The following is a 57671-nucleotide window of genomic DNA, read 5'->3' as shown; positions in this document are numbered from 1 at the left end:
CTCGATGTCTTCGTCGACCAGCTTGCCGCCGGCCTTGACGCGGACGCGGTACTCGGCGTTCGGCTGCCAGTCCTCGGTGAACGAGACGGTGGCGCCCCGGGCGGTGCCCTTGACCGACCGCGGTGTGCCGATCCGCTTCACGTCCGCGCCGTTGTTCTCCAGGAAGACGGTGACGACGGCCGGGGCGCCGGAGGCGTCCTTGTCGGTGACGACGATGACACCGTTGCCATCGACGCACTTGGCTTCGGCGGAGAACTCGCTGATGTCGCAGGCGAGCGCGGTGCCCGCCGCGCCGAGGGCGAGGGCGGCGGACGCGGCGGCGACGCACAGGGCGCGCAGGGGTCGTGCGGTGCGGCGGGATATCGACAAGATGGCCACTGTGCCCTTCACGGGAGGTGCGGTTGCGGGGGGTGAAGGGGGGTGGTGGGGCGGCCACGGGACGTCGAGGAGTGCCCCGGCACCCCCAAGAGGCCCAGATCTATAGGCGCTCGGACAGCAGTGTCAACGCGCCTGCCCCGCAAGGGCGTTGACTTTGCCCGTTCATTAACCGCCGTGACGTTTGAGCGCGTGGTGAATGGGTCCGATCCGGGCGGTGGGGGTGATAGGGCCCGCCCGGGCGCATCCCGCCCGGGTCGGAGCGAATCCCTCCGGGGCCGTCCGGGTCAGCCCTGGACCACCGCCGGGTCCATCCACATGACCTCCCAGGTGTGCCCGTCGAGGTCGTCGAAGGCGCGGCCGTACATCTGGCCGTAGTCCTGGATCCGGTCCGACGCCGTGCCGCCGGCCGCGACCGCCTTCTCGACCAGCTCGTCCACCTTCTCGCGGCTCTCGGCGCTCAGACAGATCAGCACCTCGCTGGTCCGGGTGGAGTCCACGATCTCCTTCTTGGTGAACTCGGCGTAGTGCTTCTTGCTGAGCAGCATGGCGATGATCGTGTCGCTGATGACGACGCAGGTGCAGTCGTCGTTGGAGAACTGCGGGTTGATGGAGTAGCCGAGCGCGCTGAAGAACTCCTTCGACGCGGCCACGTCGTCGGTCGCCAGGTTCACGAAGATCATCTGCTGGTACATGGTGGGGTCGCTCCCGTCGTGGGCGGTGCCGTGCGTGCTTACGCAGGGGTAGACGCGACGGGCTCGCGGAACTCATCGCCGTTCGGCCAACTTTTTCCGGCGGTCCTCCCGAGCGCCGGGGCGGTCGCGTCAGCGGGTCAGGGGCAGTGCGGCGAGGGTGGCCACCGCCCAGGTCAGCGGCACGAACAGGGTCAGCACGGCGGCGGTGCGCAGGGCGGCGGCGGAGCGCAGCACGGCGGCGGGCGCGCCCAGGCGCCGCAGCGCGGAGGTGGTGCCGAGGCGCAGCTGCCGCGCCTCGACGGCGGCGATGAGCAGGGCGGCCACCGCGCATCCGGCCACGAGCAGCGCGCCCAGCGCGGTGAGCGGGCCGAGGGGCCCGGCGGCCCGGCCGTGCAACGTGATCAGGGCGTACGCCGCCGAGGCGACCGCGCACAGCACGCCGAGCGGTCCGCCGATCCGGACCGCCTCCGCCATCAGGACCCGCCCGGCCAGAAGGCGCACCGCGCCCGGCCGCACCGCCTGGAGCAGCCGGCCGCACAGATGGGTGAGGCCGGGGCCGGCGAGGGCGAGCCCGGCCGCGGTGAGCAGCCAGCCGGCGAGGACGGGCGCCGATCCGGCGGTGAGGCCGCCGGGCAGTGCGGCGCGGGCGGCGGTGCCGGCCGCGCCCCCGGCGTAGGTCTCGACGGTGAGGCCGGCGGCGAGCACGGCGATGCCCCAGGGCAGGCCGGTGGGGGCGCGGTCGGGCGGGAGCGGACGGCCGGGGTCGTCGTCGGCGCCCGCTCCGGTGACCGTGCCGCTTCCGGCGGCGCCCGCTCCGGTGGCCGTCCCGCTTCCGGCGGCGCCCTCTCCGGTGACCGTGTCGCCGTCGTCGCCGCGGCCGTCGTCGCCGGAAGCGGCCGTCTCCGGCGCGGGGCCGGCGGGGCCGGCGGTGCGGGCGGGGCCGGGCCGTGGTTCGCGCGGGCGCAGGGCGGCGGCGACGGCCGCGGAGGCGAGCGCCGGGACGGCGGCGAGCAGGAGCAGTGTGCCGGGCACCGGCAGCCGCTTGCGGGCGGCGAGGAAGCCGTGGGCCGTGCCGTCGACGGGGAACGGCCAGCCGGGCAGGTCGCCGCGCAGGGAGAGGAAGAGCAGCAGCGCGAGCAGCGCGCCGAAGGCCGAGGACAGGGCGGTGGTGCCGGCCGAGACGGCCAGCAGCCGGGCCGGGCCCAGGCCGAGCGCGGACAGGGCGCTGCGCGGCCGGGTGCCGGGGTCGGTGCGGGCGACGGCGACCGCCAGGTGCGCGGTGGCGGCCAGCGGCACCGCGCACCAGGCCAGGCGCAGCAGCGCGGCGGAGGGGTGGTCGGGGTGGCCGAGGGCGTGGCCGAGGCTGCTCAGGAGCAGGAAGCCGGTGCCCGCCGAGGCCGCCACGACGGTCAGGCGGCGCAGCTGGACGGCGGGGTGGGCGACGCGGATCAGACGGAGAGCGAGCACGCCGCCCGGCCTTCCGTGGTGTCGCCGGCCGGCGGCAGGTGGACGGTCTTCACGCAGCGGCCGTCGAGCAGGTTCACCGTGCGGTCGGCCAGGGCCGCGGTCTCCGCGTCGTGGGTGGCGAGCACGACGGTGATGCCGTGCGAGCGGGCGGCGGTGGTGAGGGTGCGCAGCGCGTGGGCGCGGTCGGCGCGGTGCAGCGGGGCGGTCGGCTCGTCGGCGAACAGCACCGTCGGCGCGGGGGCGAGCGCGCGGGCGACGCAGACGCGCTGGCGCTCGGCCTGGCGCAGCTGGTGCGGGCGCTTGCGGGCGAGTTCGCCGGCGTCCAGGCGGTCCAGCCACTCCAGGGCGGCCACCTTGGCCCGGCGCCGGGTGGAGCCGCGCAGCATCAGCGGCAGGGCGGTGTTCTCCCAGACGTTCAGCTCCGGTACGAGCACGGGGGCCGGGTCGATCCAGCCGAACCGGTCGCGGCGCAGCCGTTCCCGGGCGAGCGGGCCGAGGGTGTGCACGGGGGAGCTGTTGAACCAGACCTCGCCCTCGCGCACCCGGACCATGCCGGACAGGCAGCGCAGCAGCGTGGTCTTGCCGCTGCCGCTCGGGCCGCCGACGGCGAGGATCTCGCCCTGCCGGACGCCGAGCGAGACGCCGGCGAGTGCGGGCGAGCCGTCCTTGTGGGTGTAGTGCAGGGCGCGGGCCCAGAGCACGTCGTTGTCCGGCGGGGCCACCATGGCGTACACCTCGGTTCGGATCAGAAATGCCGCGCGTTGCCGTACGGGTCGGGGATCCTTCGTACGAATCCCCCGTACGAGGGAACGAAGGCGAAGCCGATCGGTCACTGAACGCTAGGCAGCCGACGCCGGGAGCCCGGACAGCACACGGCCCCGGGCCGCCGTTTCCCACTCGAACGGACGGCTCCGGGGCCGGTGATGATCATCTGATCGGAGGCACGCGCCTCAGCCGCGCGCCCTCAGCGCGCGCCTGTGGCGCTCACCGTGACGGGAGGGTCACAGCTTGGTCCAGGCCTCCGTCAGCGTGGCGCGCAGGATCTGCTCGATCTCGTCGAAGGTCTCCTGGTTGGAGATCAGCGGCGGGGCGAGCTGGACGACCGGGTCGCCGCGGTCGTCGGCACGGCAGTACAGACCGTTGTCGTACAGCGCCTTGGACAGGAAGCCGTACAGGACGCGCTCGGTCTCCTCGTCGTTGAAGGACTCCTTGGTGTGCTTGTCCTTCACCAGCTCGATGCCGTAGAAGAAGCCGTTGCCGCGGACGTCGCCGACGATCGGCAGGTCGTGCAGCTTCTCCAGCGTGGACAGGAAGGCGCCCTCGTTGTCCAGCACGTGCTGGTTGATGCCCTCGCGCTCGAACAGGTCGAGGTTGGCGAGGCCCACCGCGGCGGAGACCGGGTGGCCGCCGAAGGTGTAGCCGTGCAGGAAGGTGTTGTCGCCCTTGTAGAACGGCTCGGCCAGGCGGTCGGAGATGATGCAGGCGCCGATCGGGGAGTAGCCCGAGGTCATGCCCTTGGCGCAGGTGATCATGTCCGGGACGTAGCCGAACTTGTCACACGCGAACATCGTGCCCAGGCGGCCGAAGGCGCAGATGACCTCGTCGGAGACGAGCAGCACGTCGTACTGGTCGCAGATCTCGCGCACCCGCTGGAAGTAGCCGGGCGGGGGCGGGAAGCAGCCGCCGGCGTTCTGCACCGGCTCCAGGAAGACGGCCGCGACGGTGTCGGGGCCCTCGAAGAGGATCTGCTGCTCGATCTGGTCGGCGGCCCAGCGGCCGAAGGCCTCCGGGTCGTCCCCGAACAGCGGGGCGCGGTAGATGTTGGTGTTGGGCACCTTGTGCGCGCCCGGCACCAGCGGCTCGAAGGGGGCCTTCAGCCCCGGCAGGCCGGTGATGGACAGGGCGCCCTGCGGGGTGCCGTGGTAGGCGACCGCGCGGGATATGACCTTGTGCTTGGTGGGCTTGCCGACCAGCTTGAAGTACTGCTTGGCGAGCTTCCAGGCGGTCTCCACGGCTTCACCGCCGCCGGTGGTGAAGAACACCTTGTTCAGGTCGCCCGGCGCGTAGTCGGCCAGGCGCTCCGCCAGCTCGACGGCCTTCGGGTGGGCGTACGACCACACCGGGAAGAACGCCAGTTCCTGGGCCTGCTTGAAGGCGGTCTCGGCCAGTTCGGTGCGGCCGTGGCCGGCCTGGACCACGAACAGACCCGCGAGACCGTCGAGGTAGCGCTTGCCCTTGTCGTCGTAGATGTAGGTGCCCTCGCCGCGCACGATGGTCGGCACGGGCGAGTTCTCGTACGAGGACATGCGGGTGAAGTGCATCCACAGGTGGTCGTACGCGGTGCGGCTGAGGTCCTTGCTCACGGTTATCGGGTTCCCCACATGTAGGTCTGCTTCTTGAGTTTCAGGTAAACGAAACTCTCGGTGGAGCGCACGCCGGGCAGGGCCCGGATGCGTTTGTTGATGACGTCCAGCAGGTGGTCGTCGTCCTCGCAGACGATCTCGGCGAGGATGTCGAACGAGCCCGCGGTCATCACCACGTACTCGACTTCCGACATGTCAGTCAGCGCGTCCGCTATGGCCTCGACATCGCCCTCGACGTTGACGCCGACCATCGCCTGCCGGCGGAAGCCCACGGTGAGCGGGTCCGTGACGGCGACGATCTGCATGACGCCCTGGTCCAGCAGCTTCTGGACGCGCTGGCGGACGGCCGCCTCGGAGAGGCCGACCGCCTTGCCGATCGCGGCGTAGGGCCTGCGGCCGTCCTCCTGGAGCTGCTGGATGATGGCGAGGGAGACGGCGTCCAGCTGGGGGGTGCCGTTCCCGTTGCGGGACTCGCGGGACGAGTCCCTCTGCTCTGCGCTTCGACTGGCCACGACCTCACTGTGCACGACGTCTCGACAGTTTTGCAAGGCGTGAGCGATGTAATTCGTTGTTGTGATGCCAGATCTTTGCGGATTTCGCAGAAGTCACGGCGGTGGGGGTGTTGAAAACGTGGCCGCGGCGACTAGGGTGGGTGTCTCAGCGATTGGACACCTGAACCAGCCAAGGAGGGCCGGCAGTGAGCACCGAGCTGCGTCGTCTGCGCAACTACATCGACGGTGAGTTCCGGGACGCCGCCGACGGACGGACCACCGAGGTGGTCAACCCCGCGACCGGCGAGGCGTACGCGACCGCGCCGCTGTCCGGCCAGGCGGACGTCGACGCCGCCATGGCCGCCGCCGCGGCGGCCTTCCCGGCCTGGCGCGACACCACCCCGGCCGAGCGCCAGAAGGCCCTGCTGAAGATCGCGGACGCCTTCGAGGAGCGCGCCGAGGAGCTGATCGCGGCCGAGGTGGAGAACACGGGCAAGCCCATCGGGCTCACCCGCTCCGAGGAGATCCCGCCGATGGTCGACCAGATCCGCTTCTTCGCGGGCGCGGCGCGCCTGCTGGAGGGCCGCTCGGCCGGCGAGTACATGGAGGGCCTGACCTCCATCGTGCGCCGCGAGCCGATCGGCGTGTGCGCGCAGGTCGCGCCGTGGAACTACCCGATGATGATGGCCGTGTGGAAGTTCGCCCCGGCCCTCGCCGCGGGCAACACGGTCGTCCTCAAGCCGTCGGACACCACCCCCGCCTCCACGGTCCTGATCGCCGACATCATCGGCTCGGTCCTGCCCAAGGGCGTCTTCAACGTCGTCTGCGGCGACCGCGACACCGGCCGCCTCATGGTCGAGCACCCCACCCCGGCGATGGCCTCCATCACCGGTTCGGTACGGGCCGGCATGTCGGTCGCCGAGTCCGCCTCCAAGGACCTCAAGCGGGTCCACCTGGAGCTGGGCGGCAAGGCCCCGGTCGTGGTCTTCGAGGACACCGACATCGACAAGGCCGTCGAGGACATCTCGGTCGCCGGCTTCTTCAACGCCGGCCAGGACTGCACGGCCGCCACCCGCGTCCTCGTGCACGAGTCGATCCACGACGAGTTCGTCGCCGCGCTCGCCAAGGCCGCCGAGGAGGCCAAGACCGGGCAGCCGGACGACGAGGACGTGCTCTTCGGCCCGCTGAACAACCCCAACCAGCTCAAGCAGGTCGCCGGCTTCATCGAGCGGCTGCCCGCCCACGCCAAGGTCGAGGCCGGCGGCCACCAGGTCGGCGACAAGGGCTACTTCTACGCCGCGACCGTCGTCTCCGGCCTCAAGCAGGACGACGAGATCATCCAGCAGGAGGTCTTCGGCCCGGTCATCACGGTCCAGTCCTTCAGCGACGAGGACCAGGCCGTCGAGTGGGCCAACGGCGTCGAGTACGCGCTGGCCTCCTCGGTGTGGACCAAGAACCACTCCCGCGCCATGCGGATGTCCAAGAAGCTCGACTTCGGCTGCGTGTGGATCAACACCCACATCCCGCTGGTCGCCGAGATGCCGCACGGCGGCTTCAAGAAGTCCGGCTACGGCAAGGACCTGTCGGCGTACGGCTTCGAGGACTACACGCGGATCAAGCACGTGATGACGTCGCTGGACGCGTAGCGCTCCGCGGGCGGGACGGCTCGGACGGCGGACGCGGGGGCTTCCCCCGCCCCCGCGGTCCGAGCGGCGCCCGCCGTACGACCCGCGACCCCGGACGGAGGACGGACCGTCCGGGGTCGCGCCATGCCGTCGGCCGTCCCGTCGGTCGCACGGCGCGGGGCTGCGGGTCTGTTGGGGCTTCCGGGGCTACCGGGGTGGCGGGGGCTCAGGGGTTCCCGGGGCTCAGGGGTTCCGGGGTTCGCGGGCGGGTGAGGGCGGCCCGGCCGGTCGGGCGGGCCGGCGGGGTGCGCGGGGGCTCGTCGGGTGCGTGGGATCCGGCTGGGTGCGGCCGTCGGCCGGGTGGGGTCTGGCTCGGTGCCGTCGTGCTGGCCGCTGGCCGAGGTGGGGGTCTGGCTCGGTGCCGTCGCGTTGGCCGCCGACCGGGTGGGGTCCGGCTCGACGCCGCCGTACTGGCCGTCGGCCGGGGTGCGGTCCGGCCGGGCCTCGGCATGCCGGCAGGGCGGCCGCCGGCCGGGTCTCCCGGAGCCGCCGGCCAGGGCTGATCGACAACGTGTCGCCTCCGCACCGGTGGGCTCGACGGAGCGTCGATTGTCCCGGTCCCGGCGGTCGCGGCATGCTGCGCCAATGCCCCGGACACCGATGACGCCCCTGAAGCCGCTCGCGAGCGCGCCCGCACCCTCCCGCCGTTCCCTGCTGCGCGCGCTCGGCGCCGCGTCCGCGCTCGGCGCGCTCGCCGGCTGCGGGGTGCCCGCGGCCTACGTCCGGCCCGGCGACCGCTCCGCCCCGGACACCTCCGCCACCGACAAGCACCTGACCTGGTCGAACTGGCCGCTCTACATCGACACCGACGACAAGAACCCCAACCGGCGGCCCACCCTGGAGGGCTTCGAGAAGCGCACCGGGATCTCGGTGCACTACTCGGAGGAGATCAACGACAACGACGAGTTCTTCGGCAAGATCAGCCCCGCGCTGATGAACCACCAGAAGCCGGGCCGCGACCTCATCGTCATCAGCGACTGGATGTGCGCGCGGTTCGTGCGCCTGGGCTGGGTGCAGCAGATGGACCGTGCCCACCAGCCCCACGTGGCCGCCAACCTGGACCCGCTGCTGCGCTCGCCCGCCTTCGACCCCGGGCGGCGGTTCACGGTGCCGTACCAGTCCGGCATCACCGGCATCGCCTACGACCGCCGCAGGCTCGGCCGCGAGATCCGCGCCGTCTCCGACCTGTGGGCGAGCGACCTGAAGGGCAGGGTGACGCTGCTGTCCGGGCTCGACGAGGCGTTCGCGCTGCTGATGCAGGGCAACGGCGTCGACATCCGCACGTGGCGGGCGGCGGACTTCCACCGGGTGTGCGACCAGGTCGAGAAGGAGGTGGCGCGCGGCCAGATCCGCCGCTTCACCGGCAACGACTACACCAAGGACCTGGTCAGCGGCGACGTCCTGGCCTGCCAGGCCTACTCCGGCGACGTGATCCAGCTCCAGGCGGACAACCCCGACATCCGCTTCGTCGTCCCCGAGGAGGGCGCCGAGCTGTGGTCGGACTCCCTGATGATCCCCAATCTGGCCGCCCACAAGGCCAACGCGGAACGCCTCATCGACTACTACTACGAACCCGAGGTCGCCGCCGAGCTGGCCGCCTGGGTGAACTACGTGTGCCCGGTCCCGGCGGCCCGGGAGGTGCTCGCCCGGTCCAAGGACGAGGACACGGCCGCCCTGGCCGACAACCCCCTGATCTTCCCCGACTCCACCATGCGCCGCCGCCTGGCCGTCGCCCGCGACATCACGTCCACGGAACGCCTGGAGTTCGCCCGGCGCTGGAACAAGATCGTGGGGTTGTAGGCCACGGCGACGCGGGCCGCGGGGCGGACACCCCGCGGCCGCCGCTCAGCCGCCGCTCAGCCCCCGTTCGACGGGCCGAAGAACTCGATCTCGGCCAGGGAGACCTGCTTGCTCGACGAGGTCTGGTAGGCCGACTCGATGATGAAGCGGACCGCGGTGACCTTGCCGACCCGGAACGCGCGGCGCTGGCCGCCCGCGCCCTGGTCGAGGGTGAGTTCGCGCTTGGTCGTCTTGCCGTCGGCCAGGGTGATCAGCGCCTCGACGCGGTGCGGCAGCGCCGACTGGGAGAGCTGGTCGGGACGGATCGACACGCCCGGCGTGATGATCAGGTCCAGCAGCCGGGTCGGCTCGGAGAACCGCGCCTCGATCCACTGGCCCTGGCCCGACTCGGAGACTCCGGGACCCCACCAGGTGTTGTTGAGCTTGTCGAAGGCCAGCTCGGGCTTGTGCCCCGGGTAGGAGCGGGACGCCGTGACCTTGTCCGGCGCCACCGGGGCCCGCTTGGCGAAGTGGTCGCGGGTCGCCTGGACGCCTTGCGGGATGTGCACCGCCAGCACGATCAGCAGCGTCAGGACGACGGCCGCGACCAGCCAGGCCAGGATCCGGTCGAAGGCGCGGCGCAGTCGGGGGCGGTCGCCGGCCCACGGGGCCTCGCGGTTGCCGGCCGACGTCAGCCGCCGCCACCAGGGCAGCCGGCCCGGCGTCTGCCCGCTGCCCGCCATCGGCATCGCGCAGCGGGTGCAGTAGTGCCGGTCGGGCCGGTTGCGCGTGCCGCACCACGGGCACGGCGCCCCGCCGTCGGCGCCCAGTTCCTCGCCCGGGGCGCGCACCGTCTGCGGGCGCTGGGCGACCGGGCGGCCCGGCAGCACCGGGGCCACGGCGGGGGACGGCGCGGCCTGCGGGGACGGGTCGGCGACCGGGATGAGCAGCTGCCGCGCCCGGTCGGTCATCCCCTCGTCCGTGCCGGGCTCCGGAGCGGCGGGCAGGGGCGTGGTGGTGGCGTTCCCGTCCGTGGCCGGGGTGGCGGTGGGCACGGAGGGCTGGGGAACGGTGTCCGCCGACGGGGATGTGGCGGGCGAGCCAGGAGTGGGCTCCGCGGGGGCGGGAGTGGCGGGGTGCGGCACCGGGGTTTCCCCGGCGTCGGCCTGGCGGGAGGCGGGCGCGGACGCGGCCGGGGAGGGGGAAGGGGCGGTCGCGGGTTCCGCCGTCGGCGGTTCGGCGGGGCGTGCCCCGGCCGGCGCCGCAGTCTGCGCCCCGGCGGGCTCGCCGGAACCGCCGCCGGCACTCGTCTGCGCCTCGGCGGCCGCCGCCGAGGCCGTCGCCGTCGCCCCGGCCGGCGTGCGCGGCGCCGAGCGGTCCGTCCAGCTCAGCACCGCCCCGCAGGCGTCGCAGAACGACTGGCCCGGTTCCGCGCGGGTGCCGCAGTCGGCGCAGTTCTGGGTGGTCGTCATCGTTCGGAGGTCCTTTCGGCGGGGACGGCGGCTTCCGTGGGGGTCACCTGAACCGTGTACGGCATGTGGGCGGGGCGGGCGGCGGCCACCAGGGTGTCCAGGCGGTGCCGGTCCGCTGTGGTGGGGTGGGGCAGCCGCAGATGGACGTGCAGGCGCGGGCGCGTCTCGCCGGGCACCGGACCGAGCGGGCGGGCGCTCCAGTCGGACGCCCCGCTCTCGCTGATCTCCGGCACCACGCCGAAGGCCAGCCGCACCGCCTCCGACAGCCCGCGCCGGGTGCCGCGGATGCGGTGCAGATACGCCGCCGCGGCCACCGCCGCGCGCAGCAGCGGCTCCGGTTCGCCGCCCTCGGTCTCCGCGCCGACCCAGCCGGCCAGCCAGCGGACGAAGTCCAGCGGGGCGACGGACGGGCGGAAATACGTGTCCAGGCAGTCCAGCACGCTCAGGATCGGCGCCATCACCTCGTCCAGACCGCCGACGAAGCGCTGCGCGAGGTCGTCGTCGGCGAACACCGCCGGCAGCATCATGCCGATCGGCGCGGACGAGCCGAGACCGTCGATGGAGCCCCGCATCAGGCACCGTCCCCGATCACACGCACCCGGTGGTCGAAGGAGAACACCAGCGAGGGACGGGACAGGTCGATGCGGTCCGTGGCCTCGCCGCGCTTGCCGGTCAGCGGGTCGGCGGGGTGCAGCACCACCTGGTCGACCAGCTCAACCCCCGGCACCCGCTGGAGCACCGCGAACACCTCGCCGGACTGGACGGGCCGCCCGAAGGGCCAGCCGGCCCCGTCGGCGCCGCCGGTGAGCGGGTCGAGGTGCCGGTAGAGCGCGTCGTGGGCGTCGCGGCGCACCCGGTCGGTGTCCACGCCCCGGAAGGCGTGCACCGTCGCCACCACCGTCACACCCTGGTAGTACGGCGGCCCCACCGCCAACCGGGTCCCGATCAGGCGCCGTTCGTCCAGGTGCCGGGTGATCCGGTCCAGCAGGGCGTCGCCGGGCACCAGTTGCTCGAAGCGGAGCCGGCCGCCCGGGTCGGCGACGGCCTGCGGCACCACCAGCACCCTGACCGCGTAGGCGCCGTGCTCGCCCTCCTCGCCCTCCAGGCAGGTGATGCGCGCCGTCTCCGGCGCGGCCCGGCGGGCCAGCTCCTCGTAGTCGCGCAGGGTCACCGCACGCTCCTGGGCGCGCAGCGTGATCGGCGCGCGGACCTTGGCCTCCGCCACGGTCTCCCCGTCGACGCCGCCGCGCGCCGCCTCGCGGTTGACGACCTCCGAGACGTACGGGATCGAGGTGCGCAGGATCTGCACCGCGCCGCGGGCCACGTTCCCCGCCCGGCCGCCGCCGGTGCGGTAGCGGTGGGCGCGGATCGGGGAGCCCTTGGGCGCCACCGCGCCGTACTGGCGCAGCGAGCCGTCCGGTTCGCGCACCGCGGGTCCGAAGGCGATCTCGCCGGTGGTGGCGTCCAGGGTGACGTGCCGGTCCTCGGGTCCGGAGGCGGCGAAGTTCGGCACCACCCGCCAGTCCCGCCAGCCCTCGTGCTCGGCGGTCTGCAACAGCACCGGCGGATCGTCGCCGACCACGGGCGCGTGCGTCAGGCGCAGCCGCTGCCCGGGCAGCCCGGTCGACTCGCCGAGCGCCTCGTCGTACACCGTTTCGGCGTGCACGACGGCGGTGGTGCCGCCGACGGTGAACGCCTCGGCGGCGCGGACCGTCGGCGAGGTGGTGTAGAACGGCTGGCCGGGGTGGGGCTCGGTGACCCGGCAGCGCAGCCAGCCCGCCTCCTGACCGGCGTTGCGCGAGAGCACGTGTCCGCCGGGGACGTGCAGGATCACCTCGCCGGGCCGGTTGAGACCGCCCGTGCCGTCCCGGTCGACCTCGCACGGCCGCCAGCCGTCCGCCGTCCACGCCTCCCACACCAGCGGCGGCTGGCGCGGGTCCACGCCGACGCCGTCCACCCGGCTGTCCAGGTCCAGCGCGACGGCGCAGTGCGGCACCGCGGCGGACAGCCCGAGCAGCATGCAGTCGCCGGGGTCGGGCGACTCGGCGAAGCACAGCAGGTCCTTGCCCTCCTCGGCCAGGTCGTGCGTACGGTCCACCGCCGCCTCGCCCTGGTGCTGCACCAGCAGATGCCGCAACTCGCTCGGCACCACGCTCAGTTCGCGCTCGGTGGCGAAGACGACGGCCTCCTCGCTCTCGGTGCGCAGGGTGGCGACCTCGGTGCCGATCGGCACCGCCACCGGCTCCTCCTGCGGCGCCGCCAGCCAGAACGTGACGTCGGTGCGGGCCGCGGACGGCGGGAACAGGGTGATCCCGACCAGGTCCAGGAAGGCCAGGTGGTTCTTGTCCGGCACCCGGTTGAGCCGGTAGACGATCTGGTCGGCCATGTGGGCCACCGTCTCGACCAGGGTGACGCCCGGGTCGGAGACGTTGTGGTCGGTCCATTCCGGCGCGCGCTGCTGGATGTAGCGCTTGGCGTCGTCGACGAACTGCTGGAAGCGGCGGTCGTCGAGGTTGGGGGAGGGCAGTGCCATCAGCGGTCGCTTTCCGGAGCCGGGGAGGGGCCGCGGCCCTCCGGCTCGTCGTGGGACGGAATGACGTAGAAGGGGAAGACGAGGCTGCGCGGGTTGTTGGTGCCGCGGATCGAGTAGCGCACGTCGATGTAGAGGACGCTGCGGTCGCCGCCCGCCGTCACCTCCACGTCGTCCACCTCGATCCGCGGCTCCCAGCGGTCCAGGCTGGCGTGCACCTCGTGCTGGATGCGGCCCGCGGTCTGCTCGTTGACCGGGGCGAAGACCAGGTCGTGGATGGCGCAGCCGAAGTCGGGCCGCATCGGCCGTTCGCCCGGCGCGGTCGACAGCACCAGCCGGATCGCCTCCTCGATCTCCCGCTCCCCGCTGACCAGCGCGATACCGCCGGTCGGCCCGATCCGCAGCGGGAACGACCACCCGGACCCGACGAACTGCTCGGCCATCAGCGACCCACCCGCCTTCCGGGAACCCGGCAACCACTCGGAGAAATACGGTTGTTCACGGAATCACCATCGGCACCGGGATGGTGGTCACACCGAACACGGGCGAGGCCACCATCGTGGTCGGCGCCTTGATCGTCGTGTTGGCGGCCGAGGTGATCTGCACGGTGCCCCCGCCGGTGAGGTTGGCGATGCCGCCCGCCGTCAGGTTCAGCGCGCCCCCGGTGACGACCCCGATCTCGCCCGCGGCCCGCATGTTGACCATGCTCGCGCTCTGGATGCTGAGCGGGCCGCCGCTCTTGAGGGTCAGGCTGCGCCCGGCGGTCAGCGACAGGTCGGTGCCCGCCTCCACCGACACCGACCGGCTGCCCTTGATCGTCACCGAGCCCTTGCTGTCCACGATGATCTCGGTCTTCGTCCGGTCCAGGTTGATGGTCAGCCGCTTGTCCCCGGACACCAGCCGCACCCCCTGCTTGCGCAGGCCGGTCTTCTGGCTGAGCAGGTCCATGCGGTTGCCGTCGCGGTCGGAGACGGTGTGCCGGCTGGCCTTCTTGCGCACGGTGTCGTGCAGCGGCACGTCACCGACCACGGTCGGCTTGTCCCGGCCGTTGTACAGCCCGCCGATGACGAACGGATGGTCCAGCGCGCCCCGGTCGAAGGCGACCAGCACCTCGTCGTTGACGTCCAGCGGGAAGATCCCGCCGCCGCCGAGACCGCCCATCTGCACGGTCCGCGTCCAGTCGCTGACATACGTGTCGTCCAGCCACGGGAACTGCAACCGCACCCGGCCCTGCTTCAGCGGATCGTTCACGTCCGTCACCAGCGCGTTGGCCACACTCGGCAGCCGGGGCGCGGTGTCCGAACCGCCCGAGGCCAGCCCGTACAGCGAACGCCACTGCCGGCCGCTGACCGTCACCCACACCTCGTAGTGCTTGCCGTCGCCGAACACGTGCCGCACCGAGGTCACCGTGTACTTGCCCTCGAAGGGCACGCCGACCTCCGCGAGCGCCACCGGAACTCCCGGCCGCAGCAGCGGATTTCCGCGCGCGACGACCTCCAGCTCGCCGAACGAGCCGGTCACGTCGTCGGCGAGCGCGTCGGCCGCGAACTTCACCTCGTTCTGCTTGTCGTAGGGCGTGCCCGTCTCCACCAGCTTCGCCGCCCCGAACTTCCCGGCCGCGGCTCCCGGCGTGGTGCCGATGGTGATGCCCGGGTTGGCGGTGGCCGGCGCGGTCGCCGTCAGCTTCTTCTTCGTCGTCACGTCCCAGCCGCGCGCCTCCACCTTGCCCACCTGGTCGGAGGCGGTGACCGCGGCCCGCAGCCGCAGGATGTCGTGCCCGGCCTGGAGCACGAACGGGCTCTTCTCGCCGTCGGTGCTCGGCGACGGCGCCCCGGACGCCGACTTCGGCTTGACGAACTGGAACTTCCCCTTCGCGTCGACCGACATGACCATCTCGTTCTCGTCGGCCAGCCGCGCCAGGAAGTCCCAGTCGGTCACGTTGGACTGGCTGATGAACTCGTACACCGTCCGCGTCGACTCGATCTTCCCGACCGGCACCCCGTCCTGCGCGGCCAGCTTGCGGGCGATGTCGGAGGCGCTCTGGTTGCGGTACGCCGCCACCCGGCGCCGGCGCAGCAGCCGGTGCCCGAGGTCGTAGCCGCGGACGACGGTGAAGCTGCCGGTGCCGTCGTAGTCGGCCTCCAGACCGGTCACCTCGCCGGTCAGCAGCGGATCGCCGGCCCCGTCGCCGTCGGCCACCGGCGCCAGCACCACCTTCGTGCCGAACGTGATGCCCAGGTCGCCCAGCAGCAGCCGGTAGGGGTCGCGGAAGGTCAGCCGGAACGCCGCCGGGACGCCCACACCCTGGTCGACGTAGCTGTCCACGAGGTCGGCGGCGTACTCGGGCGGCAGCTTGGCGCCCCCGACCCGCACGTCGATGACGTTGGAGAAAGCGGACTGCACCATCAGGTACGCACCTCCTCGGCGGCCGGCATGATCAGCTCGGTGCCGGTCGGCAGACACTGCGGGTCGTCGATGCCGTTGACCTCGGCGATGGCCCGCCAGGCGGCCGCGTTGCCGTACTCCCGCCAGGCCAGCGACTGGAGCGAGTCGCCCGCCACCACCCGGTGCACCCGCTGCGCGGTGAGCGCGCCCGAGGTCGGGTTCTGCCCCTTGGTCCGGCTCGGGATCTCGTGCAGCTGCATCCGGCAGGTGGCGCGGATCGGCACGCCCGTCGTCCCGAACAGCGTGTAACTGGCCTCCACCGAGCTGACGTACGCCGTGAAACGGGCCGTCGAGAACGACCCCCACTGGAAGACCACCCACGGCGGCGACGGCTGCTTGGCCGCCACGCTCTGCGACGTCACCTCGCAGCACGACAGCAGCGACTCGACCTTCTTCAGCACCGAGTTGCTCGTCGGGTCGTCGGAGGAGTCCAGGAAGATCTCCAGGCTCATCTCGCGCGGATCGGCGCCCATGAACTCCGGGAGGGGGCCCTTGCGTTCGATCTGGGCCGGGGTGACCTTCCAGTTGGCGCGCCGCGTCATCGACAGCTGCGCCGGGTTGAAGTCGAAGCCGAACGTCTTGATGATCCCGCCGGGCGTCCTGCTCTTGCCCTTGGGCGGCTGGTGGATCGCGAGCGTGGCCCGCACCAGGCTCTTGCCCGCGCCGCCCCTGCTGCCTTTCGCCATGTGTCCGCTTCCCCTCAGTCCGTGAACCCGTGGTGGGCGATCTCCAGCACCTCGGTCGCCACGGCCGGGCTCGCGGGATCGAGCGTGGGACCGGTCCAGCTCACCGGCAGCACGTCGATCAGCCCCCAGCGGGCCACCTCGGAGCCGTCCGCGCGCAGCGCCGTGATCTGCGCGGTGGGCCGCTTGATGCCGGTCTGCACGGACGAGATCCACTTGGCGACCTTGGCCGTGTCGGGGGTGAGCGGGCGGGTCAGCCGGATGGTGGAGAACGTGACGCGCGTCGGCAGGTGCCATACGAAGCCGTTGTTGCCGCCCTCCTGGCGGTGCTCGACCTCCACCTGGGACGACAGGCCCTCGCAGCCGTTGAAGTAGCCGAGGCTCTCGCCGTCGATGCTGAGGGTGAACCAGATGGTGGAGCCCGGGTCCTGGCGGGACATCGAGGGTGGGCCTTTCTTTCGGTTTCCGTCGTTCCTGGTGGGCGGTCGGCGCCCGGCGATCGCGTGCCGCGGGGGTGCTCAGCGGCGCGGATCGCGGAGCTTGCCGATCCGCTCGCGGTCCAGGCGCAGTTCGGTGCGGATCAGCCGGGTGACGCGGCCGATGATCCGGTGCACCAGCTCGTCGAGCTGGAAGTCGGTCAGCTCCCTCGGGTCGAAGCCGCCCGGCGGGATCGCCGTGTACTCCGGCGGCGCGGTGGCGTCGGCGGGCGGGGGTGCGGCGGCACGGGAGGTGTGGGTCGGCGGGGGAGGGGGCGGGACCGGGGTTCGGTGCGTGGTTACGGGTGTGGGGGTGTGCGAGGCGGCTGTGGCGGTGGTGTGCGGGTGCGGGACGGCGGCCGCGTGGGTCGTGTGGGTCGTGTGGGTGGCCGGCGGTGCGGGTTTGTGGAGCTGGGGGGCGCGCTGGACCACGGGGAGGGGCGGCGGGGTGGGGGGTGTGAGGCGGGCTACCGGGAGGGCGGCGGCCGGGTGTGCGGCTGCCGGGAAGGCAGGGATCGGGTGTGCGGCTGCCGGGTGTGCGGTCGCCGGGAAGGCGGCGGAGGCCGGGGGCGGAGTCGCCGGGGCGGCCGCCGGGCCGGGTGTGTCGCCGCCGGGGGGCGTGACGGGGAGAGCCGTGGCCGCCGCCCGTTGTACGGCGACGGGGACGGACACCGTGGGCAGGGCGGGGGCCGCCGGGGTGGCGAGCGGGGCGCCGTCGGCCGGGACCGTGGGCAGTGGCGCTCCCACGGGGGAGCGGCGTCGGGCGGGTGCGGGAGCGGTGACTGCGGAGGCGGACGTGCGCTGGACGGCGACCGGAGGCGTGGGGGCGGGTGTGACGGGTGAACTCGGGTCGGGAGACGCGGTGTGCCGGGGTGCGGGCTGCGCCGTGGCCGTGGGGGGTGCGCTGCGCTGAACCGCCGGGCGGTGGGCGGCGGTTGGGGCTGCCTTTACCGCCGGGCCGGGCTGACCTGGGGCGGTGGTCCGGGCCGGGGACGTTCCCGGAGCGGCGGCGGGTGTGCTCGGGTGCGGGTTCGGGTGCGTGCCCGTGCCCGTGCCCGTGCTCGGCTGAGACGTCGGCTGGGTGTGCGGTGTGGTGTGCGGTGCGGTGTGGGCCGACTGGGGCGCCGGGGTCGGGGCGGCCGCCGGGCCGGGGTGGGTCGTTGCGCCCGGCTGAGCGGCGGGGCGGTGGGACTCGCCGGGCTGGGGCTGCGGCTGGGGCTGGAGCGCGGGCCGCTGCGCGGGTGTGCGGTCGGCCGGGGTGGCCCGCTGGACGGGCAGGTCGGACCGTTTGGCCGTGTCGGAGCCTGCGGTCGGCGCGGTCGGCCGGGACGGCTCGGGGGTCGCCGCTGCGGAGGGCCGCGCGGAGACGGGCGCGCCGAGTCCGAGACGCGGCGCACGACGGTCGGCGCTGCGCTGGACGACCGGCGCGGGGGCGGACGAGGGCTCGGCGGCGGGCGTCGCAGCCGAGCGCGGGGCAGCCGCCGCGGGGGCGGACGACGGGGACGATTCGGCGGCGGAGTGACCGGCCGACCGGGAGACGTCTGAGGCCGACCGGGAGGTCTGCGGGGTCGACCGGGCCGTTTCCGTGGCGGCTCGGGAGGTCTCCGCGGCCGGTGAGGACGTTCCGGCGGCCGGGCGGGAGGGCTCGGCGGCAGCGGGGGCGGCCGGACGCGTGGCGGGCCCGGCGGCGGTCGTGGGCGCGGTCGCCGGTGACTGCGCGGCGGACGCGGAAGGAGCCGCCTGCGCCCGCTGTACGGGCAGGTCGGCAGCCGGTGGGCGCGCGGTCTGCGGCGAGGCGGCCGGCTCTGCTCCACTCACCGGAGCGGACCCCGGAGCGGACGCGGGCGCGGCCGAGGGAGCGGCCGGAGTAGGGGCAGGACCCGACTGCGCCCGCTGTACGGGCACATCGGCGGCCGGAGGCTGCGCGCCCCGCGCGGAGCCTCCCGACGCGGCTTCACCCCGCACCGGAGTGCGCGGAGCGGGCGCGGACGGCGTCGTGCCGGAAGAGGCGGCCGGGGGACGGACCGGGGCGCCGGTTCCCGGCGTCGCACCGGAACGCGGCGTACGACCGCCGCCGTCCGACGTCCGGCGCTGCACGGCGGGCCGTGACCCTCCGGCACCCGAGCCCGCGGCGGAGGCCGAACTCCCGGCGCCCGAGCCCGCGGCGGAGGCCGAACTCCCGGCGCCCGTCGCGGCCGAGGGCCGAGGCGTCGAGCCCGCCGAGCCGTCCGGCGCGCCCGCACTCCGCCGCTCGGACGTCCCGGGCACCGGACCGGCGCCCGACGGCCGTACGGCACCGCCCGCGCCCTCGCCCGTCACCGGACCGGAAGCGGGCGCGGCGACGGGAGGCAAAGGCGGAAGCCCGGCGGAGGCGGCTGCGGCTGTGGCTGCGGATGCGGTTGCGGAGGTGACCGCGTCGGTGGACGACGGAACACCGGCCGGGCTCACCGCCCGCTGCACCGGCGGCACCGCACCGGCATTCCCGCTACCGGCATGCCCATCACTGGTGCTCCCGCTCCCGGCGGCGGACGCCGATGGCGCGTCCGGCCCCTCGGACGACCGCTCGGCGCGCCGCGCCGCGGGTGCGGGGCCGCTGTCACCCTCGGCGGTCGGCGTCGGCGAACCGCTCGCCGTACCACGGGAGTCGGCGGCCTTCCCCGCAGCGGACGCGGGACCGGCGGCCGGGGACGCGGCCATGCGCCGGGACACCGGAAGCACCCTGCTGTGTGTCCGGGTGAGCGACGCCGCAGGAGTCGCGGCCGCCGGTCCGGTACGGACAGGGCTCACCCGCAGCCCGGAGGCGGCCGGGGCCGGGGGCGCCGATGGCGTGAGAGGCGCCCGGGGCGACACCACGGGCGGAACCGGCGCGGGCGCGACCGCCGGAGTGCCCGCCCCCGAGGCGGCAGCCCCCGCAGCGGCAGGCGTCCCCGAAGCCGCCGGGGACGAGTCCAGGGCGGCGGACCCGGACGCACCGGAACGGCCCACGCCACCAGGCGCGGACGCGGGCGCGGAGACCGGCCCGCCACCGGAACGAGCCGACCCGCCCGCGGCGCCCTGCGCACCGGCCCCGGCGGCAGCGGCGGCCGAGGACCGGGCGGCGGCCCGGAGAACAGGCGTGCCCGCGACACCGGCCGTACCACCGGCCGCCGCGGCGGCCGTACCGGGAGATCCGGCCCCGGACGCGGCGGCCGGGCGGACGGTCCCAGGGGTCGCCGTGGGACGGACGGCCCCACCGGCCGCCCCGGGAGCGGAGCCTGGCGCACCGCCACCGGGCCGTACGGCAGCGCCACCGCCCGCGGGCGACGGCGCACCCGGCGCCGATGAGGACGGCGCACCCGGCGCCGACGGCGCAGACGTCCCCGCCGACACCCCACGCGGCGCAAGCCACCGCAGCGGCACCGCCGGCGCGCGTTGCACCAACGGCCCCTGGGCGGCGCCCGGGGGCGTCGCCGAAGGCAGCGACGTCGCCGGTCGCTCAAGGCCCGTCACCGGGCGGCCCGGCAGCGGGTGCGCCGAACCGCCGCCGAGCAGCGCGCTGGAGCGGCCGTCCAGGACGGAGTGGGAGGCCGTGCCCATGAAGGTCGGGTTCTGCCAGGTGGGCAGCCGCCCGCCGAAGCCGCGGTCGGCGACACCGGCCGGGTTCGGGGCCAGCGCACGCTGGATCGGGGGCAGCGCGGGCCAGGACGCGGGCGCGACCGCACGGCCGCCGCCCGCCGGCCCCTCGTCACCGCCGGAGGCCACCGCCACCGCCGCCACCGTCCCCGACGGCGCCGAAGGCACCGAGGGGGCGGCCACCTCGCCGCCGGAGCCGACCGCGTTCCCGTCGGCACGTCCGTCGTCCGCCCGTCCGCGGAACCGGTCCAGGAGACCCATCGATCAGCCCTCCGCCCCGGCGCGTGTCACCAGGGACGCGATCTCGCCGGTGTAGCGGCGGCGGTCGTGGTGTTCGAGGTCCAGGATCTCGTCCATGCTCCAGTGGAAGTGGTAGGCCACGTACGCGATCTCCTCGTGCAGCCGGTCGGTCGCGTACGTCACGATTCCCCCAGGCGGCTCCCGCCGAGTTCCACCTCGAAGGGTTCCGCGCAGTGCGGGCACCGCACGGCCGCGCGGGTGTGTCCCTCCGCGTTGATCTGGCGGTAGAAGTCCTGGAGGAACGCCAGGTCGGAGGCGAACATGTTCTCCACGATCCCGTCGTGGACCATGGGCAGCGTGCCCAGCCGGGTGATGACCCGGCCGAGCAGCACGACCGACAGGTACGCCGGGTTCTCCTGCACCCGTACGTCCCGCAGCGGCACGAGTTCGTCCCGCGCGGTCGACAGGCGCATCGTCCCGTCCCGGTGCACGGCGCCCGACTCGTCGACGTACCCGCGGGGCAGCTGGAAGGGGAACTCGGTGCGCAGCGCCTCCTGTTGGAGCGGGAGCTGCTGCTGCTGCTGCGGCGGCGGGGCCGCCGCCACCGCCGGCTCCGGCGCGGACTCCGCCGCGTCCGGGCCGGCGTGCGCGACGGCGCCGCCGGGCCTGGCAGCCGATCGCCGCATTACTCGATGACCAGTTCTTCGAACGTGATCGTCACGGTCTCGGTGAGGGCGGCGGCCTCGCCCGCCTTGACCGTGCTCGCGTCGATCTTGCTGCACCAGGCGTTGCGCAGGTGGTAGCGCTTCACCGGGTTGTTCTGGAAGTCCATCATGATGATGGAGGCGTTCTTGCGGGCGGTGGTCATCTGCCCGGTGATCGACTGGTTGATCCACTGGGTGAACGACGCCGACTGGGTCATGCCGCGCACCACCGTGCAGGTGCCGTTCTTCTTCACACCCGGCAGGTTCTTGACCACGTTCTGGCCGCCCGGGGTGTTCTGCTGGTAGGTGATGACGTCCTGCTCGATGCTGAGGCCGCTGACCTCGGCCAGGTACTCGACCATCACACCGTCGATCTGGAGGCCGAAATTGTGCGAGGTGAGGGCGTCACCCGGCTGGAGACTCATGAGTTCGCTGTCCTTCTAGGGGTGTTGAGGGCGACGGGGGGAGCGGCGCTCGCGCCTACTCCTCCAACTCGCCGCTGCCGCTGGAGAACTGGGCCAGCCGGAAGATCACGAACTCGGCCGGCTTGACCGGCGCGATGCCGATCTCGCAGACGACCCGGCCGACGTCCACCGACTCCGGCGGGTTGGTCTCCTCGTCGCACTTGACGTAGTACGCCTCTTCGGGGCGCTGTCCGAACAGGGCGCCGCTGCGCCACTCGTTGACCAGGAACGCCGAGATGTTGCGCCGGATGCGCGCCCACAGCGCGTGGTCGTTCGGCTCGAACACCACCCACTGGGTGCCGATCAGGATCGACTCCTCCAGGTAGTTGAAGTACCGGCGGATGTTCAGGTAGCGCCAGGCCGGGTCGGAGGAGAGGGTGCGGGCGCCCCAGACGCGGATGCCGCGGCCGGGGAAGGCGCGGATGCAGTTGACGCCGATCGGGTTGAGCAGGTCCTGCTCGCCGCGGGTGATCTGGGTCTCCAGATCGACCGCGCCGCGCACGACCTCGTTGGCGGGCGCCTTGTGCACACCGCGCTCGGCGTCGTTGCGGGCCCAGATGCCGGCGATGTGGCCGCTCGGCGGGATCATCCGGGTCTGACCGCTGCTCGGGTCGAAGGACTTGATCCACGGGTAGTACAGGGCCGCGTACTTGGAGTCGTAGCCGGCGGTCTCCTGCCGCCAGACGCGGATCTGGCGGGCGTTGAGCCCCGGCGGCGGGTCGATGACCGCGACCCGGTCGCCCATCAGCTCGCAGTGCGCGATCAGACCGAGCTGGACCGCCTTGACGGCCTCCAGGTCGATCGCGCCGCGCTGGTAGGCGGCCATCAGGTCGGGCACCGCGACCATGGACACCTCGTCGATGGCCTCCAGGCCGCCGAACCCGGTCCGGTCCGCGCTGTCGCCCAGGTACGAGGCCGGGCCCGGGTGCGAGTCGCGCACCGGGTCGGAGGCCGCCGGCACGGCGGGGGCCGGAGCCGGCGCCGGGGCGGCCACGGCCACCGTCTGGTTGTCGGGACGGGCCAGCTGCGCGGCCGGCGCCGTCTCGGTCACCGTGATGAGCTTGGAGCGCTCCTTGACCTGCGTGACGACGTAGTTGCGGCCGCCCTTCTTGGCCGTGACGTCGAAGGTCTCGACCGCCTTGTCGCCGTCCTTGACGATCAGCCGGAACCGCTCGGCCGGGCCCTCGCCCTCCGGGTCGGCGACCTCCACGCTCAGCGAGCCGCCGCCGGGCGCGGAGGCGATGGCGGTCACCGCGAACGTGCCGATCTGCGTCGGCTCGGCGGCGGGCAGCGCGGCCGGGGCGGCGGAAGCGCCCACCGCGGCCGGGGACTTGCCGTTGCGGCCGGCCGAGGCGTCCGCGTCGAGGGCGGCGCCCTCGCTGGAGCCGCCGACCCGCACGACGTAGGCGGCGGTGCCGCCGTTCTGGAAGAAGCCGTAGACCGAGTGGGCCAGGTAGTACCCGTCGGTGAACTCACCGAAGGACGCGACGTACTGGCTCCAGTTGGTCACCAGCGTCGGCTCGTTGAGCGGTCCGGCCGGGGCGAGCCCCACGAAGGCCGCCACCGAGGTGCCCACTCCCTCGATCGGGCGCGAACCGCTGGCCACCTCCTCGACGTAGACGCCGGGCGACAGGTAGGAAGGCATGCTCCGCGCTCCTCGGGGTACGAGTAAGGATCTCGTCCAGCCTCACGCGCGAGGCGCGTCGGCCGAAACGTCTTGCGGTGCCGGGTCGGGGGCATTCCCGTTGCCCACAAGGGCAGTCCGGCGCACGGCGGCCGGGGGTGGCGGCGCGCGCCGTCGCCGCCGCCACCCCGGGCCGCCGTGCGCGTCGGCCGTGGCCCGGCCCGGGTGCCCCGGCGGGTCGCCGGACCGGTCCGGGCGGGGTGGCCGATCGGGCACCGGCTGTGCGCGGAAGACTCCTGACCAGGTGGTGGCGCGTTCGTAGCGTCTTCGCGTGAGCCTTTGGACATCCCTCGAACCGGCGTCCGCGACGGTGGACCCCGGCAGCAGTACGCGTGTGCGGCTGCGGTTGCGCAATACCGGTGACGTCGTGGACGAGTACCGTTTCGAGCCGGTCGGCGACATCGCGCCGTGGACGACGGTGGAGCCGCAGACGCTGCGGCTGTATCCCGGTACGACGGGGACGGTGGAGCTGACCTTCTCTACGCCGCGCACGCCGGACGCGACCGCCGGTCCGAATCCGTACGCGGTGCGGATCACGCCGACGGAGCATCCGGAGGCGGTGACGGTCCCGGAGGGCAACCTCACGATCACGCCGTTCACGGAGGTGCGGGCGGAGCTGGTGCCGCCGACGGTGAAGGGACGGTTCCGGGGGCGTCCGCGGCTGGCGGTGGACAACCTCGGCAATACGAAGGTCACGGCGTCGGTGAGCGGCAGCGACAACGGTGATCAGTTGTCGTACGACCTTCATCCGAGCAATGTCCAGATCGAGCCCGGTCGTGCGGCGTTCGTGAAGGCGACGCTGAAGCCGCGGAAGATCATCTGGTTCGGGTCGAAGGAGCAGCGGCCGTACACCCTGGCCGTGCAGCGCTCCGGCGCGAAACCCCTTCCGGTGGAGGGCACTTACCTCCAGGGCGGGTTCCTGCCGCGCTGGCTCGCCACCCTCCTCGGCATCGCCCTGGCCCTCACCCTCGCCTTCGGCATGTTCTGGATCACCTACCGACCCCAGGTGCGCAGCGTGGCCACCGAGAAGCTGGCGGAGGCCGCCGCCACCGCGCTGCCGACCGCCATGCCCTCGATCGCCGTGCCGCCCTCCGGCGGGGCGTCCCGGGGCGCCGGCGGCGACGCGGCGGACGGGGACGACGGCGGGGCGGGGCTCGCCCTCCCGGCGGGCGGTGGCGGCGACGACCGGGCCAAGGGGGACGGCTCCGGCGGATCGGCGGCGAAGAACGGCGGCGGAGTGCCGGCGAAGACGGAGAAGGACGCGCCCCGCGGTCCGCTCCCCTTCCGGCCGGGCGACGGGCCGAACCTGTTCGTGCAGTTCGCCCAGGTCAGGCTGTCCACGTTCCCGCAGGACTCGCCGTGCCGGCTCACCGAACACCACACCGTGGGCATGATGGACACGGCGACGGTCGAGGCCCTGAAGTGCTGGCAGCGGCAGGTCGACGGCATCTACGACGGGGTCATGGTCAAGACGGACGGCCTCGGCAACCTGGGCCGCTCCACCATGACGGCCCTGCTGATGGCCCACCTCGGCAAGAACACGGCCGGCATCCGGCCCGGCGAGGACAACCCCGACGTGGTGTGGTTCAACAGCGTGCTGCTGTGGGCCACCTACGACCGGATCACCGACGACGTGGTGACCGTGCAGAGCCTCTTCATCCGGTCGAACATGCAGTACCTGCAAGGCGTCAAGCCCCGCGCGCACGCCCCCTCCAACGACGCCCTGAAGGACCGGATCGAGCTCTACCAGCGGGCGATGGGCCTCCCGGTCACCGGGACGGCGGACGAGGCCACGTACCGGCAACTGCACGGCGGCAGGGTCGTCTCCCAGGACCAGCCCGGCGAGGTGACCGCCGACGACTACCCGCCCCTCCCGGCGACGGACCAGTAGCCCCCCCCGACACGCCTGCACGGCCCGCCCGAGCCCCCGTGTTTCGGCCGCGGTCCGCGCTTTCCGGCCGGAGCCCACGGGTTCCGGCCGGGCCCGGGAGGGTTGCCGTTCCCACCCCTTCGGGCAGCGATCGTGCCCCGGCGACTCCTGACGCGCGAAGGGGGCCCACCATAGCGTCGACCGGTGAGCCTTTGGACTTCCCTGGAGCCGGCGTCGGCGACCGTGGACCCCGGCGGCAGTACCCGTGTGCGGCTGCGGTTGCGCAACACCGGTGACGTCGTCGACGAATACCGCTTCGAACCCGTCGGCGACATCGCGCCGTGGACGACGGTGGAGCCGCAGACGCTGCGGCTGTATCCCGGTACGACGGGGACGGTGGAGCTGACCTTCAGCCCACCACGCACGCCGGACGCGACGGCGGGGCCGAACCCGTTCGCGGTGCGGATCACACCGACGGAACACCCGGAGGCGGTCACCGTCCCGGAGGGCAACCTCACGATCACGCCGTTCACGGAGGTGCGGGCGGAGCTGGTGCCGCCCACCGTGAAGGGACGCTTCCGGGGCCGTCCGCGTCTCGCGGTGGACAATCTCGGCAATACGAAGGTCACGGCGTCGGTGAGCGGCAGCGACAACGGTGATCAGTTGTCGTACGACCTTCATCCGAGCAATGTGCAGATCGAGCCGGGCCGTGCGGCGTTCGTGAAGGCGACGCTGAAGCCGCGGAAGATCATCTGGTTCGGCTCGAAGGAACAGCGGCCGTACACCCTGGCCGTGCAGCGCTCCGGCGCCAATCCGCTGCCGGTGGAGGGCACTTACGTCCAGCGGGGGTTCCTGCCGCGCTGGCTGGCGACGTTCTTCGGCGTGTTCCTGGCCCTGGGCATCACCTTCACCATGCTGTGGATCGCCTACAAGCCGAAGGTCGCCACCGGCGCCACCGAGAAGCTCGCCGAGGCGGGCAGCACGCTCGCGCCGTCCCCGTCGGCCTCCCCGGTCCTGCCCGCACCCGAGACGCCCTCCTCCGCACCGCAGCAGCCAGCCGAGCCGTCGTCCGGCGGCGACGACAAGGGCGACCGCGGCTCGGGCGGCGACGGCGGTTCCGGCGGCGGCAGCGGCGGTGGAGGCGGCGGCGCGCCGGCCAAGAAGAAGCCCAAGCCGGTGGTGCCCGTCTCCAACGTCGTGCTGCGCAACACCACCACCAAGAAGTGCGCGGACATCCCCGGCTACGACAAGGGCACCAAGGCCGGGCCCGTGCGCGAGTACACGTGTGACGGAACCTCGCACGACAACCAGCTGTGGGACCTGGACGTGACCCTCCCGAAGGGCGGCCCCGGCGGCACCCCCCTCTTCCTGATCCGCAACGTCAAGGACCAGTTCTGCATGGACCTGCGCAACTACGGTGCGGAGCCCATCCGTACGCCCGTCGCCGAGTACACCTGCGACGGCACCACCAACGACAACCAGCTGTGGTGGGCGCAGAAGCAGGCGAGCGGCGCCTACTGGATCCGCAACTTCGCCAGCGACAACAAGTGCCTGGACGTGTCGGGTTACAGCACCGGCGGCAACGACACCCCGCTCACGATCTTCGACTGCTCCAACACCGATGACCAGGAATGGCTGATCATCCCCCAGGCGGGTGGCTGACATGGCAGGTCTGTGGACCTCGCTGGAACCGGCGTCCGCGACGGTGGACCCCGGCAGCAGTACGCGTGTGCGGCTGCGGTTGCGCAATACCGGTGACGTCGTGGACGAGTACCGTTTCGAGCCGGTCGGCGACATCGCGCCGTGGACGACGGTGGAGCCGCAGACGCTGCGGCTGTATCCGGGTACGACGGGGACGGTGGAGCTGACGTTCGCGCCGCCGCGCACTCCGGACGCGACGGCCGGTCCGAATCCGTACGCGGTGCGGATCACGCCGACGGAGCATCCGGAGGCGGTGACGGTCCCGGAGGGCAACCTCACGATCACGCCGTTCACGGAGGTGCGGGCGGAGCTGGTCCCGCCGACGGTGAAGGGGCGGTTCCGGGGGCGTCCGCGGCTCGCGGTGGACAACCTCGGCAATACGAAGGTCACGGCGTCGGTCAGCGGCAGCGACAACGGTGATCAGTTGTCGTACGACCTTCATCCGAGCAATGTGCAGATCGAGCCCGGTCGTGCGGCGTTCGTGAAGGCGACGCTGAAGCCGCGGAAGATCATCTGGTTCGGGTCGAAGGAGCAGCGGCCGTACACCCTGGCCGTGCACCGCTCAGGGGCCAGTCCGCTGCCGGTGGAGGGCACTTACCTTCAGCGGGGCTTCCTGCCGCGCTGGCTGGCGACGTTCTTCGGCGTGTTCCTGGCTCTCGGCATCACCTTCACCATGCTGTGGATCGCCTACAAACCCAACGTCAGCACCGGCGCCACCGAGAAGGTCGCCGCCGCCGGCAACACGCTCGCACCCTCCGCGGAGCCTAGCCGCCCGCTGGTCTCGGCGCCCCCGCAGGAGCAGCCCGAGCAGCCGGCTCCGGCGCCGGGCGGCGGCGAGAGCGAGAAGCCGAGCGGAGGACACTCCGCGGCCCCGCCACCGGCGGACACCTCCGGCGGCTCGGGCGGTTCCGGCACGTCCGGCGGGTCGGGCGGTGGCGGGTCCCAGCCCAAGCCGAAGCCCAAGCCCGCCGAGGCGGCGGGCCAGCTGATCATCGGGCAGGGGTCCGACCGCTGCGTCGACGTCACCGGCGGGCAGGACGGCGTGGGCCGGGACGGCACCCGGCTCCAGATCCGGGACTGCAAGCGCACCCCCAACCAGAAGTGGCAGTTCCTCGGCGACGGCACCGTGCGCTCGCTCGGCATGTGCATGGACGTGGCGTGGGGGTCCAAGGACGACGGGGCGGCGATCCAGCTGGCCCGGTGCAGCGGCAACCCGGCGCAGACGTTCGTGCTGAGCACCCAGGGCGACCTGGTGAACCCGCAGGCGAACAAGTGCGTGGACGCGGTGGACAACGGCACCGGCAACGGGACCAAGCTCCAGCTGTGGACGTGTGCCGGAACGCCCAACCAGAAGTGGCGCGTTCAGGACTGAGCCCCCCGGAGGCGGCGGACCGGTGACCGGCTCCGCCGCTACCAGGAGCAGTCGTCAGCGAGGGCCGTCATCACCGAGGGCCGTCATCACCGAGGGCCGTCGTCACCAGGAGCCGTCGCCGGGCAGCAGCCGGCCCGCCTTGCGGTACTCGCGGCGGGCCCCCTCCAGCAGATCGGCCGCGGTGACCGCGTCGCCGCGGCCGGCGGCGAGATACGCGGCGGTCACCACGGCGCTGCGGATCGAACCGCCCGCCAGCTCGAAGTCGACCGCCACCGAGCCCAGTTCGAGGCCGTCCCCGCACGGCACGTGGGAGAGGCTGTGCCACCACAGCGCGCGGCGCTGCTCGACGTCGGGGAACGGGAAGTCGACCACCAGGTCGAGCCGCCGGGTGAACGCCTCGTCGATGTTGGCGCGCAGGTTCGTGGTGAGCAGCGCGATGCCGTCGAACGACTCCAGCCGCTGGAGCAGGTAGGCGCTCTCCATGTTGGCGTACCGGTCGTGCGAGTCCTTCACCTCCGAGCGCTTGCCGAACACGGCGTCGGCCTCGTCGAAGAGGAGCACCGCGTCGGTGCGGTCGGCCTCGGTGAAGATCCGTTCCAGGTTCTTCTCGGTCTCCCCGACGTACTTGTCGACCACGGACGACAGCTGCACGACGTAGAGGTCGAGGCCCAGTTCGGCCGCGACGACCTCCGCCGACAGCGTCTTGCCGGTGCCGGACTCGCCCGCGAACAGGCCGAGGACGCCCCGGCCCCGGCCGCCGCCCGCGCTGAGCCGCCAGTCGCCGAGCACCCGGTCGCGGTGCCGGGCGCGCAGCGCGAGTTCCCGCAGCTGGAGCAGGGGCCGATCGGGCAGCACCAGGTCGGTCCAGTCGACGGCGGGGCGGATCCGGCGGGCGTGCTGTTCGAGGCCGGAGGCGGACTGGCGGCGGGCGGCGGCGCGCAGATGGGCCGCGGTCAGCTCGGCGCCCTCGAAACCGGCGAGGTCCCGCGCGGCGCGGGCGGCCCGGACGACCCGGTCGTCGGGGAGGTGGTACGGCGCGACGGTGGCGGCCAGGTCGAAACCGGGCTCCGGCCCGAGCACGGCCGCCCAGGCGAGCACCGCCCCGGTACCGCGCCGGGGCGCCTCCAGGACCAGCGGGTCGGGGGCGCCGTGGTCGCACCACTGAGGGTCGTACGGCCGGCGGCCGGTGATCAGCGCGGGCACACCGGACGCGGCCAACTCCCGCACCAACGCGCCCGGTTCCTCGGGCAACGCGGAGACGACGACCACGCCGCCGCTCAGCCGGGCCTCGCGCAGCAGGTCGGACACCCGGTCCTCGGGCCCGGCGAAGTGCAGGGCCGGCCGGCCCGCGGCGCGCAGGGCGGTGGCGGCGCAGGAGAGGCCGTCGCCCTCCCGGCTCTCGCGCAGATACGCGGTGAGCGGGGGAGCGGCGGCGAGCCGGGCGGCCAGCAGTTCGGCGAAGCGGGCGAAGTCCTCGTCGGCGCCGAGCGCGTACGGCGGCTCGGGCAGCGGGCGCAGGTACGCGGCGAGCGCGGGGTCGGGGGTGTCGTCGCCGAGCAGATGCGACACCACCCGGTCGGGCACCCGCAACAACCGGCTGAGGAAGGGGCGTTCGGGCTCGTCCACGGCGAGCAGACCGAGCGAGACCAGGGGCGCCGTGGGGTGCAGCCGGGCCCGCGCGGGCGCCGAGTGCACGGGGATCCCACACAGGTCGAGGGCGAGGGCGACGGTGGCCCGCCGACGGCTGACGTCGTCGTTGAGGTAGCCGTACAGCTGCTCGAAGGTGCGGTCGAGGTCGGGGGCGAGGGAGACGAGGAGGAGCGCGGCGTCCAGCTCGGTCAGACCGAGCCGCGCGCACAGTCCGGACACCGGGTCCTGGGCCGGTGCGGGGGCGCCGGCCGGGGCGCCGGGCAGCGCGCCCGGTGCCGGGTCCGGCGCCGCGTCCGGCAGCGCGCCGGGCCGGGACTCCGCCGGGCGCAGCAGCCGTTGCACGGCCTCCGGCGACAGATACAGGCCACGCAGCGGATCGCCGGCCGTGGGGTCGCCCGCGGACCGCTCGTCGACCAGCGCGGCGACCCGCTCGCGCAGCTCGGTGAGGCGGACGAGCAGCGCGTCGGCGGGATCGTGGGTCTGGGCGGCTTCGGCGCCGTGAGCGGCCTCAGTGCTCTGAGTGCCCTGAGTGCCCTGAGCGGCCTGAGTGTCTTGGGTGGCGTGGGCGGCGGGCGTGGCCCCGGCTGGCTGCGGCGCGGAGGTGCTCGGGGCGGTCACGGCGTGCCGTCCGTTCCGGCGACGCCGCCCGTCCCGCCCGTCACGCCCGTACTGGTCGCACCGGTCGTACCGATCGTGCCGCGGGTGCGTCGGGCCGCCGAGCGGGCGGCGCGGGCCGCCGCCACCTGCGGGGGCCGGTGGGCGCGCTCCTCCGGCTCGGCCGCGCCGCCGTCGTCCAGGCGGCGTACGCGCACCACCGCGCCCTCGGTGACGGGCGGACCGGCGTCGTAGTCGGGGTAGGCGGGGAACGGCACGGTGACCACCAGGTCGAGGGACGGCTTGAGTTCGCCGCCGAGCGCGGACCAGATCTCGGCCAGGGACCGTGACTCCGTCTGGCTGCCGGCCACCGACAGCGGTACGGCCATGCCCAACGCGCCCAGCTGGCCGCCAAGTTCCGAGGGCGCGAGCAGCTCGCGCGGCAGCAGGGTGGCCAACGCGGCCGACAGCAGCCGGTGTTCGTCCTGCGGCTGCCGGGTCCAGGCCGTCACCAGGTAGGACAGCCGGAACCAGCGGGGCGGCCGGCGCCGCTTGACGACCACGTCCCGGTCGTCGACCACGGGCAGCTGGCCGCGCTGGCGGCGGGCCACGTCCTCCCGGATGTCGTAGAGGTAGGCGTTGATCGTCGGCGCGTTGCGCCGGGCGGCCCAGTCGCGGGTGGGGGCGTCGAAGGCGACGTCGATGCCGGAACCGGCCAGCGCGCCACCCCCGAGCAGGGTTTTGAGAACCTCGTCCACCTCGTGGATCACCGTCGCGCTCCCGCCCTGCCGTGCTGTGCCATGTCCGTCGTCCGGCCGGCCCCGCGCGGAGCCCTCACCGCATCGATCGCGCCATGCCGAACCGGCGCGCCGGTCCGCCGCGCCGGTCGCCGTGACCGATCCTGCCCTGCCCGAGGGCCGCGCCCGCAGGCGTGCCGGGGACGGCGGCGGGGCACACCGCGCTGCCCGAGCGGCCGCCCGCCCCTGCCCGGCGGATCAGATGTAGCCCTCCCGGAGGGCGTACGCCACGGCGTGCGCCCGGTTGCGCAGATGCAGCCGGGTGGTCAGACCGTGGATGACGTTCTTGACGGTGCGTTCGGAGTAGGAGAGCTTGCCGGCGATCTCCCCGGTGTCCAGCCCCTCGGCGACCAGCCGCAGGACGTCCACCTCGCGCGCGGTGAGTCCGGAGACCGGCACGCCGGGGTGGCCGGCCGCGTTGCGGTGCAGGGTGCCCACCTGGTCGATGAGCCGGCCGAGCAGGTCGGCGGGCAGGTCGCCGTCGCCGCGCGCCGCCGCGAGCACGGCCTGCACCAGGCGGTGCGCGGTGGCCTCGTGCCGCCACACGATGGCGCCGACCCCGCACTCGATCACGTCGAGCAGCCCGGCCTCCCTGAGCGAGCTGACCACGAGCACCGCCCGCGCGCCCTCACCGCGCACCAGCCGGCGCAGCCGGGCCAGGGCGGTCTCGTCGAGGGTGTCGTCGACGAGCAGCGCGACGGTGCCCGGACCTGCGGCGGCCTCCTCCCGGAGGTCGACCTCGGGATACCGGCGCAGTTGGCTGAGTACCCCCTCGCGCAGGATCGGGTCCGTGGCGTGCACTGCCACCGGTGTCCGGTCGGCGGAGCCGGCCGTACCGGGGCGGGTGGTGCCGGATGAGCTGAGCAACCGTCTTCCCCCATGTCCGCGGGCCCGTCGACTGTGTGGGTTCGGTGACGGGGCGTGCGGTTCCCAGACTTCTGCGCGGGGAGGTGCCCGCACAATCGTGGAAGACCACGAGGGGCACCACGAGAAGAGGCGTACGGGACCACTAGATTGCCCGCGAGGACGGATCGGTCGGCCCCAGTGGGCCTTGTCACGCCACCGGACGGCGGTCAGGGACGTCTACGTCTGCGGACGGTGTCGCGGCGCAGCGAGGCGGCGGCGCCCGGACCGCAGCGGAAGCAACCGAGTGAACCATCGCGACAGCCGGCGTGTACAGGGGTGTGACAGATGTGCGAGCGAACGCATGAACGGGGGTGTGGGCAGGTGTGGGAGGGGCCGTTCGACCAGCCGCGCGAGCACCGGGAGGCGGCCGCGCTGATCGCGGCCCGCGCCGCGCGCGCCCGGGCCGGCGCCGGCGCCCTCGTGGTGCTGCGCGGGGCGACCGGCACCGGCCGCACCACCGTCCTGGAGGCCGCGGGGCGGGCCGCCGAGGCGTACGGCATGCGGGTGCTGCGCGCCCGGTGCTCGCCGCGCGCCGACCGCGAGGACCCCGTCCCGTTCGCCGTCGTACGGCAACTCCTCGGCCGGTGCCCGGACTTCGAGCGTGCGACGGGGGAGCGTGAACAGGCCGAGTCGCTGTGGCAGGCGCTGCGGGCGCACGCCGCCGAGGGCCCGCTGCTGGTGGCCGTGGACGACGTGCACCTCGCCGACGGGCCCTCCCACCGCTGGCTGGTGGAGACCGCCCGGCACGTCGACCGGCTGTCGCTGCCGATCCTGCTGACCGTCACCGAACGCAGCCAGTACGACGTGGACGCGCCCCGCCCCGGCTTCACGCACACCCTCTCGCCCGCCCTCGTGCACACCCGCACCCTGGCCCCGCTCACCGCGGACTCGGCGGCCCGGCTGGTGCGCGCCCGCTTCCCGGCCGCGCCGCCGTCCTGGACCGACGACTGCGTACGGGCCGGCGCGGGCAGCCCGCTGCTGCTGCGGGCCCTCCTGGACGACCTCGCCGGGCCGGACGGGCACCTGGCCGTGCCCGAGTCGACGGCCGCCCTGTATCCGGGCGCCTATCCGGCGGCCGTGTCGTGGTGGCTGGACAGCGCGGGCCCCGGCACCGCGGAGGTGGCACGGTCGCTCGCCATCCTGGACGAGGGCTGGGCCCGCGCGGAACCGGGCCCGGGAGCCGCCGCCGGTTTAGGAGGCGCTGCGGAGCGACGGGATCGCACGGGCGGTGCCCGCGCGTTCGAGGACCCGAGCCGACGGCGGTCCCCCGACCACGCCTTCGGCTCCCCCTCGGACGGCGACCCCTGGACCCGGGACGGCGACCCTTGGACCCGGGACGCCGGCCTCCCGGCCCGGGACAGCGGCCTTCCCGGCGGGTCCGGGGGTCTGCCCGGTTGGGGCAGCGGCCTTCCCGGCGGGTACGGCGGTCTGCCCGGTTGGGGCAGCGGTGTTTCGGGCGGGTCCGGGGGTCTGCCCGGCTGGGGCAACGATGTCCACGGCGGGTACGGCGGTCTGCCTGGCGGGGGCAGCGGTCTGTCCGGCGGGTACGGCGGTCTGCCCGCCGGGTACGGCCATCTGTCCAGCGGGTACGCCGGTTCGCCCGGCGGGGGCAGCGATCTGCCTGGCGGGTACGGCGGTTCGCCCGACTGGCGCAGCGATCTCCCTGACGGGGACGGTGGTCCGACCGGCGGGGGCAGCGGCCTGTCCGGCGGGTCCGGCGGTCTGCCCGGCGGGCTGCCCGGCCGGCACGGTGATCTCCCCGGCGGAAACGGCGGGTTGCCCGTCCGGAGCGGTGGCCTCCCTGACAGGGACGGCGGCCTCCCCGGCTGGGGCAGCGCCCTTCCCGGCGGGGGCAGCGGCCTTCCCGGCGGGTCCGGGCTGCCTGGCGGGGGTAGCGGGCTTCCCGGCGGGTCCGGCCTGCCTGGCTGGGGCAGCGGTCCACCCGGCGGACACGGCGATCTCCCCGGCCGGGGCGGCCAGGCGCCCACCCCGGACGGCGCCCCCGCGCCCCCGCCCCCGCACCGCGACCCCCGGCTCCCGCAGCCGCCCCGGTACCGCACCACCGCGGGCCACGACGGCCACGGCGGGCCCGACGCCCACGACCGCCAGGACCGTCACGGAAGGCGTCGGGGCGGACGCGGACCGGTCGGCGGGCACTCCGGTACGGCGCCCGCCGCGCTGCTCGCCGGGCTGGCCGGCGCCGACCCGGCCCGGGTGGCCGGCTGGCTCACCGCCATGACCGGCCTCGGACTGCTGCGCAAGGACGCCGAAGGCCGCCCCCGCTACGCCCACCCCCTGCTGCGGGACGCGGTGCTCACCGGCGTCTCCGCGGCCCGGCGGCGCACGGCGTACCGGGCGGTCGCCGAGGCGATGCTGCACCACGGCGCGCCCGTCGACGCGGTGGCCAGGCAACTGCTGCCCGCCGGTCCGGTGGGCGCCGCCTGGGCGACGGACGTGCTCCAGGAGGCAGCCGACCGCGCCCTGCGCGAGGACCGCCCCCAGGACGCCGTGGCCTTCCTGCGCCGGGCCCTGGACGAACCGCTCACCGGCGGACGCAGGCAGCGGCTGCTGATCGAACTGGGCTCGCTGGAGTGCGCCTGCCGGGACTCCGCTGCCGGGATACCCCGCCTCACCGAGGCGCTGCGGCAGCCCGGCACCCCGCAGGACCGGGTGCGCGCGGCCGTCGCCCTGGGCACCGCGCTGGCCGGCCACGGCAGGGCCCGCGCCGCCGTGGAGGTGCTGTGCGCGGTGGACGGACAGCTCACCGACCGCCCCGAACTGGTCGGCGCCCTGCGCACCGCCTCCGCCCTGCTCTCCGACTGGGACTCGGCCGTACGGCGCGACGTCTACGGCCTGCTGCGCGAGGCCGCCGCCCACTCGCCCGAGCTGTCCGGACCCGCCGCCCGCGCGCTGCTGGTCCGGCACGCCGCCACCGCCGGGCACACCTCCGCGCGGGAGGCGATGCGCCAGGTGCGCGAACTGCTCGCCGAACCGTCCGACCCGCTGACCGAGCCGTTCCTGCTGGGCACCGCCGCCGCGGTCGCCCAGTGGGCCGACGAACTCGACGAGGCGGACCGGCTGGTGGACCGCGGACTGGCCGGCCAGCGGCCCGGCCTGCTGCACCCGATGCACCAGGCGCTGCTCAACACCCGCGCCGACATCGAGGCGGCCCGCGGCCTGTACGGGCGGCTGCCGGGCGAGCCGCCGGTCGGATTCGCCGCGGGGCCCGGCAACACCCACGCCCACACCCTGCTCGCCCTCGTGGCGCAGGGCCGCACCGACGAGGCACGGCGGCTCGCCGACGCCTTCGACCTCGGGGCGGCGCCCGACTCCTTCGAGCTGAACCGGTTCCTGTACGCGCGCGGCGCGCAGCGCGCCGCCGCCGGCGACCACGCGGGCGCGCTGCACGACTTCCTGGAGTGCGGCCGCCGTCAGTCGGCCCGCGAGGTGGTCAGCCCGGTCGTCACCCCGTGGCGCACGGCCGCCGCCGAGTGCCGGCTCGCGCTCGGCGCTCCCCGCGAGGCGCTCGCGCTGGCCGAGGAGGAACTGCGGCTGGCCCGGGTGTGGGACACCCCGCGCACGGTGGGCCGCGCCCTGCGGGTGCTGGCCGCCGCCACCGGCGGCCGGCGCGGCCTGGAACTGGCCGACGAGGCCGTACGGCTGCTGCGCGACGCGCCGTCCGGCGCCGAACCGGAGCTGGTGGCCGCGCTGTTGGGCCGGGGCCGCCAGCTGTCCGCCGCGGGGGAGCGGACGCGGGCCAGGGAGTGCCTGCGCGAGGCCGCGGAACGCGCCGAACGCCTGGGCGCGGTACGGCTGCGCGTCCTGGCGGAGGAGGCGCTGCGCGCGGTCGGCGCCCGCAGTCCCGGCACCGCCCGCACCGGCTCGGCCGCCCTTACCGGCAGCGAGCGGCGCATCGCCCAACTGGCCGCCGCCGGGCGGACGAACACCGAGATCGCCGCATCGCTGCACCTGGCCCGACGGACCGTGGAGACCCATCTGACCAGCGCCTACAAGAAGTTGGGCATCCGGCGGCGCGGTGAACTGCGCGACGCGCTCGGCGCGGAGCGGACCGGCGGCCGGGACCGCCCCGCCGCCGACCGCTGCCCGGGCATGTCCGCCCCCTGAACACGCTCCGGGCGCGCGGCCGGCCGCGCCGCGCCGGTGTGCCGCGTCCGGCCCGGGGCCGGGACACCGCGCCCGACCCCCCACTTTTGAACATGTTCAAGTCAGGCGTACGCTCCTGCCATGAGCGACAGAGCCGCCCTGCTCAAGGGCATCCGCGCCTGGCTGGTTCTCTTCGTCGTCTGCCTGGTGCTCAGCGGAGCCACCGCCTTCCCGCTGGTCCACGAACTGCGGTGGACCGAGAGCCTGTTGAACTCCCTGTCCGTGCCCGAACACCTGCCCGCGCTGACGGAGTGGATCGAGCGGGTGCGGCACGGCCTCGACACCGCCGACGCCGACTACCCGTTCCTGCTGTACGGCACCGACTGGCTGGCCTTCGCGCACCTGGTCATCGCCGTCGCCTTCTACGGCCCCTACCGCGACCCGGTGCGCAACATCTGGGTCGTGGAGTTCGGCATGATCGCCTGTGCCGGCATCGTGCCGCTCGCCCTGATCTGCGGGCCGGTGCGCGGCATCCCCTTCTGGTGGTCGCTGATCGACATGTCCTTCGGGGTGTTCGGCATCGTGCCGCTGTACGTCGTGCGGCGCCGGATCAAGCGGCTGGAGGCACTGACCGCGCCCGCCGCCGCCGTCCCGGCGGCTACTTGAGGGCGGCCCGCGCGATCCGCTCGGCCACCGGGTTCATCTCCTCGCCCTTGGCGTCGGTGGAGTTCACCGAGTAGACCAGGGTGCGGCTCAGGTCGCGGGTCGCGGCGATCATCGTGCTGTAGCCGTAGCGGGCACCCGACTTGAGCCAGTACACCCGGCCGCCGTACTCGAAGCGCTGGAGGCCCGCGCTGTAGACGGCGCCCTCGATGTGCCGGGGGAGCGTGAACATCTCGCGCAGTTGCGGCCGCGGCACGACGCGGCCCGAGAACAGCGCGCGCACCAGGCGTTCCAGGTCGGCGGTGGTGGAGATCATGTCGCCCGCCGCCCACCGGTCCGCCTGGTTCCAGTCGGTGACGTCGACGAACCGGGTCGTCCCGTCGGCCTGCCGCACCGCCTGGTAGCCGTGGTTGTGCGGACCGTCGATGCGCGGCTGGTCGCCCGGGAAGTACGTGTCCCGCATCCCCGCGGGGCGCAGCACGAGCCGGGTCGCCTCGTCGGCGTAGGACCGCCCGGTCACCTTCTCCACCAGCAGTCCGAGGATCGTGTAGTTGATGTTCAGATAGTCCTGGCGGTTGCCCGGCGCGAACTCGGGCCCCTTCGCCACCGCCGACGCCACCACCTCACGCGGCGTCAGCGTGTCGAAGCGGTGGGCGTACTGCTCCTCGAAGGAGTCCCCGAAGCCGTCGCCGGACGGGATGCCGCTGGTGTGGTTCAGCAACTGCCGTACGGTGACGGGCCGGAACGCACGGGTGAGCAGAGCCGGCAGATAGTGCTGGACCGGCGTGCCCAGGTCGATCCGCCCCTGCGCGGCGAGCCGCAGCACGAGCGCGGCCGTCACCACCTTCGTGGTGGAACCGGCCCGGAAGCGGGCGTCCGGGTCGGCCGCCGCGGCGCTGTCCAGGTCGTGCACGCCCGCGCTGCCGCGCCAGACGCCATCGGTCCCGCCGACCCGGACGAGAGCGGCGGTGGCGTCCTGGTCCGGCAGCCCGGCGATCGCGGCGGACAGCGCCCCGGCGTCCGGCGCCGTCCCGACCGGCGCGCCCCTGCCGCTGCTCGAGGCCGGGGCGGCGGGTGCGGTGGACGCCTGGGCGGCGGTCAGCGGGCCGGCCGTCAGGGCCAGCACGAGGGCGGCGGTGAGAGTGGTGGTACGGGCACGCATGTGCTGCTCCTGGGGCCGGTCGGTGCGAGGGGCTGTCACCGGTCATCCTCGGGCCGTACGGAGCGGGCCGGATCGTCGCCGAGGAGGGGCCGGCCCCGGAGACGACCCGTATCAAGTCACCTGCCGGATCCGGACGTTGTCGGGGTCTCCCCCTTAGGGGGCCCGGAACGGCACGCGTCTGACCAGGACGTTGATTATCTGTTCAAGGACTTGGGCAAGGCTCATCGAGCCACCGCACGTGATCTTCACGGCTTCGCCCGGGAAGGCCGCGTGTCCCACAGTCCGCCCCCGAGAGGAGGTGCAGTGATGAAGCTTCTCTTCGCCGTTCGCAACAAGGTCACGGCTCGCAAGAGCCTGAAGGCCAGCGCCTGGTACATCTGGTACTGATCCGGCGCGCCCGCCCCCGCCGAGCGGCCGGGAGGACGTCGTCGCCCGGCGCGTGACCTGTGCACACGCGTCCGGCGACCACGGCCCACCGCCCGGCGGGGGCATCACCCCGCGGCCGTCCACCCGCGGCCGCCCACCGGTGGCCGTCACCCGCGGCCGCCCCGCGCCGGCTCCCACCGCTCCCGGAGAACCCGTATGCCCCTGTCGTCCGAGCCGCGCGCCCGCACCACCGTGCTCGCCCCGCGGCTGGCCGCCCTGCTGAGGGACCACCTCGGCCAGGACGTCTTCCGGCTGGAACCCGACACCGTCGGAGTCGCCGGACCCGAGGCCGCCGACCGGATCCTGGCCGCGCGGCGCGCCACCGAGACCGAGCGGCCCACGTTCAAGCCGCTGCACGGCCGCTCGATCTCGCGCACCGAGGCGTCGGCGGTGACCCGGACCATCGGCGGCGACGTCCGCGACGCCCTCGCGCGGCCCCGCCCCAAGGACGTGGACCTGTCCGGCGTCTGGCCGCTGACCGGCCACCTCTTCCTGCGCGACCTGATCCTCGGCCGCGACCCGTACCGGCTGCGGATGCTGATGAGCCGCAACCTCGAACTGACCACCTGGCTCACCTGGTCCGTGATCGGCGTCGGCGCCGCCCTGCCCGGCTGGCCCCGGCCCGGCGGCGACCTCACCGCGCTCGGCGAGCGGGCCGCCGGCGCCGTCGGCTACCAGCAGCGCCGCTATGCGATGGGCATGTACCGCAGGGCCGCCGCCCCGGTGTGCTTCACCATCTCCACCCTCGTCGCCAACGCCCTCTGGCTCGGCGCGCCCTTCGCCGCCGGCGTGTCGAACCGCAACATCATCCTGGAGTCCCTGCGCCTGCTGCCGCCGTCGTGGAACATCCTGCGCAACGCCTCACCGGAGTACCCGGCCCTCGACGCCAGGATCGGCGCGGACGACGACGTCCTGGTGCTGCCGCTGCTCTCGCACCGCGACCCCGCCCTGTGGGACGAGCCCGACGCCTTCCGCCCCGAGCGCTGGGACACGCTCGACCCCGACACCACCCCCGGCTACCTGCCCTTCGGCCACTCCTCCGAACGCTGCTGGGGCCGGCACATGGTCATGCCGCTCGCCGAACTCCTCCTCGACCTCGTCCGCGACGCGGGCCTCGTCGTCGACCCGGCCCAGCACACCGCCCGGGTGCCGCTGCTCGGGCTGCTCGGCGTGGCGGACGTACGGCTGGTCAAGGCGGGGTGAGCGGCGGGGCGGTGCGACGGTGGGCGCGGCTCAGCGCTCGCGCAGCGCGCAGAGCAGGTCGACGCGGTTGGTGGTGATCGAGTCGACGCCGGCGCGCAGGAGGCGGCGCAGGGAGCGGGCGGTGTCCGGCGTCCACACCGACAGCAGCAGGCCGTCGCGGTGGACGCGGGCCGCCAGCTCCCGGTCCACCAGGCCGAACCGGTAGTTCAGCCACCGCGGCCGCACCGCCGCCAGCAGCCCGGCCCGGGGCGGCGCGAGCGTCGTCCAGGTCAGGGCGATCTCGGCGGCCGGGTCGGCCGCGCGGACCGCCAGCATCGCCTCGGCGCCGGCGCAGTAGTACACCCGGTCCGCCGCCCCGCAGTCACGGATCACGTCCATGATCCGCCGCACCGTCCGCACCTCGCGCACCCCGGGCAGATCGACCATCACCCGGCTGCCCGCCGTCGCGGCGAGCGCGTCCGCGAGCGTCGGCACCCGGCCGTCCGTCAGGCCGCGCACCTCCTCGGCGGACAGCGAGCGCAGCGGCCGCTCGTGCCCCCACAGCCGCTTCAGCGAGTCGTCGTGCAGCAGCACCGGGACGCCGTCCCGGGTCAGCCGTACGTCGATCTCCACCGCGTCCGCGCCCCGGTCGAGCGCGGAGCGGAGCGAGGCGATCGTGTTCTCACGGACGCGGTAGGGGTCGCCGCGGTGCGCCACGGCGGTCACGGTCTGCATGCCCCCATTGTGTCCCGTCGGCGTCTCCTGCCCGCCCGGACCCCGCCTGCCCGGACCCCGGGCCGGCGCCTCCTGTCCGTCCGGACCCCGCCCGGACCCCGTCCGGACGGCCCCCGCGCTCCCGCTTCAGGAGGCGAGCCACCGCGCGGTGTAGGCGTCGATCTCGTCGGCGATCCGCCTCTTGCCCGCCTCGTCGAGGAAGGAGGCGCGCACCGCGTTCTTCGCCAGCTCGGCCAGGCCCCGTTCGTCCAGGTCGAGCAGGCGGGCGGCGACGGCGTACTCGCTGTTGAGGTCGGTGCCGAACATCGGCGGGTCGTCGGAGTTGATCGTGACCAGGACGCCGGCCTCCACGAACGCCCGCAGCGGGTGCTCGTCCAGGGTGCGCACGGCGCGGGTGGCGATGTTGGAGGTCGGGCACACCTCCAGCGCGATCCCGTGCTCGGCCAGGTGCGCGAGCAGTCTCGGGTCCCGGGCGGAGCTGGTGCCGTGGCCGACGCGCTCGGCGCGCAGCTCGGTCAGCGCGTCCCACACCGTCTCGGGGCCGGTGGTCTCCCCGGCGTGCGGCACCGAGTGCAGCCCGGCCGCGATCGCCCGGTCGAAGTACGGCTTGAACTGGGGGCGGGGCACTCCTGTCTCCGGCCCGCCCAGCCCGAAGGAGACCAGGCCCTCGGGCCGCAGCCGGTCGTCGGTGGCCAGCCGGGCGGTCTCCTCGGCCGACTCCAGACCGGCCTCGCCGGGGATGTCGAAGCACCAGCGCAGCACGGTCCCGAAGTCGGCCTCGGCGGACTTGCGGGCGTCCTCGATCGCCTCCATGAAGGCCCGCTCGTCGATGCCGCGGCGGGTGGAGGAGAACGGGGTGAGGGTCAGCTCGGCGTAGCGCACCTGCTGGCGGGCCATGTCCCGGGCGATCTCGTACGTCAGCAGCCGTACGTCCTCCGGGGTGCGGATCAGATCGACCACGGACAGGTACACCTGGATGAAGTGGGCGAAGTCCGTGAACGTGAAGTAGTCGACCAGCGCCTCGGGGTCGGTGGGGACCTTGGAGTCGGGGTGCCGGGCGGCCAGCTCGGAGACGATCCGGGGGGAGGCGGAGCCGACGTGGTGCACGTGCAGTTCGGCCTTGGGCAGCCCCGCGATGAAGGCGTGCGGGTCGTGGGACGCGGGCTGGACGGTCAAGGGATTCCCTCCCCGGCAGGGCACCGGCCCGGCGCGGGCGGTGCGGTGATCGGCTGATCGACGGGCACGGCCATGGTAGGCGCACGTCCGGCCGCGGGAAGGCGCGGCCGGACGGCCGGACGTGCGGACGCCGCCCGGGACCGGTCCCGGTACGGGGGGCGCCCGCCCGGCCGTCGGGGGCAGGCGGACCAGGCCGTAGCATGGCGGGACGTTCGACCGAGGGGGATACGACGACATGACGGACGGAACAGGGGCGGGCGGCGACGCCGGAACCGGCGGCAACCCGTGGGCGGCGCCGCCCGAGAGCGGTTCCGCCGGGCAGAAGGGGCCGCAGGACGCGCACCCGGGCCAGGACCGGCCGCCCGTGCCGCCGGCGCCGCCGTCGTCCGTGCACGACCAGGCCACCATGGCCGCGATGCCCTTCTCCGAGTACCCGCCGCCCAGCGCCCCCGCGGGCGCCGGACCGGGCGACCCGGCCGGCGAGCCGTCCATACCCCCGCCGCCGATCGCCCCCACCGGCCCCGGCGGCTACGGCTACCCCGACCCCTCCGGGCAGCCCGGTTACCCGGGATACCCCGGCCAGGGCGGCTACCCGGCCTACGGCTGGCCCGGGGTGGCGATGGCCCCGCAGAACGGCATGGGCACGGCGGCCATGGTGCTCGGCATCCTCGCCTGCTGCCTGTTCTGCCTGTACGGCGTGGTCTCGCTGATCCTCGGCATCCTCGCCGTGGTCTTCGGCATCAAGGGCCGGCGCAGGGCGGAGCGGGGCGAGGCCGACAACCACGGTCAGGCGCAGGCCGGTTTCGTCATGGGCATCATCGGGATCGTGCTCGGCGTCGCCATGCTCGTCTTCATGATCGTGATGATCGTGACCGCCGTGAACGAGGACCGCTCGGACCCGTACGACCCGTACGACGCCCTGCGCCCGGCCGCCACCGCCCCCCTGAACCGCTGAGCGGACCTCCGTCCCGGCCGCCGGGGCGGGGACCGGCCGGTCACCGGCGCCGACCGGCTCCGCAACAGCCTGGGAACATCCCGGCCCCCGTGTCGATCAGGGCCATTACGATGCCTTGACCGTCAACGGAGGGGAGACCACACCATGTCCGACACCCAGCCCGCACCCGAAGGATTCGGGCCGCCGTCCCAGCCGCCGCCACCGCCGGCCCAGGGATACGGACACCCGCAGTCCGCACCGGGCTACGGCTACCCGCAGCAGCCGGGCGCCGGATACGCCCAGCAGCCGGGAGCGGCCTTCCCGCAGCAGCCGGGCTCCGGCTACGCGCAGCAGGGATACGGCTACCCGGCCGCGCCGCCGGTGGGCTACCCGTCGGCCGCCGGTTACGGCATGGGCGCGCAGCCGAGCAACGGCATGGGCACCACGGGTCTGGTGCTCGGCATCATCGGCCTGGTCTGCAGCCTGACCTTCTTCCTGTGGTTCTTCGGGATCATCCTGGGCATCCTCGCCATCATCTTCGGCGCCATCGGACGCGGGAAGGCCAACCGGGGGGAGGCCACCAACAAGGGCGCGGCCACCGGCGGCCTGGTCTGCGGCATCATCGCCACGGTGGTGCTGCCGCTGCTCGGCTTCATCGTCTTCGCGAGCTTCATGAGCAGCGCGAGCACGTTCTGACGCCACCGCGGGGGCGGGCCCGGGCCGGCCCCCGCGACGCGGCACCCCACCGCCCCGCGCCCCGGACCGCCGGCCTCATCGGCACCGTCGCCCTCACCGGCACCCCGGCCCCGACCACCCCGCCACCGCTACCGCTACCGCAGCCGCTCCCGCGCCGCCATCAGCGCGAAGCCCAGCAGGTTCGGTCCCCGCCACCGCGCCGGATCCGCCGCCGCCTCGTCGTCGCCGGCCAGGCCGATGCCCCACACGCGGTCCACCGGACTGGCCTCCACCAGGATCCGCTCGCCCGTGTTCAGCAGGAACTCCCGCAGCCCGGGGTGGGCGGCGAACTTGTGGACGCTGCCCTCCACCACGACGTCGAACCGCTCCCGCGCCCACACCTCCTCGTCGAAGCCGCGCACCAGCCGTCCGGCGTTCTTCGCCTCGGCCGGGTGCCCCGCGGCCAGCACCCGCCGCTCCGCCTCCGCGTCCTGGAACAGCCGCGCCTTGCCCGCCATCATCCAGTGCTCCGCGGTCGCGTACGTCACCCCGTCGACGGTGAACGGCGCCGGCCACCACTGACTCAGGCAGCCCGGACCCACCTGTCCGTCGGGCCGCGGCCGGTGTCCCCAGAAGTACAGGTACTTCACGCGCGCCCCCGCGCCCACCTCCCTGATCAGGGATTCCTGAGAGTCGATCCTTCCCATGCACGCGAGTGTGGCACGCACCACTGACACTCCGTCCCGCCTTTTCCGTGGTGACTCGACACCTGGTCGACAGATTCCGTCGCGTAACCAAAAGGCAACAACGGAATCACTTGTTGGCGGTTACCTGCTCTGTCAGGATCGGCACTCAAATCGAGCTGGAGCTACGCCACCCGCCCCCCAAGGACGCGGGGCGACGGCGGAGGAGAGCGACATGCACAACCCGGCCACCGCCACGCCGGAACGATTCCCCGCGCAGGACCGCTTCGCGGACGGCGCGCAGTACATCGCCGGCCGCCTGAGGAAGGGCACGTCCGGCCGCACCCACACCGTGATCGACCCCGCCACCGGTGCGGGCGTCTACACCTACGACCTGGCCGGCGCCGAGGACGTCGACGCCGCGGTCGCCGCCGCCCGCGAGGCGTTCCCCGGCTGGGCGGGCGCCACCCCCGGCGAGCGCTCGGACGCCCTGCACCGCTTCGCCGCGGTGCTCGCCGAGCACGCCGAGGACCTCGCCCGCGCCGAGTCCCTCCAGTGCGGCAAGCCGCTGAAGCTGACCCGCGAGTTCGACGTCCCGGGCACCGTGGACAACACCGCGTTCTTCGCGGGCGCCGCCCGGCACCTGCAAGGACAGTCCGCGGGCGAGTACTCCGGCGACCACACCTCCTATGTGCGCCGCGAGCCGATCGGCGTCGTCGGCTCCATCGCCCCCTGGAACTACCCCCTCCAGATGGCCGCCTGGAAGATCCTCCCGGCGATCGCGGCCGGCAACACCATCGTGCTGAAGCCGGCCGAGCTGACCCCGCTGACCTCGCTGCTGTTCGCGCGGGCCGCCACCGAGGCGGGCCTGCCGGACGGCGTCGTGAACATCGTCACCGGCACCGGCCGGGAGGCGGGGGAGCGGCTGGTCGGCCACCCGGACGTGGCCATGACCTCCTTCACCGGCTCCACCGCCGTCGGCAAGCGGGTCGCCGAGGTCGCCACCGCCACCGTCAAGCGCCTGCACCTGGAGCTGGGCGGCAAGGCGCCGTTCGTCGTCTTCGACGACGCCGACCTGGAGGCCGCCGTCCACGGCGCGGTCGCCGGCGCGCTCATCAACACCGGCCAGGACTGCACCGCCGCCACTCGCGCCTACGTGCAGCGCCCCCTGTACGAGGCGTTCGTCGAGCGCACCGCCGCCCTGATGGAGACCGTCCGCCTCGGCGACCCGTTCGCCCCCGGCACCGACCTCGGCCCGCTGATCTCGCACGCCCAGCGCGACCGCGTCGCCGGCTTCGTGGACCGGGCCCGCGGCTACGCCCGCGTGGTCACCGGCGGCGAGGCCCCGGGCGGAGAGCTGAAGGACGGCGCCTACTACCGTCCGACGCTGATCGCGGACGCCCCCCAGGACAGCGAGATCGTCCAGTCCGAGATCTTCGGTCCCGTCCTCGCCGTACTGCCCTTCGACGGCGACGACGAGGGGATCCGGCTCGCCAACGACACGCCGTACGGTCTGGCCGCCTCCGCCTGGAGCCGCGACGTCTACCGCGCCAACCGGGCCACCCGGGAGATCAAGGCGGGCTGCGTCTGGGTCAACGACCACATCCCGATCATCAGCGAGATGCCGCACGGCGGGCACAAGCAGTCCGGCTTCGGCAAGGACATGTCGGCGTACTCGTTCGAGGAGTACACACAGATCAAGCACGTCATGTTCGACAACACCGCGGTGCCCCGCAAGGACTGGCACCGCACCGTCTTCGGGGACCGATAGCACACCGGCCGTCCGACCAGGCCGACCCCTCCCGAAAGGGCACCAGCGCATGGAGCAGTACGAGCCCGACCGCCCGCCCCAGGCCCCGCCGCGCACCGCCGGGCGCGGCCCGACCGGCGGCAGGACCGCCCTCACCCGCCGGTCGCTGCTGCGGGCCGGCGCGGGCGGCGCGCTCGCCGTCGGCGGACTCGGGGCGCTCAGCGCCTGCGGGATCCCCGCGGCCGGCAAGACGCAGGGCGGCACCGCGACCGAGGACCACTCGGCCGAGGAGAAGACCGTGAACTTCTCCAACTGGCCCGAGTACATCGACGTGGACGACAGCGGCAAGCACCACCCGACCCTGGAGGCGTTCACGAAGAGCACCGGCGTCCAGGTCAAGTACACCGAGGACATCAACGACAACAACGAGTTCTTCGGCAAGATCAAGCCGCAGCTCGCCGCCGGCCAGGACACCGGCCGCGACATCATCGTCCTCACCGACTGGCTGGCCGCCCGGGTGATCCGGCTGGGCTGGGTGCAGAAACTCGACCCGGCCAACCTGCCGCACGCCTTCGCCAACCTCTCCGCGCAGTTCCGCAGCCCCGACTGGGACCCCGGCCACGCCTACGGCTATCCCTGGCAGGGCGTCTCCACCGTCATCGCCTTCAACAAGAAGGCCCTCGACGGCATCGAGGTGAAGTCGGTCTCCGACCTGCTCGACAACCCGAAGCTGAGGGGCCGGGTCGGCTTCCTGCAGGAGATGCGCGACAGCATCGGCATGACCCTGCTCGACATGGGCAAGGACCCGGCCAAGGTCACCGACGACGACTACGACGCGGCCCTCGCCCGCCTCCAGAAGGCGGTCGACAAGGGCCAGATCCGCCGCTTCACCGGCAACGACTACACCTCCGACCTCAGCAAGGGCGACCTGGCCGCCTGCGTCGCCTGGGGCGGCGACGTCGTCCAGCTCAAGGCCGACAACCCGGCCATCGACTACGTCATCCCGGCCGGCGGCTACATGACCTCCACCGACGTCATGCTGGTCCCCAACAAGGCCCGTCACAAGACCAACGCCGAGCGGCTGATCGACTTCTACTACCGGCCCGAGCAGGCGGCCGCGCTCGCCGCGTACGTCAACTACGTGTCTCCCGTCGACGGTGTCCGGCCCTACCTTGCGAAGATCGACGCGTCGGCGGCCGACAACCCGCTGATCGTCCCCACCAAGGACACGGCAGCCAGGTCCCACTCCTTCCGCGCCCTCGGCGAGAAGGAAGAGACGGCCTACGAAGAGAAGTTCGCGAAGCTCACAGGGGCGTGACGACCATGAACACGACGACAGACAACAGCGGCGACGTCCGCCTCACCCAGATCGGCAAGCGCTACGGCGCCTTCACCGCCGTGCACCCGCTGGACCTGACCGTCCCGCAGGGCTCCTTCTTCGCCCTGCTCGGCGCCTCCGGCTGCGGCAAGACCACCACCCTGCGCATGATCGCCGGCCTGGAGGAGCCCAGCCAGGGCACCGTCCACCTCGGCGACCAGGACGTGACGCACCTGCCGCCCTACAAGCGCCCGGTGAACACCGTCTTCCAGTCCTACGCCCTCTTCCCGCACCTCGACATCTTCGAGAACGTCGCCTTCGGCCTGCGCCGGCGCGGCATCAAGAGCGTGAAGAAGCAGGTGGAGGAGATGCTCGACCTGGTCCAGCTCGGCGAGCAGGCGCGCAAGAAGCCGCACCAGCTCTCCGGCGGCCAGCAGCAGCGCGTGGCCGTGGCCCGCGCCCTGATCAACCACCCCAAGGTGCTGCTGCTGGACGAGCCGCTCGGCGCCCTCGACCTCAAGCTGCGCCGCCAGATGCAGCTGGAGCTCAAGCGCATCCAGACCGAGGTCGGCATCACCTTCGTGCACGTCACGCACGACCAGGAGGAGGCCATGACCATGGCCGACACGGTCGCCGTGATGAACGCCGGCCGGGTCGAGCAGCTCGGCTCGCCCGCCGACCTCTACGAGAACCCGCGCACCACGTTCGTCGCCAACTTCCTCGGCACCTCCAACTTCATCGAGGCCGACGTCGACTTCAAGAGCGGCGACGAGATCGTCCTGAACGCGGGCGGCGGCAAGCTGTTCCTGCCCACGGCGCGATGTTCGGCCCAGGCCGCGGCCGGCGGGAAGGTGCTGGTGGGCGTGCGGCCGGAGAAGATCGCCCTCGCCCACGCCGACGACGCGGGCGAGATCCCCGAGGGCCGCAACCGCATCACCGGCCGCATCGCCGACTCCAGCTTCATCGGAGTCTCCACCCAGTACGTGATCGACAGCCCGGTCTGCTCCGGCTTCGAGGTCTACGCCCAGAACGTCGACCGCGACCCGCGCCTGACCCCCGGCGCCGAGGTCGTCCTGCACTGGAACCCGGCGCACACCTTCGGTCTCGACGCCACCCAGGCCATCGACGCCGGTGTCGAGAGTGTCGAGGAGGACGCCGCCTGATGTCCGCCGCCACCGAGGCGCCGCCCCCGCTCGCGCCCACCGCCCCCGAGACCAGGCCGCCGCGCAAGCGCGGCCGCCTCACCCCGTACTGGCTGCTGCTGCCCGGCATCCTGTGGCTGGTCGTCTTCTTCGCGCTGCCGCTGGTCTACCAGGCCTCCACCTCCGTGCAGACCGGTTCCCTGGAGCAGGGCTACAAGGTCACCTGGCACTTCGCGACCTACTGGGACGCGCTGTCCGAGTACTGGCCGCAGTTCGTCCGCTCGGTGCTGTACGCGGCGTCCGCGACGATCCTGTGCCTGCTGCTCGGCTATCCGCTGGCGTATCTGATCGCCTTCCGCGCCGGCCGCTGGCGCAATCTGATCATGATCCTGGTGATTGCGCCGTTCTTCACCAGCTTCCTGATCCGCACCCTGGCCTGGAAGACGATCCTCGCCGACGGCGGCCCGGTCGTCGGCGCCCTGAACACCCTGCACGTCCTGGACGTCACCAACTGGCTCGGCTGGACCGCGGGCGACCGGGTGCTGGCCACCCCGCTCGCGGTGGTGTGCGGACTGACGTACAACTTCCTGCCGTTCATGATCCTGCCGCTGTACACCTCGCTGGAGCGGATCGACGGGCGGCTGCACGAGGCGGCCGGCGACCTCTACGCCCGGCCCTGGACCACCTTCCGCAAGGTCACCTTCCCGCTGTCCATGCCCGGCGTGGTCTCCGGCACCCTGCTCACCTTCATCCCGGCCGCCGGCGACTACGTCAACGCCGACCTGCTCGGCTCCACCGACACCCGCATGGTCGGCAACGTCATCCAGTCGCAGTTCCTGCGGATCCTCGACTATCCGACGGCCGCCGCGCTCTCCTTCATCCTCATGGCCGCCATTCTCGCCATGGTCACCGTCTACATCCGCAGGTCCGGGACGGAGGATCTCGTCTAAATGCCCTTCGTCAACTGGCTCAAGCGCCGCCTCGTCGTCATCGCCGGACTCATCACGCTCGGTTATCTGCTGCTGCCGAACGTCGTCGTCACGGTGTTCTCCTTCAACAAGCCCAAGGGCCGCTTCAATTACGAGTGGCAGCAATTCTCCACCGACGCCTGGAAGGACCCGTGCGGCGTCGCCGGAATGTGCGGCTCGCTCTCGCTCAGCCTCCAGATCGCCGTCTGGGCGACCCTGGGCGCCACCGCGCTGGGCACGATGATCGCCTTCGCGCTGGTCCGCTACCGCTTCCGCGCCCGCGGCGCCGTGAACTCGCTGATCTTCCTGCCGATGGCGATGCCCGAGGTCGTCATGGCCGCCTCGCTGCTCACCCTGTTCCTCAACATGGGCGCCCAGTTGGGCTTCTGGACCATCCTCATCGCCCACATCATGTTCTGCCTCAGCTTCGTCGTCACCGCCGTCAAGGCACGGGTGATGTCGATGGACCCGAGGCTGGAGCAGGCCGCGCAGGACCTCTACGCCGGCCCGCTGCAGACCTTCCTCCGGGTCACCCTGCCCATCGCGGCGCCCGGAATCGCCGCGGGCGCGCTGCTCGCCTTCGCGCTCTCCTTCGACGATTTCATCATCACCAATTTCAACGCCGGTTCCACCGTCACCTTCCCGATGTTCGTGTGGGGCTCGGCGCAGCGCGGCACACCCGTCCAGATCAACGTGATCGGAACGGCCATGTTCGTCGTCGCCGTACTGTTCGTGCTGACCTCCATGGCGATCTCGAATCGCCGCAACAAGCAAAAGGCATGACCGTCATAACTCTGTAGGGAGTTGAAATCATGGCCCCTGGCGCCATGACCCGTTGGACCACGTCACTTTCCGAAGCGCAGCCGGTCGCGTACTGGCTGGACGACCCCGGCAGGCCCCGCCCCGAGCCCGCCCTGACCGGCGCCGAGACCTGCGACCTGCTGGTGGTCGGCGGCGGCTACAGCGGACTGTGGACCGCGCTGATCGCCAAGGAGCGCGACCCGGCCACGGACGTGGTGCTGGTGGAGGGACGTGAGGCGGGCTGGGCCGCCTCCGGCCGCAACGGCGGCTTCTGCGCCGCCTCCCTCACCCACGGCCTGTCCAACGGACTCACCCGCTGGCCCGCGGAGATCCACAAGCTGGAGGAACTGGGCGCCCGCAACCTCGACGCCATCGAGAAGGCGGTCGCCCGGCACGGCATCGACTGCGAGTTCGAGCGCACCGGCGAGATCGACGTCGCCACCGAGCCGTACCAGGCACGGGAGCTGGAGGAGTGGCACACCGAGCTGGCGGCCAAGGGGCTGGCCGAGGGCCTGGAGTTCCTCGACCGGGACGCGGTGCGCGAGCAGGTCGCCTCGCCCACCTTCGAGGCCGGGCTGTGGGACCGCCGGGGCGTGGCCATGCTGCACCCGGCCAAGCTCGCCTGGGGCCTGAAGCGGGCCTGCCTGCGCCTCGGGGTGCGGATCTACGAGCACACCCCGGCCCTCGCCCTCAAGCCGTACGGCGCCGGCATGGCCGTCCGCACCCCCTACGGGCACATCCGCGCCCGCCAGGTCGCCCTGGGCACCAACATCTTCCCCAGCCTGGTCAAGCGGGTGCGCTCCTACACGGTGCCGGTCTACGACTACGCGATGATGACCGAGCCGCTCACCGCCGGCCAGCTGGCGTCGATCGGCTGGCAGAACCGCCAGGGCCTCGGCGACTCGGCCAACCAGTTCCACTACTTCCGGCTCTCCGCCGACAACCGGATCCTGTGGGGCGGCTACGACGCGGTCTACCCCTACGGCGGCCGGGTGCGCGCCGAGTACGACGACCGCCCGGAGACGTACGCCAAGCTCGCCGGCCACTTCTTCACCTGCTTCCCGCAGCTGGAGGGGGTGCGCTTCACGCACACCTGGGGCGGCGCGATCGACACCTGCTCGCGCTTCTCGGCGTTCTTCGGCACCGCCCACCAGAACAAGGTCGCCTACGCCGCGGGCTACACCGGCCTCGGGGTCGGCGCGACCCGCTTCGGCGCCGAGGTGATGCTCGACCTGCTGTCGGGCGAGCGCACCGAGCGCACCGAGCTGGAGATGGTCCGCAAGAAGCCGCTGCCCTTCCCGCCCGAGCCGTTCGCCTGGACCGGCATCGCGCTCACCAAGTGGTCGCTGGCCAGGGCCGACGCGCACGGCGGGCGGCGCAACCTGTGGCTGCGGACGATGGACAAGCTGGGGCTCGGCTTCGACAGCTGACGCGGCAGGTACGGAGGCGGGCGCCGCCACAGGTCTTGACAACCCAATTGGTCTGGACCAAATTGTGCGGCGCCCACCCTCCAAATTCCCCCTGCCCGGAGGCACTTGTGGTTCCCGAGGTTCGCGACAGATCCAGAACGGCCAGGCGACGGCTGCTCGCCGCGCTCACCGCCACGCTCCTGGCCGCCCCCGGCCTCACCGCCCTGTCGACCACCGCCCGGGCGGCCGACGCGGACCTCGCCCGCAACGGCGGCTTCGAATCCGGCCTCGACGGCTGGACCTGCACGGCCGGCAAGGCCGTGACCAGCCCCGTGCGCACCGGCACGGCCGCGCTCCAGGCCACCCCGGCCGGCAGCGACAACGCGCAGTGCTCGCAGACCGTCGCCGTGCAGCCCAACGCGCAGTACACGCTCTCCGGCTGGGTGCGCGGCTCGTACGTCTACCTCGGCGCGAGCGGCACCGGCACCACCGACGGCTACAGCTGGACCCAGTCCGCCGCCGACTGGCAGCAGCTGACCACCACCTTCAAGACCGGCGCGAACACCACCCAGGTCACGATCTACACGCACGGCTGGTACGGCACCGGCGCCTACTACGCCGACGACGTCTCCCTCACCGGCCCCGGCGGCGGCACCACCCAGCAGCCGCCCGCCGCGCCCGCCGGCCTGAGGACCGGCACCGTCACCGCCACCAGCGTGGCCCTGTCCTGGTCGGCGGCGACCGGCGCGACGAGCTACGCGGTCTACCGCGACGGCGCCAAGGTCCAGACGGTGACCGGCACGTCGGCCACCGTCACCGGCCTGACCGCCGCCACCGCCTACAGCTTCCAGGTCAGCGCCGTCAACGCGGCGGGGGAGTCCGCCAAGTCGGCGGCGGTGACGGCGACCACCGCGGCGGACCCGGGCAACCCGGGCGGCGGGGGCGGCACTTCCGGCCTGCCCGCCCACGCCCTGGTCGGCTACCTGCACGCCAGCTTCGCCAACGGCTCCGGCTACACCCGCATGGCCGACGTCCCCGACAGCTGGGACGTCATCGACCTGGCCTTCGGCGAGCCGACCTCGGTCACCTCCGGCGACATCCGCTTCACCCGCTGCCCGGTCACCGAGTGCCCGAACGTGGAGAGCGACGCCGACTTCAAGGCCGCCATCAAGGCCAAGCAGGCGGCCGGCAAGAAGGTCCTCATCTCCATCGGCGGCCAGAACGGCCAGGTCCAGCTGACCACCACGGCCGCGCGGGACACCTTCGTCTCCTCCGTCTCCAGGATCATCGACGAGTACGGTCTGGACGGCCTCGACATCGACTTCGAGGGCCACTCGCTGTCCCTGAACACGGGCGACACCGACTTCAGGAACCCGACCACACCGGTGATCGTCAACCTGATCTCGGCGATCAAGACCCTCAAGGCCAAGTACGGCTCGAAGTTCGTGCTGACGATGGCCCCGGAGACCTTCTTCGTCCAGATGGGCTACCAGTACTACGGCAGCGGCAAGTGGGGCGGCCAGGACCCGCGCTGCGGCGCCTACCTCCCGGTGATCTACGCCCTGCGCGACGACCTGACCCTGCTGCACGTCCAGGACTACAACTCGGGCTCGATCATGGGCCTGGACAACCAGTACCACTCCATGGGCGGCGCGGACTTCCACATCGCGATGACCGACATGCTGCTGACCGGCTTCCCGGTGGCCGGCGACACCGGCAACGTGTTCCCGGCGCTCCGCCCCGACCAGGTCGCCATCGGCATGCCGGCCTCCACCCAGGCGGGCAACGGCTACGTCGCGCCCGCCGAGGTCACCAAGACCCTGGACTGCCTGACGAAGAAGACCAACTGCGGCTCCTACGCCACCCACGGCACCTGGCCGGCCCTGCGCGGCCTGATGACCTGGTCGGTCAACTGGGACCGGTTCGGCGGCTGGCAGTTCCAGAACACGTTCGACTCGTACTTCGGCTGAGCCGCCGCAGCACCAGCCCCAGGCAGGTCAGCAGCACGGCGCACAGACACCAGCTGGCCGCCACGTCCAGCGGCCAGTGGTAACCGCGCCGCACCAGCCCGTACGAGACCGCCAGCACCAGCGCGGCGCAGACCCCCACGGCGACGCGCCGCGCGAGCGCCGACCGCAGCCACGGAAGGAGCACCAGCACCGCGCCCCCGTAGGCGACCGCCGCGGTGGCGGTGTGCCCCGAGGGGTAGTACCCGGTGCCGGGCGGCACGGCGGAGGTGCCGTGCCGACCGGCCCATTCCTTGACGGGCACGACGAACGCGGGCAGCACCGCCATGAGCACGGCCGCCGCCAGCGGCGCCGCCCACCAGCGCACCACCCCCGCCCCGCGCCCCCGCCAGGCGGCGTACCCGAGCACCAGGACCAGCACCGGCACCGCGACCTGCACGTTCCCGAGGTCGGAGAGCAGCTCGGAGGCGCGGTCGGGCTCCACCAGCGCACGGCTGAGCCGCCGGTCCGCGCCGAGCAGCGGCCCGTCGTCGACGACCTGCCAGGTGATGAGGGCGAAGAGGACGGCGGGCAGCCCGACGAGCACGGCGGCCGCCGGACCTCCCCGGCCCCGCCGCGCCGGGGTGGGGCGCGCCGCGTCCCGGGCGGCGGGCGCGTGCCGATGATGCTGATCTCGCGAGGCCGACATGCCGTACAGCTTCCCAGCCCGGCACGCCATGGCCCGTGACGGGGGAACTCCGGGTGCAACCGGTCCCGCCTCTTCGGGCACGCGTCGTGCCCCGAGGCTTACTGACCCGGCGCTGTCGCCATGTTTAAAGTCCGGGAGTGAGCCTCTGGACTTCCCTCGAGCCCGCCTCCGCGACCGTGGACCCGGGTGGTAGTACGACCGTGCGGCTACGTCTGCGCAACACCAGCGACGTGGTGGACGAGTACCGCTTCGAGGCGGTGGGCGCGCTCGCGCCCTGGGCCGTCGTGGAGCCGCAGACGCTGCGGTTGTATCCGGGGACGACGGGGTCGGTGGAGCTGACCTTCTCCCCGCCGCGCACGCCGGACGCGACGGCGGGTCCGAATCCGTACGCGGTGCGGATCACGCCGACGGAGCATCCGGAGGCGGTGACGGTCCCGGAGGGCAACCTCACGATCACGCCGTTCACGGAGGTGCGGGCGGAGCTCGTGCCGCCGACGGTGAAGGGGCGGTTCCGGGGCCGACCGCGGCTCGCGGTGGACAACCTGGGCAATACCAAGGTCACCGCGTCGGTGAGCGGCAGCGACAACGGTGATCAGCTGTCGTACGACATCCGTCCGAGCAGTGTGCAGATCGAACCGGGCCGCGCGGTGTTCGTCGGGACGACGCTGAAGCCGCGGAAGATCATCTGGTTCGGTTCGGCGGAGCAGCGGCCCTACACCCTGGCGGTGCAGCGGTCGGGTGCGACGCCGCTGAACGTGGAGGGCACGTATCTCCAGCGCGGGTTCCTGCCCCGCTGGCTCGCGACGTTCTTCGGCGTGTTCCTGGCTCTCGGCATCACCTTCATCATGCTGTGGATCGCCTACAAGCCGAACGTCGCCAGCGGTGCCACCGAGAAGACCGCCGAGGCCGGCAGCACGCTCGCGCCCGCTGCCTCACCGACCTCCCAGGCTCCGAAGGCCCCGGCCGACGACGTCCCGGCGCCCCCGGCCGCGACCACGTCACCGCAGGCCGGCGACGACGGAACCGCGAAGGGCGACGGAGCCGGGGCGGGAGGCGGGTCGGGCGGCGGCGGTTCCGAGAAGAAGAAGGAGGAGAAGGCGCCGGAGAGGACCGCGGCGACGGCCGTGCAGCAACTGGCCGCGACGGACCCGAGCAGACAGCACATCTGCTACCGGATCTACACCGCGGGCCGGGGCTGGTCCGAAGTCGCCTGTGACGGCGGGACGGCCGGCACGGTGGGTTCGGGGAAGCCGACCACGGCCGTCAACGTCGCCGTGTCCGGAACCAAGGGCACCTCCATGGCCGCCTTCGTCCACAACCCCGCGTCGACCGACGGCACGGGATACTTCCCCGATCCGTGGGCGGGCGCCGACGACGGCGTCGACAACTACGTCGGCAGCACCAAGAAGGACGCCCCGCACATGCTGGGCTTCCCCATCAACGTCGACAAGGGCGCCGAGACCCTCTGCCAGACCTCCTACATCCACGACGGCGCCTGGCTCGGCATGGCGTGCGACAACCCCGGGGACGCGCTCACCCTCACCTACGTCGGCACCCACGACAACAACCTGTGGATCGAGGCGATCAGGCTCACGGTGTGATCCGGACCGCCCGGCCGCTCGGGGGAAGGCGGCCCCGGACACACCGAAGGGCCGGCGCGAGGGGGGGATTCGCGTCGGCCCTTCTGGGAACGGTCGGTCCGAACGTCTGCGGTGACCGTCCTGATCGGGACGGAACGTCGCGCGCCCCGGGGGGTTTGGGGCGGGCGACCGTCCGATCGGTGAGGAGATCCGGAGCCCGGGGGCTCCGGTGTGCGCGAGGCACGACCAGGTCGAAGCTGGGGAGGCCACGGCCCGGGTTCGCCCACAGTCCCCTGTGGGCGGGTGTATCTCTCATCTGCCGTAGAACCTACGGCAGCCGGGGGGCCGGGGACAGCGGGTACGACGACCCGCCATCCTCCTCCCACACCTTCTTCACACGGTCTGCCGCCGGGCGCGCCCGATGGGCGGACCCACCGCTCAGATGCGCGCGAACGCCTGCTCGATGATGTCGAGACCCTCGTTCAGCAGGTCCTCGCCGATGACCAGCGGGGGCAGGAAGCGCAGCACGTTGCCGTAGGTGCCGCAGGTCAGCACCAGCAGGCCCTCGGCGTGGCAGGCCTTGGCGAGCGCGCCGGCCGCCTCCGGGTTCGGCTCCTTGGTGTCGCGGTCCTTGACCAGCTCGATCGCGATCATCGCGCCGCGGCCCCGGATCTCGCCGATGGCGTCGAACTTCTCGGCCATGGCGCCCAGGCGGGCCTTCATGACCTCCTCGATGCGCCGGGCCTTCCCGTTGAGGTCCAGCTCCTTCATCGTCTCGATCGCGCCGAGCGCGCCCGCGCAGGCCACCGGGTTGCCGCCGTAGGTGCCGCCCAGGCCGCCGGCGTGCGCGGCGTCCATGATCTCGGCGCGGCCGGTCACGGCGGCCAGCGGCAGACCGCCGGCGATGCCCTTCGCGGTCGTGATCAGGTCCGGGACGATGCCCTCGTCCTCACAGGCGAACCACTGGCCGGTGCGGCAGAAGCCGGACTGGATCTCGTCGGCGACGAAGACGATGCCGTGGTCGGCGGCGAACTGGCGGACCGCGGGCAGGAAGCCCTTGGCCGGCTCGATGAAGCCGCCCTCGCCGAGCACCGGCTCGATGATGATGGCGGCCACGTTCTCCGCGCCGACCTGCTTGGTGATCTGGTCGATGGCCTGCGCGGCGGCCTCCGGGCCCGCGTTCTCCGGGCCGGTCGGCCAGCGGTAGCCGTAGGCGACCGGGACGCGGTAGACCTCGGGCGCGAACGGGCCGAAGCCGTGCTTGTACGGCATGTTCTTCGCCGTCAGCGCCATGGTGAGGTTGGTGCGGCCGTGGTAGCCGTGGTCGAAGACCACGACCGCCGGGCGCTTGGTGTAGGCGCGGGCGATCTTCACCGCGTTCTCGACGGCCTCGGCGCCGCTGTTGAACAGGGCCGACTTCTTCGCGTGGTCACCCGGCGTGAGCTCGGCCAGCGCCTCGGCGACGGCCACGTAGCCCTCGTACGGCGTGACCATGAAACACGTGTGGGTGAAGTCGGCGAGCTGCGCGGAGGCGCGGCGTACGACCGCCTCGGCGGACGCGCCGACGCTGGTCACGGCGATGCCGGAACCGAAGTCGATGATCCGGTTGCCGTCGACGTCCTCGATGATGCCGCCGCCGGCGCGGGTGACGAAGACCGGCAGCGTGGAGCCCACGCCCTGCGCGACCGCGGCGGTACGGCGGGCCTGCAGCTCCTGCGACTTCGGGCCGGGGATGGCGGTGACGACGCGGCGCTCCTGCTCAAGTGCGGTCATGGGGGGCTCCCTGATGAGATCTTGCGGGGACGTACGACCGGGGCCGGGCCTGTGCGGGGCCGCGCACCAGGTGCGTACGAGGCGTTCTCCGGACGCTTTCCGTCTTTTCTCGCAGGTTAGGGCGGTGAAGGAGGGGTGGGCATGCTCCATGTGGGCGTTGTCGGCGTTCGCCGTTGTCCGAGATGGATAGAGAAGGGGGAGCGGGCTTCGGCCGGCCGCCGGCCGGCGGCCTTCCGCACGCCTTCGCGCGCGTACCGTGAACTCCCCTTGCCGGGGCGTTAGATTGACTCGCGGATCGACTCCATGACGATGACGGAACGGCTGCTCAGGGGGCACGGGAGATGGACGACGGGACGCAGGACGCCCGGGGGACGCACCCGAAGCACGCGCACCCCGTGCCGCGCCCCGCGGCGCCGCGGGACACCCCGCCCGACGCGCCGCCGAACGCCCCGCCGGAGCCCCCGCGGGCCTCCGCCGCCG

Annotated in this window: 47 protein-coding genes (1 of these 47 running past the window's edge); 20 read left to right on the top strand and 27 right to left on the bottom strand. The window is 73.4% G+C overall.

Annotated features, from left to right (window positions below; genetic code table 11):
• From ABEB07_RS16770 to ABEB07_RS16745, 6 genes are all read right to left on the bottom strand, one after another.
• Positions 1-369: the 5' portion of an LAETG motif-containing sortase-dependent surface protein gene (locus ABEB07_RS16770; protein WP_345669070.1), read on the bottom strand. It extends 366 nt beyond the left edge of the window; only the first 369 of its 735 coding nucleotides appear in the window; the start codon lies at positions 367-369; its stop codon lies beyond the left edge, outside the window.
• A gap of 293 nt (positions 370-662) precedes the next feature.
• Positions 663-1070 (bottom strand): VOC family protein, encoded by a 408-nt coding sequence (locus ABEB07_RS16765; RefSeq protein WP_176150688.1) that lies wholly within the window; start codon positions 1068-1070, stop codon positions 663-665.
• 129 nt (positions 1071-1199) lie between these two features.
• A complete protein-coding gene (locus tag ABEB07_RS16760; protein ID WP_345669069.1) occupies positions 1200-2537 on the bottom strand; it encodes a hypothetical protein in 1338 nt (445 codons plus the stop codon).
• On the bottom strand, positions 2519-3262 hold the full coding sequence (locus tag ABEB07_RS16755) for an ABC transporter ATP-binding protein (RefSeq protein ID WP_176150690.1): 744 nt from the start codon (positions 3260-3262) through the stop codon (positions 2519-2521). The genes ABEB07_RS16760 and ABEB07_RS16755 overlap by 19 nt, the downstream gene beginning before the upstream one ends.
• Positions 3263-3538: 276 nt before the next feature.
• Positions 3539-4918 (bottom strand): aspartate aminotransferase family protein, encoded by a 1380-nt coding sequence (locus ABEB07_RS16750; protein ID WP_345669068.1) that lies wholly within the window; start codon positions 4916-4918, stop codon positions 3539-3541.
• Positions 4903-5427 (bottom strand): Lrp/AsnC family transcriptional regulator, encoded by a 525-nt coding sequence (locus ABEB07_RS16745; protein WP_164582714.1) that lies wholly within the window; start codon positions 5425-5427, stop codon positions 4903-4905. Before ABEB07_RS16745 ends, ABEB07_RS16750 begins: the two co-directional genes overlap by 16 nt.
• A gap of 170 nt (positions 5428-5597) precedes the next feature.
• Here ABEB07_RS16745 and ABEB07_RS16740 point away from each other — a divergent pair, with 170 nt between their 5' ends.
• Positions 5598-7037 carry a gamma-aminobutyraldehyde dehydrogenase gene (locus ABEB07_RS16740; protein ID WP_345669066.1) on the top strand — a complete coding sequence of 480 codons (1440 nt, stop codon included), beginning with the start codon at positions 5598-5600 and terminating at the stop codon, positions 7035-7037.
• Positions 7038-7661: 624 nt separating this feature from the next.
• Entirely contained in the window at positions 7662-8876 is a 1215-nt protein-coding gene (locus ABEB07_RS16735) for a polyamine ABC transporter substrate-binding protein (protein WP_345669065.1), read from the top strand.
• A gap of 56 nt (positions 8877-8932) precedes the next feature.
• Here the strand turns inward: ABEB07_RS16735 and ABEB07_RS16730 are convergent, their stop codons facing one another.
• The 8 genes from ABEB07_RS16730 to ABEB07_RS16695 form a co-directional block, all read right to left on the bottom strand.
• Entirely contained in the window at positions 8933-10327 is a 1395-nt protein-coding gene (locus ABEB07_RS16730; protein ID WP_345669064.1) for an NADase-type glycan-binding domain-containing protein, read from the bottom strand.
• On the bottom strand, positions 10324-10899 hold the full coding sequence (locus ABEB07_RS16725) for a phage tail protein (protein WP_345669063.1): 576 nt from the start codon (positions 10897-10899) through the stop codon (positions 10324-10326). Before ABEB07_RS16725 ends, ABEB07_RS16730 begins: the two co-directional genes overlap by 4 nt.
• Positions 10899-12860: a putative baseplate assembly protein gene (locus ABEB07_RS16720; protein ID WP_164582289.1), complete on the bottom strand. Its 1962-nt coding sequence runs from the start codon at positions 12858-12860 to the stop codon at positions 10899-10901. The genes ABEB07_RS16725 and ABEB07_RS16720 overlap by 1 nt, the downstream gene beginning before the upstream one ends.
• Positions 12860-13300 carry a GPW/gp25 family protein gene (locus tag ABEB07_RS16715; RefSeq protein WP_176150697.1) on the bottom strand — a complete coding sequence of 147 codons (441 nt, stop codon included), beginning with the start codon at positions 13298-13300 and terminating at the stop codon, positions 12860-12862. Before ABEB07_RS16715 ends, ABEB07_RS16720 begins: the two co-directional genes overlap by 1 nt.
• 55 nt (positions 13301-13355) lie before the next feature.
• Positions 13356-15263 (bottom strand): VgrG-related protein, encoded by a 1908-nt coding sequence (locus ABEB07_RS16710; protein ID WP_345669062.1) that lies wholly within the window; start codon positions 15261-15263, stop codon positions 13356-13358.
• On the bottom strand, positions 15263-15988 hold the full coding sequence (locus ABEB07_RS16705; protein ID WP_164582283.1) for a CIS tube protein: 726 nt from the start codon (positions 15986-15988) through the stop codon (positions 15263-15265). The genes ABEB07_RS16710 and ABEB07_RS16705 overlap by 1 nt, the downstream gene beginning before the upstream one ends.
• Before the next feature lie 14 nt (positions 15989-16002).
• On the bottom strand, positions 16003-16425 hold the full coding sequence (locus ABEB07_RS16700) for a phage tail protein (protein ID WP_164582281.1): 423 nt from the start codon (positions 16423-16425) through the stop codon (positions 16003-16005).
• Positions 16426-16503: 78 nt separating this feature from the next.
• Positions 16504-17208: an extensin gene (locus tag ABEB07_RS16695; protein ID WP_345669061.1), complete on the bottom strand. Its 705-nt coding sequence runs from the start codon at positions 17206-17208 to the stop codon at positions 16504-16506.
• A gap of 547 nt (positions 17209-17755) precedes the next feature.
• On the opposite strand from ABEB07_RS16695, the gene ABEB07_RS16690 reads away from it, so the two are divergent.
• Positions 17756-17983, top strand: a complete 228-nt coding sequence (locus ABEB07_RS16690; protein WP_345669060.1) for a hypothetical protein — start codon at positions 17756-17758, stop codon at positions 17981-17983.
• A 2354-nt stretch (positions 17984-20337) separates the two neighbouring features.
• Here the strand turns inward: ABEB07_RS16690 and ABEB07_RS16685 are convergent.
• The 4 genes from ABEB07_RS16685 to ABEB07_RS16670 are packed head-to-tail and all read right to left on the bottom strand — an operon-like array spanning position 20338 to position 23126.
• Positions 20338-20496, bottom strand: coding sequence for a DUF6760 family protein (locus ABEB07_RS16685; protein ID WP_019983125.1), 159 nt, complete (start codon positions 20494-20496; stop codon positions 20338-20340).
• Positions 20493-20999, bottom strand: a complete 507-nt coding sequence (locus ABEB07_RS16680) for a hypothetical protein (protein ID WP_345669057.1) — start codon at positions 20997-20999, stop codon at positions 20493-20495. Before ABEB07_RS16680 ends, ABEB07_RS16685 begins: the two co-directional genes overlap by 4 nt.
• Positions 20999-21442 (bottom strand): phage tail protein, encoded by a 444-nt coding sequence (locus ABEB07_RS16675; RefSeq protein ID WP_009190922.1) that lies wholly within the window; start codon positions 21440-21442, stop codon positions 20999-21001. The genes ABEB07_RS16680 and ABEB07_RS16675 overlap by 1 nt, the downstream gene beginning before the upstream one ends.
• Positions 21443-21497: 55 nt before the next feature.
• Positions 21498-23126: a phage tail sheath family protein gene (locus ABEB07_RS16670; RefSeq protein ID WP_345669055.1), complete on the bottom strand. Its 1629-nt coding sequence runs from the start codon at positions 23124-23126 to the stop codon at positions 21498-21500.
• Between the two features lie 310 nt (positions 23127-23436).
• Between ABEB07_RS16670 and ABEB07_RS16665 the strand changes: the two genes are divergently transcribed.
• The 3 genes from ABEB07_RS16665 (at position 23437) to ABEB07_RS16655 (ending at position 28108) form a co-directional block, all read left to right on the top strand.
• Positions 23437-25056 carry a peptidoglycan-binding protein gene (locus ABEB07_RS16665; protein ID WP_345669054.1) on the top strand — a complete coding sequence of 540 codons (1620 nt, stop codon included), beginning with the start codon at positions 23437-23439 and terminating at the stop codon, positions 25054-25056.
• Between the two features lie 183 nt (positions 25057-25239).
• Complete coding sequence (locus ABEB07_RS16660) at positions 25240-26697, top strand: RICIN domain-containing protein (protein ID WP_345669053.1); 1458 nt, start codon at positions 25240-25242, stop codon at positions 26695-26697.
• Position 26698: 1 nt separating this feature from the next.
• Entirely contained in the window at positions 26699-28108 is a 1410-nt protein-coding gene (locus ABEB07_RS16655; RefSeq protein WP_345669052.1) for a ricin-type beta-trefoil lectin domain protein, read from the top strand.
• Positions 28109-28210: 102 nt separating this feature from the next.
• Here ABEB07_RS16655 and ABEB07_RS16650 read toward each other — a convergent pair whose 3' ends face one another.
• From ABEB07_RS16650 to ABEB07_RS16640, 3 genes are all read right to left on the bottom strand, one after another.
• On the bottom strand, positions 28211-30217 hold the full coding sequence (locus tag ABEB07_RS16650; RefSeq protein WP_345669082.1) for an ATP-binding protein: 2007 nt from the start codon (positions 30215-30217) through the stop codon (positions 28211-28213).
• Between the two features lie 155 nt (positions 30218-30372).
• Positions 30373-31122 (bottom strand): DUF4255 domain-containing protein, encoded by a 750-nt coding sequence (locus ABEB07_RS16645; protein ID WP_345669051.1) that lies wholly within the window; start codon positions 31120-31122, stop codon positions 30373-30375.
• 225 nt (positions 31123-31347) lie between these two features.
• On the bottom strand, positions 31348-32016 hold the full coding sequence (locus ABEB07_RS16640) for a helix-turn-helix transcriptional regulator (RefSeq protein WP_164586716.1): 669 nt from the start codon (positions 32014-32016) through the stop codon (positions 31348-31350).
• Positions 32017-32376: 360 nt separating this feature from the next.
• On the opposite strand from ABEB07_RS16640, the gene ABEB07_RS16635 reads away from it, so the two are divergent.
• Both ABEB07_RS16635 and ABEB07_RS16630 read left to right on the top strand, forming a co-directional pair.
• Positions 32377-36180 carry a helix-turn-helix transcriptional regulator gene (locus ABEB07_RS16635; protein WP_345669050.1) on the top strand — a complete coding sequence of 1268 codons (3804 nt, stop codon included), beginning with the start codon at positions 32377-32379 and terminating at the stop codon, positions 36178-36180.
• A 120-nt stretch (positions 36181-36300) separates the two neighbouring features.
• The gene (locus ABEB07_RS16630) at positions 36301-36825 is read left to right on the top strand and encodes a hypothetical protein (RefSeq protein ID WP_345669049.1); all 525 of its coding nucleotides are present in this window, start codon (positions 36301-36303) and stop codon (positions 36823-36825) included.
• Here ABEB07_RS16630 and ABEB07_RS16625 read toward each other — a convergent pair.
• Complete coding sequence (locus tag ABEB07_RS16625) at positions 36818-37984, bottom strand: serine hydrolase domain-containing protein (protein WP_345669047.1); 1167 nt, start codon at positions 37982-37984, stop codon at positions 36818-36820. The genes ABEB07_RS16630 and ABEB07_RS16625 overlap by 8 nt on opposite strands.
• 306 nt (positions 37985-38290) lie before the next feature.
• On the opposite strand from ABEB07_RS16625, the gene ABEB07_RS39210 reads away from it, so the two are divergent.
• Both ABEB07_RS39210 and ABEB07_RS16620 read left to right on the top strand, forming a co-directional pair.
• Positions 38291-38371, top strand: a complete 81-nt coding sequence (locus ABEB07_RS39210; protein WP_233359287.1) for a tryptorubin family RiPP precursor — start codon at positions 38291-38293, stop codon at positions 38369-38371.
• 195 nt (positions 38372-38566) lie between these two features.
• Entirely contained in the window at positions 38567-39613 is a 1047-nt protein-coding gene (locus ABEB07_RS16620; RefSeq protein WP_345669046.1) for a cytochrome P450, read from the top strand.
• A gap of 30 nt (positions 39614-39643) precedes the next feature.
• On the opposite strand, the gene ABEB07_RS16615 is transcribed toward ABEB07_RS16620, so the two are convergent.
• Together ABEB07_RS16615 and ABEB07_RS16610 are read right to left on the bottom strand one after the other, a co-directional pair.
• Positions 39644-40327 carry a glycerophosphodiester phosphodiesterase gene (locus ABEB07_RS16615; RefSeq protein ID WP_345669045.1) on the bottom strand — a complete coding sequence of 228 codons (684 nt, stop codon included), beginning with the start codon at positions 40325-40327 and terminating at the stop codon, positions 39644-39646.
• A gap of 126 nt (positions 40328-40453) precedes the next feature.
• Positions 40454-41503: an adenosine deaminase gene (locus ABEB07_RS16610; protein WP_425589015.1), complete on the bottom strand. Its 1050-nt coding sequence runs from the start codon at positions 41501-41503 to the stop codon at positions 40454-40456.
• A gap of 235 nt (positions 41504-41738) precedes the next feature.
• Here ABEB07_RS16610 and ABEB07_RS16605 point away from each other — a divergent pair, with 235 nt between their 5' ends.
• Together ABEB07_RS16605 and ABEB07_RS16600 are read left to right on the top strand one after the other, a co-directional pair.
• Entirely contained in the window at positions 41739-42458 is a 720-nt protein-coding gene (locus ABEB07_RS16605) for a DUF4190 domain-containing protein (protein ID WP_176150710.1), read from the top strand.
• A 144-nt stretch (positions 42459-42602) separates the two neighbouring features.
• Positions 42603-43133 (top strand): DUF4190 domain-containing protein, encoded by a 531-nt coding sequence (locus ABEB07_RS16600; protein ID WP_176150711.1) that lies wholly within the window; start codon positions 42603-42605, stop codon positions 43131-43133.
• A gap of 134 nt (positions 43134-43267) precedes the next feature.
• Here the strand turns inward: ABEB07_RS16600 and ABEB07_RS16595 are convergent, their stop codons facing one another.
• Positions 43268-43819: an NADAR family protein gene (locus ABEB07_RS16595; protein ID WP_345669042.1), complete on the bottom strand. Its 552-nt coding sequence runs from the start codon at positions 43817-43819 to the stop codon at positions 43268-43270.
• A 211-nt stretch (positions 43820-44030) separates the two neighbouring features.
• Here ABEB07_RS16595 and ABEB07_RS16590 point away from each other — a divergent pair, with 211 nt between their 5' ends.
• From ABEB07_RS16590 to ABEB07_RS16560, 7 genes are all read left to right on the top strand, one after another.
• On the top strand, positions 44031-45566 hold the full coding sequence (locus ABEB07_RS16590; protein ID WP_176150713.1) for a gamma-aminobutyraldehyde dehydrogenase: 1536 nt from the start codon (positions 44031-44033) through the stop codon (positions 45564-45566).
• Positions 45567-45615: 49 nt separating this feature from the next.
• Complete coding sequence (locus ABEB07_RS16585) at positions 45616-46863, top strand: ABC transporter substrate-binding protein (RefSeq protein ID WP_345669041.1); 1248 nt, start codon at positions 45616-45618, stop codon at positions 46861-46863.
• Positions 46860-48026 (top strand): ABC transporter ATP-binding protein, encoded by a 1167-nt coding sequence (locus tag ABEB07_RS16580; RefSeq protein WP_176150715.1) that lies wholly within the window; start codon positions 46860-46862, stop codon positions 48024-48026. Before ABEB07_RS16585 ends, ABEB07_RS16580 begins: the two co-directional genes overlap by 4 nt.
• Positions 48026-48955, top strand: coding sequence for an ABC transporter permease (locus tag ABEB07_RS16575; RefSeq protein ID WP_176150716.1), 930 nt, complete (start codon positions 48026-48028; stop codon positions 48953-48955). The genes ABEB07_RS16580 and ABEB07_RS16575 overlap by 1 nt, the downstream gene beginning before the upstream one ends.
• Positions 48956-49756 carry an ABC transporter permease gene (locus ABEB07_RS16570; protein ID WP_345669040.1) on the top strand — a complete coding sequence of 267 codons (801 nt, stop codon included), beginning with the start codon at positions 48956-48958 and terminating at the stop codon, positions 49754-49756. It begins immediately after the preceding gene.
• Positions 49757-49785: 29 nt separating this feature from the next.
• Complete coding sequence (locus ABEB07_RS16565) at positions 49786-51204, top strand: NAD(P)/FAD-dependent oxidoreductase (RefSeq protein ID WP_345669039.1); 1419 nt, start codon at positions 49786-49788, stop codon at positions 51202-51204.
• Positions 51205-51311: 107 nt separating this feature from the next.
• Positions 51312-53153, top strand: a complete 1842-nt coding sequence (locus tag ABEB07_RS16560) for a chitinase (protein WP_345669038.1) — start codon at positions 51312-51314, stop codon at positions 53151-53153.
• Here ABEB07_RS16560 and ABEB07_RS16555 read toward each other — a convergent pair.
• A complete protein-coding gene (locus tag ABEB07_RS16555; protein WP_345669037.1) occupies positions 53092-53838 on the bottom strand; it encodes a phosphatase PAP2 family protein in 747 nt (248 codons plus the stop codon). The genes ABEB07_RS16560 and ABEB07_RS16555 overlap by 62 nt on opposite strands.
• Positions 53839-53975: 137 nt before the next feature.
• Between ABEB07_RS16555 and ABEB07_RS16550 the strand changes: the two genes are divergently transcribed.
• Positions 53976-55439 carry a hydrolase gene (locus ABEB07_RS16550; protein ID WP_345669036.1) on the top strand — a complete coding sequence of 488 codons (1464 nt, stop codon included), beginning with the start codon at positions 53976-53978 and terminating at the stop codon, positions 55437-55439.
• Positions 55440-55856: 417 nt separating this feature from the next.
• On the opposite strand, the gene gabT is transcribed toward ABEB07_RS16550, so the two are convergent.
• Positions 55857-57191 (bottom strand): 4-aminobutyrate--2-oxoglutarate transaminase, encoded by a 1335-nt coding sequence (gene gabT / locus ABEB07_RS16545; RefSeq protein WP_345669035.1) that lies wholly within the window; start codon positions 57189-57191, stop codon positions 55857-55859.
• Positions 57192-57671 lie beyond the last annotated feature (480 nt).

It is taken from the genome of Streptomyces similanensis (assembly GCF_039543625.1).
GTDB classification, from domain to species: Bacteria; Actinomycetota; Actinomycetes; order Streptomycetales; family Streptomycetaceae; genus Streptomyces; species Streptomyces similanensis.
The sequence above is the reverse complement of the archived record's forward strand: the minus strand, read 5'-3'. Positions and strand labels throughout refer to the sequence as shown.

Coding starts and splice junctions, on each gene's coding strand:
- ABEB07_RS16765 (WP_176150688.1), bottom strand. CDS start 1,070: ATGTACCAGCAGATGATCTTCGTGAACCTGGCGACCGACGACGTGGCC.
- ABEB07_RS16755 (WP_176150690.1), bottom strand. CDS start 3,262: ATGGTGGCCCCGCCGGACAACGACGTGCTCTGGGCCCGCGCCCTGCAC.
- ABEB07_RS16735 (WP_345669065.1), top strand. CDS start 7,662: ATGCCCCGGACACCGATGACGCCCCTGAAGCCGCTCGCGAGCGCGCCC.
- ABEB07_RS16730 (WP_345669064.1), bottom strand. CDS start 10,327: ATGACGACCACCCAGAACTGCGCCGACTGCGGCACCCGCGCGGAACCG.
- ABEB07_RS16725 (WP_345669063.1), bottom strand. CDS start 10,899: ATGCGGGGCTCCATCGACGGTCTCGGCTCGTCCGCGCCGATCGGCATG.
- ABEB07_RS16720 (WP_164582289.1), bottom strand. CDS start 12,860: ATGGCACTGCCCTCCCCCAACCTCGACGACCGCCGCTTCCAGCAGTTC.
- ABEB07_RS16715 (WP_176150697.1), bottom strand. CDS start 13,300: ATGGCCGAGCAGTTCGTCGGGTCCGGGTGGTCGTTCCCGCTGCGGATC.
- ABEB07_RS16710 (WP_345669062.1), bottom strand. CDS start 15,263: ATGGTGCAGTCCGCTTTCTCCAACGTCATCGACGTGCGGGTCGGGGGC.
- ABEB07_RS16705 (WP_164582283.1), bottom strand. CDS start 15,988: ATGGCGAAAGGCAGCAGGGGCGGCGCGGGCAAGAGCCTGGTGCGGGCC.
- ABEB07_RS16700 (WP_164582281.1), bottom strand. CDS start 16,425: ATGTCCCGCCAGGACCCGGGCTCCACCATCTGGTTCACCCTCAGCATC.
- ABEB07_RS16680 (WP_345669057.1), bottom strand. CDS start 20,999: ATGCGGCGATCGGCTGCCAGGCCCGGCGGCGCCGTCGCGCACGCCGGC.
- ABEB07_RS16675 (WP_009190922.1), bottom strand. CDS start 21,442: ATGAGTCTCCAGCCGGGTGACGCCCTCACCTCGCACAATTTCGGCCTC.
- ABEB07_RS16670 (WP_345669055.1), bottom strand. CDS start 23,126: ATGCCTTCCTACCTGTCGCCCGGCGTCTACGTCGAGGAGGTGGCCAGC.
- ABEB07_RS16655 (WP_345669052.1), top strand. CDS start 26,699: ATGGCAGGTCTGTGGACCTCGCTGGAACCGGCGTCCGCGACGGTGGAC.
- ABEB07_RS16630 (WP_345669049.1), top strand. CDS start 36,301: ATGAGCGACAGAGCCGCCCTGCTCAAGGGCATCCGCGCCTGGCTGGTT.
- ABEB07_RS16625 (WP_345669047.1), bottom strand. CDS start 37,984: ATGCGTGCCCGTACCACCACTCTCACCGCCGCCCTCGTGCTGGCCCTG.
- ABEB07_RS39210 (WP_233359287.1), top strand. CDS start 38,291: ATGAAGCTTCTCTTCGCCGTTCGCAACAAGGTCACGGCTCGCAAGAGC.
- ABEB07_RS16620 (WP_345669046.1), top strand. CDS start 38,567: ATGCCCCTGTCGTCCGAGCCGCGCGCCCGCACCACCGTGCTCGCCCCG.
- ABEB07_RS16615 (WP_345669045.1), bottom strand. CDS start 40,327: ATGCAGACCGTGACCGCCGTGGCGCACCGCGGCGACCCCTACCGCGTC.
- ABEB07_RS16605 (WP_176150710.1), top strand. CDS start 41,739: ATGACGGACGGAACAGGGGCGGGCGGCGACGCCGGAACCGGCGGCAAC.
- ABEB07_RS16600 (WP_176150711.1), top strand. CDS start 42,603: ATGTCCGACACCCAGCCCGCACCCGAAGGATTCGGGCCGCCGTCCCAG.
- ABEB07_RS16595 (WP_345669042.1), bottom strand. CDS start 43,819: ATGGGAAGGATCGACTCTCAGGAATCCCTGATCAGGGAGGTGGGCGCG.
- ABEB07_RS16590 (WP_176150713.1), top strand. CDS start 44,031: ATGCACAACCCGGCCACCGCCACGCCGGAACGATTCCCCGCGCAGGAC.
- ABEB07_RS16585 (WP_345669041.1), top strand. CDS start 45,616: ATGGAGCAGTACGAGCCCGACCGCCCGCCCCAGGCCCCGCCGCGCACC.
- ABEB07_RS16575 (WP_176150716.1), top strand. CDS start 48,026: ATGTCCGCCGCCACCGAGGCGCCGCCCCCGCTCGCGCCCACCGCCCCC.
- ABEB07_RS16570 (WP_345669040.1), top strand. CDS start 48,956: ATGCCCTTCGTCAACTGGCTCAAGCGCCGCCTCGTCGTCATCGCCGGA.
- ABEB07_RS16565 (WP_345669039.1), top strand. CDS start 49,786: ATGGCCCCTGGCGCCATGACCCGTTGGACCACGTCACTTTCCGAAGCG.
- ABEB07_RS16555 (WP_345669037.1), bottom strand. CDS start 53,838: ATGTCGGCCTCGCGAGATCAGCATCATCGGCACGCGCCCGCCGCCCGG.
- gabT (WP_345669035.1), bottom strand. CDS start 57,191: ATGACCGCACTTGAGCAGGAGCGCCGCGTCGTCACCGCCATCCCCGGC.